The sequence below is a fragment of the Mesorhizobium sp. M0522 genome (assembly GCF_040321085.1).
GTDB lineage: Bacteria > Pseudomonadota > Alphaproteobacteria > Rhizobiales > Rhizobiaceae > Mesorhizobium.
On sequence record NZ_JAMYQW010000009.1, the window covers coordinates 1 to 57671 of the forward strand.

Genomic DNA, 57671 nt, shown 5'->3' on the forward strand with positions numbered 1-57671 from the left:
CCGCCCCCCCCCGCTAAAAAACATAAACGTTTGGGCCGGCCCGGCCTGTTTTTTAAACCTCCCATAGTTTCAAAAAAACGGCGGGGCGCCGCCGTACCCCGCCCCCGCCGCGCGCAAGGCAGCCGCGCGCCTGCTTGCCACGGTTATAGACGCGAGGACGCCGCTCGACGGGCTGACCGACCAAGAGAACGGCCATCCGCAGTACAAGGCGCTCGACCTGCGCGACCGCGCCTTGGTGCGCGCCATTCTGGTCACCGCCCTGCGCTACCGCATGACCATATCAGGCCTTTTGGCCCGTCGCCTGGAAAAGCCGCTGCCGCCCAACGCCACGGCGCTTTCGCACATTTTGCATGTGGCGGCAGCGCAGATCCTGTTCCTCGATGTTCCCGACAGCGCCGCCGTCGACCTCGCCGTGACACACGCCAAGTCCGATCCGCGCACGGCGCGCTTTTCCGGCCTCGTCAACGGCGTGCTGCGCACGCTGGCGCGGGCCAAGCAGGACGAGCTCGCCGCAGCACGTGCCGCTACCGACGAGGCGCCAAAATGGTTTTCCGACCGTTTGAAAACGGTCTACGGCCTCGACAAGGCCAGGCAGATACTGCTCGCCCATCGCCATGAGGCACCGGTCGATTTCTCGGTCAAGTCGGACCCGGCGCTGTGGGCCGAACGGCTCGGCGGCTTTGTCTTGCCGACCGGCACGGTGCGGGTGGAAAAGCTCAGCGCTTCCGTGACCGAACTGCCCGGCTTTGGGGAAGGCGCCTGGTGGGTTCAGGATGCAGCGGCCAGCCTGCCGGCCCGGCTGTTCGGCGACATCAATGGTTTGCGAATCGCCGACCTCTGTGCCGCGCCGGGCGGCAAGACCGCCCAGCTGATCCTCGCCGGCGCCCACGTCACCGCGCTCGACATGTCCAAAACGCGGCTGGCACGGCTGACGCAGAACCTCGAACGGCTCGGTCTGGCCGCCGAGATCGTCCAGGCCGATCTGCTCAAATACGAGCCGAAGGACCTCTTCGACGCCGTCCTCCTCGACCCACCATGCTCTTCGACCGGGACGGTGCGGCGGCATCCCGACGTTCCCTGGACGAAGACGGCGGCCGACGTCGAAAAACTGGCCGACCTGCAACGCCGGCTGCTTGCCCGCGCCGTCACCCTGGTCAAGCCTGGTGGACGCATCGTCTTTTCCAACTGTTCGCTCGATCCGCTGGAAGGCGAAGAGCTCTATCGCGACTTTCTCGCCGGCAATGCGGAGATTGTCGACGACCCGCTTCGGCCGGGTGAGATCGCCGGCATCGACCCGTTTCTGACGCCGCAAGGCACGTTGCGCACCACGCCTGCCGATCTGGAGCTAGGCTCGCCGGGCCGCTCCGGGCTGGACGGCTTCTTCGCCGCCCGCATGCGCAGAGCCGGCTAAGGGACGATCTTGAAGTGCCGTCCGGCTTCATGGGGCGAGGAGGCATGGAAAACAGGCTGAACGGCCCCACCGCCGCGGAATTCGCCTTCGCACAAGTTCTTGAATCATATAAACTTGTGCTTGGGTGAGGACGATCAGGAGGGGTTTTGGCAATCGCTGCCGGTAACACGACGCGTCTGTGGACGCTTGTCGCGAGGGAGTTCTGGCGCAAGACGCGCCGGCGCTTGCGCGCCGGGCCACTCTATCGCTGGCGCTACTCAGGCCGCACGCCGGAGCGCGTCCTGATCGCCCCACCGGACCTGCGGCTCGCCGATCCTCAGATCGCGCTCGAGATCTATTACGGCCGCTATCCGCTTTCGGGGCATCTGGTCGAGACCGGCGGCAAATCGCCCTTCCAGATCGACGTGCCCAATCCCGGCTGGCAAAAAACGCTGCATGGCTTTCGCTGGCTGCGCCATATGCGTGCCGCCGGTACCGAGCTCGCCGCCGCCAACGCGCGGGCGTTGGTTTCCGACTGGATTGCAATCCATGGCAGCCATATTTCCGGCGTCGCCTGGGAGCCCGGCACGACGGCCAAGCGTGTCATTGCCTGGCTGCAGCATTCCTCGATCGTGTTGCAGGGCGCCGAATTTCCGTTCTACCGCGCGTTCTTGAAATCGCTCGCCGTCCAGATCCGCTATCTGCGCGCCATGGTGCGCGAGATGCCGGACGGCAAGGACAGGCTGCGCGCCCGCATTGCGCTGGCCTTTGCCGCTTTGTCGCTGCCGGCGCCGGCCTCGGCGCTACGCGGTGCTACCCGCAATCTCGCCGAGGAGCTCGACCGCCAGATCCTGCCTGACGGCGGCCATATCTCGCGTAATCCGATGACCGTGCTTGAAATCCTCGCCGACCTTCTGCCGTTGCGCCAGACATACGCCAATCAGGCCGAGACGCCGCCGGCCGCCCTGATCGGCGCCATCGACCGGATGCTGCCGGCACTGCGCTTCTTTCGCCATCAGGACGGCAGCCTTGCCCGCTTCAACGGCATGGGCGCCACCATTCACGACCGTATCGCCAGCATCCTGCATCACGACGACACCGCCGGCGCACCGTTGCTGCACGCGCCGCATTCGGGTTATGAGCGCCTGTCGATGGGCGGTGTCACTGTGATCGCCGATACCGGCCCGCCGCCCCTCGTCGACGTATCCAATGCCGCTCACGCCGGATGCCTCGCCTTCGAATTGTCGTCGGGCCGCCAGCACTATATCGTCAACGCCGGAATAGACACTTATGGCGCCGCCGAGTTCCGGCCGCTTGCCCGCGCCACCGCCGCCCACTCGACCGCCACCATCAACGACACGTCGTCGGCGCGCTTCAATCACTCCTTGCGCGTCAACGACCTGCTCGGCACGCCTTTGATCGGCGGGCCGCAGCATGTGCCTTGCAAGCGCACCGACCAGAAGGGCAGCCAGGGCTTCATCGCCCGCCATGACGGCTATGTGGCGCGCTTCGGCTTCCTGCATGAGCGCGAGCTGAAATTATCGACCGACGGCAATGTGCTTGCCGGCAGGGACCGTTTCCTGCGCCCGGGCGGCGCTTCTATCCGCAACAATGGCCGTGACTTCGTCACGGTGCGTTTCCATGTCCATCCCGATATAAGCCTGCTCCAGGATGAGCATGACCGTCTGGTGCTGGCCGCCGACCATGCCGACACCTGGGTGTTTACCTCTACCGAAGTGGTGCCCGAGGTCGAGGAATCGATCTATTTCGCAGGGCTTGGCGGCCCGCGCCGCAGCCGCCAGATCGTGCTTGCGTTCAAGGCCTCGGAAATTTCCGAGGTCCACTGGCAATTGACGCGCACCATCATCGCCGGCCGTCCGGAAAAAGCTGAAGCCGGTGGCAACGGCAGACACTGATCAAGTCTTGCGGCTTGATTTCCGGGCCTCATATGCTACGGCCCGCGGACGCTCCCAACCAGAACTGGAAAGGCCGCCAGCCCATGGCCGTCGCCGCCAAGAACATTCCCGCGCCCGACCTTGTACCCATCCGTCGCGCGCTCCTTTCCGTCTTTGATAAGACCGGCCTGATCGATTTCGCCAGGGCGCTGGCTTCGGCCGGCGTCGAGCTAGTCTCGACCGGCGGCACCGCAAGGGCCCTTGCCGAGGCGGGCATGGCGGTGCGCGACGTGTCCGAGCTCACCGGCTTTCCCGAGATCATGGACGGCCGCGTCAAGACGCTGCACCCGTCGGTGCATGGCGCACTGCTTGGCGTGCGCGACGATCCCGAGCACGCCGCAGCGATGCGCGACCACGGCATCGAGCCGATCGATCTCGTCATCTCCAATCTCTATCCGTTCGAAGAGGTGCGTCGCTCCGGCGCCGACTACGCGGCGATCGTCGAGAACATCGACATCGGCGGCCCGGCGATGATCCGTGCCTCGGCCAAGAACCACGCCTATGTCGGCATCGTCACCGATCCCGATGACTATGCCTCGGTGCTCAACGCGCTGGAGATGAATTTCGGGTCGTTGTCGCTGGATTTCCGCAAGAAGCTGGCAGCCAAGGCCTTTGCCCGCACCGCCACCTACGATGCGGCGATCTCGGGATGGTTCGCCGAGGCGCTTGAGATCGAGCATCCGACATGGCGCGCCTTCGGCGGCAAGCTGCAGTCGGTGATGCGCTATGGCGAAAACCCGCATCAGGGCGCCGGCTTCTATGTCAACGGCGACAGGCGGCCGGGCGTCGCCACGGCGCGCCAGCTTCAGGGCAAGCAGCTTTCCTACAACAACATCAACGACACCGACGCTGCCTTCGAGCTGGTCGGCGAGTTCGACCCGTCGCGCTCCGCAGCAATTGCCATCATCAAGCACGCCAACCCGTGCGGCGTCGCTGAGGACGCTTCGCTGCAGGCGGCCTATGCCAAGGCGCTGGCCTGCGACCCGGTCTCGGCCTTCGGCGGCATCGTCGCCATGAACCGCATCCTCGATGCCGGAACCGCCGAAGAGATCGTCAAGACCTTTACCGAAGTGATCATCGCACCGGAGGCGTCCGAAGAAGCAGTCCGCATCATTGCCGCCAAGAAGAACCTACGCCTGCTGGTCACCGGCGGCCTGCCCGACCCGCGCGCGGCGGGTCTTGGCTTGAAATCGGTTGCCGGCGGTTTGCTGGTCCAGGGCCGCGACAACGCGGTGGTGGATGACCTCGAGCTGAAAGTGGTGACCAGGCGCGCTCCGACGCCGGCCGAATTGGCCGATCTGAAATTCGCTTTTCGCGTGGCAAAGCACGTCAAGTCGAACGCCATCGTCTATGCCAGGGATGGCGCTACAGTCGGCATCGGCGCCGGCCAGATGAGCCGGGTCGATTCCTCGCGCATCGCGGCGCGCAAGGCGCTCGACGCGGCCGAGGCTGCCGGCCTGACGGAGCCTTTGACCAGGGGCTCGGTCGTCGCCTCGGATGCCTTTTTCCCGTTCGCGGATGGGCTTTTGTCGGCAATCGAAGCCGGCGCCACAGCCGTCATCCAGCCCGGCGGCTCGATGCGCGACGACGATGTCATCGCCGCCGCCGACGCTCACGGCATTGCCATGGTCTTCACCGGAGTGAGGCATTTCCGGCATTGAACGCCTTACCCTCCCGCTGTGGGAGAAGGCAAGAGCAGCTCACTGCGCCGGCCGATCCGCCGGATAGGGCGTGCCGATCAGGATCGCCATGCCGGCGCCAAGGAACAGCACGATCGCCGCCATGCCGAGCCGCGCCGAGCCGCTGGCCAGGGTGATCGTGGCCACCATGAAGGGTGCGGCAAAACTGGTTGCCCGGCCGGCCAGCGCATAGATGCCGAAATAGCGGCCCGATTCGGCTGCGGTGACGCTGCGCGCCATGTAGGAGCGCGACGATGCCTGCACCGGCCCGAAGGCAAGCCCGATCAGCAGGCCGTAGAAAATGTAGGCTTTTTCCGCCGCCGTGCCGAACAATCCGCCACCATCCAGTCCGGGCATCACCCAGGCGCCGAACAGCGTATAGCCCGGTCCGGTCGAAACGATGCCGAGCGTAGCGATGCTCAGCATGACCAGCGAAATCATCACTATGGTCTTGGAACCCAGTGCTGTGTCGAGGCGTGCGGCAACCAGGCAGCCGACGATGGCAACGACGTTGAGGATGATGCCGAACAGGCCGATCTCGGTAATCGACCAATGGAACATTGCCGCCGCAAACGTTCCGCCCAGCGCCAGCAGTGCGTTGACGCCGTCCTGATAGATCATGCGGGCGACGAGAAAGCGAAAAATGCCGCTGCGCTTGCGCACTTCGGCCAGCGTCGACTTCAGTTCCGATAGTCCCTCGCGCACCGCCGGCCCGATTGGAATGCCTTTGATCGCATCAGGCGTGAAGAAGAACATCGGCAGGATGAACAGGAAATACCAGGCGGCCGATAACGGCCCAGTAGCGCGCGCGTCCTCGCCGAGCCTGGGGTCGAGGCCGAAGATCGGGTCGAGCCCAACGACGGTCTTGCCAGTTTCAGGCGAGCCGGCCATGACGGTAACGACGAAGATCAGTGCGATCATGCCGCCGAGATAGCCGAGTCCCCAGGCCATGTTCGAGATCCTGCCGATGTCGCTCTTCGGCACCAGGCGGGGCATCATCGAATCATTGAACACAGTCGAGAATTCCGCCGCGACCGACGCCAGCGAGAACAACGCCACGACCAGAAAAAGATTAGAGCCGGGCGCGGCGAACCACAGCAGGGTGAGGCAGGTGATTTTAACCGCGGCGAAGAAGGCTATCCACGGTTTGCGTGGTCCGGTCTGATCGGCGATCGAGCCGAGGACCGGCGACAAAACGGCAATGACGAGGCCGGCGGCGGCAATGCCGTAGCCCCAGGCCGCTTGCCCGGTCTCCGGATTGCTGGCCATGCGCGAGACGAAATAAGGACCGAAGATGAAGGTGGTAACGACCGTGAAAAACGGCTGTGCCGCCCAGTCGAACAGCATCCATCCCCAGATGCCGCGTCCCGATGCCCGCTGCACTGCCATCTCAGCCATGTCCCCTCCGCTGGAGCTTGCTCCATGCCGATCGAATCGGAATGACGCTCCGTCTTCTTGTTGAGCACGATCTTGTCCAAAAGCCGATCGTCACTTTTTGGGATCATGCTCCGGCGCCCCCCAACGCTGGGCGCCGTTCGCTCAAGAGCGCAGTTCTTCCCGGCAATCCCGCGCGATGTGGAAGACGTCTCACAGCTGCGTCAGATCACTCATCAGGCCGGACGCCACCGACAGCCGCGACACGGTGATGTCGCCGCCCTCGGTCAGAGCCTGCAGCCGCTCGCGGATGCGTCCGACCCGTTCGCCGCCGGCCTCCAACCATGCTGTCACCGGATCCGCCGCCTCGGCATGACTAGTGAGTGCCGCCACGGCGATGCCGCGCCTGGCCCCGCCGATCGTGTCGGTGGCGCGGGAAAGCGCCAGTTGATCGTAATAATCCGAGGGCGTGATCGAGCGCGCCGCATCTTCGACGCGCGGTATGCGGAAGACATCGCTGACTGCAAAAAACGCCTTGGCGGCAGCGACGATGCCGGCATTTGCCGTCCGCGCCGTCAGCGCAATGTCGGGGATGAGTTCCGCCACATCGGTCAACGCCAGTTGTTCGGCAAGGCTCTCAGGCGCGCCGCCCTTCGACAGGCTGTGCCGCCGCTCCTCGATCCGCTCGCGCGAGAAGGCCGGCAGCAGCGAAACGAGCTTCGGCTCCAGCGCCTTGCGCGCATCCTGCAACTCGGCGATTCGCTGCCCGAGCGGTGCGGTGCCGGCATCATTCTTCAGGGACCAGCCGCTGGTCACATAGATCAGCCGGCTGACCGCCTGATAGAGGTCGAGCTGGATCTGCCCGTCGATCTGGTTATCGAGTGCATCGATCTGGCGATAGAGCGCCGGCAGTGCAAAGCCATCCCGCACCACGGCGAAGGTGCGCACGACATCGGCGGCACTGCGCCCGGTCGCTTCCTGCAGCCTGTTGACGAAGGACGGGCCGCCGCGATTGACCAGATCATTGGCGACGACACGGGCGATGATCTCGCGGCGCAGGCGATGGCCGTGGATTTCCGCCGCATATTTCTTTGCCATGCGGTCGGGAAAGTAACCCATCAGGTCGCGGTCGAAATGCGGATCGTCCGGCACGTCGCTGGCGACGATATCGGAAAACAGCACGATCTTGGCATAGGCAAGCAGCACGCCGAGCTCGGCCCGGGTGAGCGGCTCGCCGCGCGCTTCGCGCTCGGCAAGAGCCGCAGGCGACGGCAGCGTCTCGACGGCACGGTCGAGCAGCCCGCGCGCCTCGAGCGCCGCCATGAAGCGGCTCTGATGGGCAATGTCGGCAAGGCCGCGCTTGCGAGCAAGGGACAGCGCCAGCGTCTGCTGGTAATTGTTGGACAGCACCAGGGCGCTGACCTCGTCGGTCATCTCGGCCAGCAATTTGTTGCGCGACGGTCGCGTCAGCGATCCCTTCCGCATGGCGGAAGCCAGCGCGATCTTGATGTTGACCTCGACGTCTGAGCAGTTCACGCCGCCCGAATTGTCGATCGCATCTGAGTTGCAGCGGCCGCCATTCAATCCGAATTCGATGCGCGCCCGCTGCGTGACGCCGAGATTGGCGCCTTCACCGATGACCTTGGCACGCAGGTCGAGCGCGGTGATGCGGATCGCGTCATTGGCACGGTCGCCGACGTCCTGGTTGGTCTCGCCCGATGCCCTGACATAGGTGCCGATGCCGCCGAACCACAAAAGATCTGCCGGCGCCTTGAGGATGGCACTCATGATCTCGACCGGCGTGGCCGTTGTCTTGCCGAGGCCGATAGCTGCGGCCGCGGCGGCCGGCAAGGTGATCGACTTCTGGCTGCGCGAGACGATGATGCCGCCTTCGGACAGCTTCGTCTTGTCGTAATCCTGCCAGCTTGAGCGGGCGAGAGCGAACATACGCCGGCGCTCGGCCATCGAAGCCGCCATGTCGGGATCGGGATCGATGAAGATGTCGCGATGATCGAAGGCGGCGATCAGCCGGGTCTGCTCCGACAGCAGCATGCCGTTGCCGAACACGTCGCCCGACATGTCGCCAACGCCGACGACGGTGAACGGCGCGGTTTGGATGTCGCGGTTCATCTCGCGGAAATGCCGCTTGACCGCTTCCCAGGCGCCCTTGGCGGTGATGCCCATCTTCTTGTGGTCGTAGCCGGCCGAACCGCCGCTGGCGAAAGCGTCGTCGAGCCAGAAGCCGTGCCTTTCGCTGATGGCGTTGGCGATGTCCGAGAAGGTCGCCGTGCCCTTGTCCGCGGCGACGACGAAATACGGATCATCCTGATCGCGCCGCACGACGCCGGCTGGCGGGATGACGCCGTCCAGCCCGATATTGTCGGTGATCGACAACAGGCTGGAAACGTAATTCTTGTAGGCGGCCGTGCCGGCCTCGAAAATTGCGTCGCGCCCGGCGCTCATCGGCAGCTTTTTCGGGTAGAAGCCGCCCTTGGCGCCAACCGGCACGATCACCGCATTCTTGACCTGCTGTGCCTTGACCAGGCCGAGCACCTCGGTGCGATAGTCCTGCGCACGGTCCGACCAGCGCAGGCCGCCGCGCGCGACCGGGCCGAAGCGCAGATGCACACCCTCGACCTCGGAGCCGTAGACGAAGATCTCCCGCCATGGCCGCGGCGCCGGCAGCCCGTCGACCGATTGCGAATCGAGCTTGATCGCCAGCGATTGGCCTTTCTGTTTCGTATCGGCAACGAAATGATTGGTGCGCAGCGAGGCTTCGACCAGATTCAGATAACGGCGGATGATGGTGTCGTCGTCAATGTTGGGAACGTCTTCCAGCGCATCCGTGATCTTGGCTTTCAGATGTTTGGCCTGAACGACGCCTTCCGTCTCGGCCGTCGGGCTGAGGCGGGCGACAAACAGCGCATGCAGGCCGCGGGCGATCTCGGGATAACGGTTGAGTGCGGCGGCGATGAAATCCTGGCTCTGCGGGATGCCGGCCTGCTGCAGATAGCGGCCATAGGCGCGCAGGACGGTGATCTCGCCCGACCACAGGCCGGCGGTCTGGGCAAGGCCGTTATAGCCGTCATTGTCGACATCGCCGCGCCAGACGGAAAGGAACGCATCCTCGAACAGCGCGCCGCCATTGCCGAGGTCGATCGGCCTGCCGTAGCTGTTCTCGAGTTCCATGTCGTGGATGAAGACCATGCCGGATTGAATGTCGCCGACCTCGAAAGTGCGCTCGCTGATGACGCGGAAACCGATGTTTTCCAGCACGGGCACGCGCCGCGACAGCGCCACCGGGCTGCCATGGTGATAGATCTTCAGCGCCGCCTGATGCGGCTTCTGGACGGTGTGACGGTAATAGTCGATGGCGATCGGATTTGACGCATCGAGCTTGGCGATGCGCCCGGCGTCGGCCAGCGCCACGGCCGGCGGAAAACTGTCGCGATAACTTTCCGAAAAACGCGAGGCGATGGCCGTGAGTCTCGCATCGGCGCCGGTCTCTGTCGCGGTCTCGCGCAGTGCATCGTCCCAGGTCCGTACGATGTCGCGGATCGCCGCCTCGATCGTCGCCTGCTCGACCTTCGGCGTCCTGCCGCCGGAGCGGCCGATGATGAAATGGACGCGCGCCAGCCCGCCTTCCGGGAAGGCCGGATAATAGGCCGACAGCCGGCCTTCGAAGACGGTCTTCAGATAGGTGCCGATCTTCTCGCGCACGACGCTGTCGTAGCGGTCGCGCGGCACGAAGACGAGCACGGAGACGAAGCGGTCGAACTGGTCGACACGCACCAATGCCCTGACGCGCGGTCGCTCGATCAAGCCCAGTATGGCTTCGGCATGCTTGCGCAGGATCGGCACCGAAACCTGGAACAGCTCGTCGCGCGGATAGCTCTCCAGCACGTTGATCAAAGCTTTGCCGGAATGGTCGCTTGGATTGAAGCCGGATTTGGCAATGACGGTTTCCGCCTTCGAGCGCAGGTAGGGGATTTTCATCACCGAGCGCGTATAGGCAGTCGAGGTGAACAGGCCGACGATACGGAGCTCGCCTGAAAGCACGCCTTTGCCGGTGTAGGTCTTGACGCCAATGTAGTCGAGGTAGATGCGGCGGTGCACCGATGACTTGGCGTTGGCCTTGGTGACGATCAGCGGTTCCGGCCCATGCAGGAAGGCACGGATTTCCGGGGTCGTGCTCACCGCTTCGGTGCCGCGCCTGAGCACCAGCACGTCGGGATCGGAAAGGATGCCGAGGCCGGGCTTTTCGGCGCGCTCGAGCATGCCGCTCGTCTCGCCGCCAGTGTAGTTGAATTCGCGCATGCCGAGAAAGGTGAAATTGTCGTCGCGCAGCCATTCGAGGAAGGCGATCGCCTCGGTGACATGGGCCTTGTCGAGCGGCACTGGCGAGTAGCGGAATTCCGAGATCGCCTGGTCGAGGCGGGCAAGCATCGGCTTCCAGTCGGTGACGGCGGCTCGCACCTGGCCGAGCAGCTTCGTCAGGCGTGCGGCCAGGCCTTCGGCCTGCTCGGCCGAAAGGCGGCCGATATGGACATGGATGACGCTCAGTCGGTCATGGCTGTGGTCGCCCTTGGCATAACCGCCATCGCCGAGGATTTCCTCGACGCCGTTCTTGCCGTGCCTGACGACTATGACCGGATGGGTAACCAGCAGCGGCTCGCCGGCGCTTTCTGTAATCTCGCCGAGGACGGAATCGAACAGGAACGGCATGTTGTCGTTGACGACGGTGATCACCGTCATCGGCCGGCCCTGGCGGACGACACCGGAATCAACGTCTATGGCAACGACGCAGTCGTCCTTCTTGTGCCTGGCCACTGCGCGGCCGGCGAGTTCGGCAGCGCGTTCGAGATCGATGACGTCGTAGGCGGCGACATCTTCGGCCGGAGCTCGGGCCAGCAAGTAGTCGGCAAGCCTGCCGGGCTTTTCGCCACCCGCGGCTTCACCCCTCGTCACGCCGGCCTTTTTCAACCGGCTCGCTGACTTTACGCTGGCCATGAGTCCCTCCCGTCACATGTTTTTGCGGCTATGCTAACAGATGACGGGTATTTGGCGACAAAGGTTTGACGGCTTGCGACGAAATGTCGGAATTCACCGGCAGCCTGGCGAAAACGAGGAGAAATCCGCCATGACGGAGAAAATTACCGCGCTTGACCTGGCACCGGCGGAGCTGAGCGACGCGACCAAGGCCTATTTCGCCAAGTGCCGGGAGAAGCTCGGCCTCGTTCCCAATGTGCTGCTCGCCTATGCCTTCGACGAGAAGAAGCTGCGCGCTTTCACCGACATGTACAATGATTTGATGCTGGGTGAATCCGGCCTGTCGAAACTCGAGCGCGAGATGATCGCGGTGGCCGTCTCGTCGGTCAACCATTGCTACTATTGCCTGGTCGCGCATGGCGCGGCGGTGCGCCAGCTTTCCGGCGACCCGGCCTTCGGCGAGATGATGGTGATGAATTTTCGCGCCGCCGAGCTGTCGGACAGGCAACGCGCCATGCTCGAATTCGCGGTGAAGCTGACCGAGCAGCCGGCAAAGATCGTCGAAGCGGACCGGGCGGCGCTGCGGCAAGTCGGCTTTTCCGACCGCGACATCTGGGACGTCGCCTCGACCGCGGCGTTCTTCAACATGTCGAACCGGCTGGCATCGGCAATCGACATGCGGCCGAACGATGAATACCATGCGATGGCGCGATAGGGCACCGCCGTTGCGAGCCAACCGCACATTATATTAGCTACTTCGCATTCTCGTTGCTTGTTTGCCGGTTTGGTCCGATGATCGGCATGCGGCATGACCGCATGCCGGTTCGATGCCGCCGATCAAAGGAGGAGAACATGGCGAAATTTCTCTACGTCTATCACGGCTCGGGCAAGATGCCGACCGAGGAGGCCGAACGGAAGGCAGCGATGGATGCCTGGAACGGCTGGTACGGCAAGCTTGGCTCAGCCGTGGTCGATGGTGGCAATCCAGTCGGCATGTCGAAGACCCTGCTGCCCGGCGGCAAGGTCGAGAACAATGGCGGTAGCAATCCGACCGCCGGTTACACCATCATCGAAGCGAAAGACATCGACGATGCCGTCGGCAAAGCCAAGGATTGTCCTATCCTGACGGACCCGGGTTTCAGCGTCGAGATTGCGCCGATAATCGAAATGGGTTGACGCGCCGGCTCAGGACCGCGCCGCGATAGCCGCCGCAGCGCCGGCCATGGTTCCGGCGCTGACGCGGTTGGCGATCTTCATCGCCCGCTTGCTTTTGAGCAGCTTGCGCGCCTGTGATGCGGCGAGCACCCAGGTCAAATCGATAGCGACCAGGACAACGGCCATGGTCGCGGTCAGCTCGACCCAGCCGATCATGCTGACCGAACCGAGGTCGATGATGGCCGGCAGCAGCGCCAGGTAGAACATCATGATCTTGGGATTGCCGAGCGTCACCGCCATGCCGGCAAAGAACAGTCTGACGGGCGAATCTTCGCGCGGCAGCGCGCCTTCCTTGGCCTCGACCGGTGCCGTCCACATCTTCCAGGCCAGCCAGCCGAGATAGGCGACGCCGACCCACTTCACGACGACAAAGGCAAAGTGGAACGTCTGCGCCACCACGGCGAGGCCAAACACCGCCAGGGACAGCCAGATCGCTTCGCCGATCCACATGGCAAGCAGGAACGGAAACACGTCGCGAAACCCTTTCGAGATGACCCGCGCCACAAGAGCGGCGATCGATGGGCCGGGCGAGCCGGCTGCAACAAGCAGGGCGCCGGCAAAAATCAGCAGCGACGTGAAATGCATGACGCGGTCTCGTTTGAAATGTTTGGGTCGTTCAACATAACCCAACTGTTCCGGCGACGGTAGCGTCTACCGAAAGAAGGCTTGTCGGCCAGGCACCTCACGGCTAGAGATGTCGTTCCGAAATCTTTTCCGAGCTTCACTTTGCCTACGTAACCGCCGGTCTCGTCAACTCCCCCAACACAGAGCAGGGCGTCGCAGTCGCGATGCCTGTTTTCACATCATGTGTTCCTCGGGTGGCGGTTCGAGACCGGTTTGGCACTGCTGAACCGCTGTCGCGCATAACCACCCGCGACACCTGATTTCCGACTGCCGCAGTCTCTCGCCACGCCGTGCCCGCAAGGGTTCTCGATATCGCCGATCTGACGAACTTCCCGACGGGAAGGGCTTTTCGGCATGCCTTCGATACTGCGTATCCGCTGGGCGATCACACCCAAGACCGCACCTCGACCTCACCTCAACTGCAATCGCTGCGGCAGCTTGAAAGCCTATCGCTGCAGCGGCAAATTCCGCGTCAATGCCAATGGCAAGCGCATTGACGCCTGGTTGATCTACCGCTGCATCGACTGCGACAATTCCTGGAATTTCGGCATTCTGGAGCGCTGCAGCCGCCGCGATATCGAACCGGCAATATTGCAGGCGCTCGAAAGCAACGATCCGGTCCTGGCGCGGCGCCATGCCTTCGATGTTGCCGCATTGCGAAGCAGGATCGGGCGCGTCGAGGAGTTTCCTGAAGCCATCGTTCATAAGCAGGTGCTCGGGGACAGGCCGGAAAATACCAGCGCTCTCGAACTTCAGCTCTGGCTCGAAATGCCGACAACGCTGCGGCTCGACCGGTTGCTGGCCAGCGAACTCGGTGTCCCGCGATCGCGGCTACAGGTTTGGGAAGAGAAACGATTGCTGGTCATTGGTCCGGACGGGGGCAAAGCCTTGCGCAAGCCGGCTCGAGCGGGAACGACGATCCGCGTCTATCTCGTCGGCGAGCCCGACCGGGAAGCCATCATCTCGGCTGCCGGCGGATGAAACAACGAGGGAAGGGAGCACACGAGTGCTCCCTTCCCTCGTTGTTGTAGACTACAAGAAAGAAACTTGCGCCGCGCCGACCACTTTCGCCGATTTCCCGAAACGCAATCCTAAGCTGTTTCCAAATCCTTGGCATTTTTCCTTCGGTGAAACGCGCCAAGGAATCGCAAGGGAAGAGTAAGCATCGATAGATTGGGATGTGCCTTGCGCATCATTTTCCATGCGTAACGGTCTGCCTGCCGTTCCTGATCAGGATCCTGTCCAGATTCGACATGCTGCAGCGCGTGGTGTCCTTACCTCATGATAGAGCGTTTTCTCGATCATGAATCTCCGAACTACGTTCCCAATCCTGTGCTCGGATGGGCGTCGCCAGACAATCTCGATGACCGATACCGCCTGGAGGTAGGTACCGGCGAATTCGGGCTCGGGAGGTTCCGGGATTATGTAGATTCGCGAAATGCCAACCAGATCGGCTTCAGGTACATTTGCCAGCCAGCGGCCAACGTGCCGAGAGGCTTCAAAGCGACTGTCGAGCTTGCCATGCTCCAGAACAATGATGCCGCCGACCGAAGACCGCCGCCAGTCGTCCATTGCAAAGCGGACGATGCTGCGGAGCGCAGCTCGCATGAGGGGAGTTATCGGTCTTGCGAGCGAAGCCGACATATATCGTCGGGATGCGTCTTCGTTGATATCGTGCAGAGCAGTAGCGAGGCCCGCCACAAGCGTTGCGATTTCGTGATGGGAAACCTTGCCTAGATCGATCCTTGCAAGTTCGTGCTCGATCGCTGGCAATACTGCATTGCCAAATCCAACAAGATTCTTGTGAGCAACGAGCCTTCGCCGCATGTCATCTTGCATAAGGCTCCGGACGAAAGCCAGAACGGCATTTCCCACACCCGTTTCCCCGCCTTTACCCACAGCTAAACTACCGTGACAAAGAAGGAGAGAGCGAAAATATCATGGTATTGCGACGACTCCGCTGTAGCCTCTGAAGAGACACTGAGCGGCCGGCGCCACATTCCTTCTGGCGACAAGCCGTGTCCGCTCAGCGGGAAGGAACGCGTGTTTCGCCCCTCCATTCCGCCCAGAATAAAAGCTCTTACGCCGCGCCGACCACTTTCGCTGACTTCTCAAAACGCTTGCGCTCGTTCGGATCGAGATAGAGCTTGCGCAGGCGGATGGTCTTCGGCGTCACTTCGACCAGCTCGTCGTCCTGGATCCAGGCCAGCGCGCGTTCCAGCGTCATGCGGATCGGCGGTGTCAGCTTCACCGCCTCGTCCTTGCCGGCGGCGCGGATGTTGGTCAGCTTCTTGCCCTTGAGCACGTTGACTTCGAGGTCGTTGTCCCTGGAATGGATGCCGATGATCATGCCCTGATAGACCTTGACGCCGGGGTCGATGACCATCGGGCCGCGGTCTTCCAGGTTCCACATGGCGTACGCCACCGATTCACCCTGTTCGTTGGAGATCAGCACGCCGTTGGTACGGCCCGGCAGCTCACCCTTGTAAGGTTCATAGGCATGGAACAGCCGGTTCATCACAGCGGTGCCGCGCGTGTCGGTCAACAGTTCCGACTGGTAGCCGATCAATCCGCGCGTCGGTGCGTGAAAGACGATGCGCTGGCGATTGCCGCCCGAAGGGCGAAGCTCGACCATCTCGGCCTTGCGCTCCGACATCTTCTGCACGACGACGCCGGCATGCTCCTCGTCGACGTCGATGACGACTTCCTCGACCGGCTCCAGTAATTCGCCGCTGTCGCCCTTCTGCATGACAACGCGCGGCCGCGACACGGCGATCTCAAAACCTTCGCGGCGCATCGTCTCGATCAGCACGGCCAGCTGCAATTCGCCGCGGCCGGAGACGAAGAACGAATCCTTATCCGGCGATTCCTCGATCTTCAGCGCGACATTGCCTTCGGCCTCGCGCAGCAGGCGGTCGCGGATGACGCGGCTGGTCACCTTGTCGCCTTCGGTGCCGGCCAGCGGCGAATCATTGACCAGGAACGACATCGTCACGGTCGGCGGATCGATCGGCTGCGCATGCAGCGGTTCCGTCACCGACGGGTCGCAGAAGGTGTCGGCGACGGTGCCCTTCGACAGGCCGGCAATAGCGACGATGTCGCCCGCCTGCGCCTCGTCGATGGGCTGGCGCTCGAGCCCGCGGAAAGCGAGGATCTTCGAAATGCGGCCGGTTTCGACCTGGGTGCCGTCATGGTGCAGCACCTTGACAGCCTGGTTGGATTTCAGCGTGCCGGATTCGATACGGCCGGTGATGATGCGGCCGAGGAACGGATTGGCTTCCAGGATGGTGCCGATCATGCGGAACGGGCCGGGATGAACGGTCGGCGCCGGCACGTGCTTGATGACGAGGTCGAACAGCGGCGCCAGAGCCTGGTCCTTCGGACCTTCGGGGTTTTCCGAGACCCAGCCGTCGCGGCCTGAACCATAAAGGATAGGGAAGTCGAGCTGCTCGTCGGTGGCGTCAAGTGCTGCAAAAAGATCGAACACCTCGTTGACCACTTCGACGTGACGGGCATCGGGCCGGTCGATCTTGTTGATGACGACGATCGGCTTCAGTCCAACCTTGAGCGCCTTGCCGACGACGAATTTGGTCTGCGGCATCGGCCCCTCGGCGGCGTCGACCAGCACGATGGCCGAATCCACCATCGACAGAATGCGCTCGACCTCGCCGCCGAAGTCGGCGTGGCCGGGCGTGTCGACGATGTTGATGCGGGTGTCCTTCCAGTCGACCGAGGTCGCCTTGGCCAGGATGGTGATGCCGCGTTCCTTTTCGAGGTCGTTCGAATCCATGGCGCGCTCGGCGACGCGCTGGTTGTCGCGGAACGAGCCGGACTGTTTCAGAAGCTGGTCGACAAGGGTGGTTTTTCCATGGTCGACGTGCGCGATGATCGCGATATTGCGGATTTTCATGTTTCGGTCTCGGGAGCGTTGCAGGCAGCAGGCCAAAAGGCGCTGCCTCTTTCGGTTGGGCGGCTCATACAGGGTTTTTCGCAATTGCGAAAGAGGAGGCGAGCCACCAAATAAAGTCACCAAATCTTAAATGTCTTGGTGTGAAGTGGAATTATTAACCAAGGCGGAACCTTTCATGGTCCGGACAGTTCGAATTTCATGATCGAGATAGGCATCAAACTCCGGCCGATTTTGGCATGTACCGCGCTCGCCGTCCTCCTCGCGGCCGGCGCGGCGCAGTCGGCGGCGTCGTTCAAGGAGACGCGGTCTGCTTTGCCGTCCGACAAGCCGTCGGCGGAGCAGCTTTTTGCCGATGCTCCCGATGGCGTCGATCCGGTGGTGACCGGGCCGGTCAGCGCCGCCTTCAAGCAGCGGCAGCAAAATGCCGGATGCGACAGCGCCGTCTGGCCCAACATTCCCGTCGTCTGCTATCCCGATTGATATACGCCCTACCCTCGGGCTGGCCCGAGGGTAGTGGCGCCGTCGCTCACGCCGACCGCACCGGATCGAGCGTGACCTTGTAGAGTTCGCTGTCGTCGCGATCCATCAGCCGCACCGTCAACTGCTCGGTGGCGCCATCGATTTCGACGAGCCCGAAGAACTGCAGGCCGGCCGAAGGCGCCAGGTTTTGACCCTGTTCGGCAGTTGGTGCCTTTATGAACTTCAGCTCCGGGCCGAATGTCATATCGAAACCATTAGGCCCGAACGTGCCGGAATGGATCGGACCCGAAACGAATTCCCAAAACGGATTGAAGTCCTGGAACTGCGCCTTGTCCGGATTGTAGTAGTGCGCGGCTGTGTAATGCACGTCTGCGGTGAGCCAGACAGTGTTGCTGATACCCGCATTCTTTATATAGCGAAGAAGGTCGGCAATTTCCAGCTCACGCCCTTTGGCCGGGCCATTGTCGCCATTGCTGACCGCCTCGGCCCCTACCTTCTTGGTGCCGTCGTTCCAGACGACGAGGCCGAGCGGCATGTCGGCGGCGATGATTTTCCAGGTTGCGTTGGAATTCGCCAGTTCACGCTTCAGCCATTTGATCTGCTGTTCACCGAGGATGCGCGATTGCGGCGTCATCGTCTCCTGCATATCCGGACCGTTGGGGCCGCGGTAGGAACGCATGTCGAGGAAGAACACGTCGAGCAGCGGACCATAGGCGATCTTGCGGTAGACGCGGCCGGGCTCCGACGGCTCGTAACGGATCGTCGTCATTTCGTGGAAGGCGCGCGCCGCACGTGCCGTCAGCACATGGATGGATTTTTCAGTGTAGCGATCGTCGGCGCTCAGGTCCTTCGAGTCCGACCAGTTGTTCAGCACCTCGTGGTCATCCCACTGATAGAAGGTCGGACAGATGGCGCTGAGCGCCAGCACATGCCTGTCCATCATGTTGTATTTCCACTGCGCCCGGTATTCGTCCAGCGTCTCGGCAACCTTGCGCTTCTCGTCGATCAGCACTTTGTTTTTCCACTTGCCGCCGTTGGGCAGGTCGACCTCGTCCTTCATCGCACCATCGGCATAGATCGTATCGCCCGAATGCAGGAAGAAGTCGGGCGTGTGCTTGGCAATGGTGGCGTAGGTCTTCATGCCGGTCTCGTCGATGCCCCAGCCTTGGCCGGCGGTGTCGCCCGACCAAGCAAAGCGAATGTCGCGCTTCGAGGCAGGTGCCGTGCGGAAGCGGCCGACGACCGGCTCGGAAACGGCGTTGATGTCGGCAAGATCGGCCGCGACCATGCGGTAGAAGATGTCCTGGTCGGAGGCGAGATCGGTAAGCAGCCGCTTCACCGTATAATCGCTGGCCGGCGAGGTATCGAGCGGCGCCAGGCGGACGGCATTGGTGAAGCTTTCGGTCGGCGACACCTCGAACATGACGCGCGACGGCCGGTCGGTGCGTGTCCAGACCATGCCGCTGGTGGCGTCGACGTCGCCGGACTGGATGCCATGGGTGAAAGCCGGGCGCTGATTGGCGCGCGAGTAATAGGGAAGCGCCAGGCCCGAGGCGCCGACCAGGCCAACGGCGCTGGCCGACGTGACGAAAGCGCGCCGCGTCATCGAAATCTTGTTCATGGCTGTCTCCTGGATGGCATTGAACGTCGCCGCCAAGCTCCAGCTTCAATGTTTCAGGCACATTTCGAAACGATGAAGGTTTCGTAACAACCAACAGGAGCGCTAGCTCTTTCCTTCTCCCCTTGTGGGAGAAGGTGGATTGGCGCGCAGCGCCAAGACGGTTGAGGGGTGCTGGACGGAGTGCCGGCGGTTCCAAGCTGGAACACCCCTCATCCGGCCGAGCTTCGCTCGGCCACCTTCTCCCACAAGGGGAGAAGGGAAAGCCGCACCGTTGGCGCACCCCTAAGCCGCTTGCGGTTCCGGGTCGAACGCCTGGCGGCTGGTGTTGATCAGCAGCGAAATGCAGGCGGCGGCAATCGCGGTCATGCCTGCTATCATGAAGGCAAGCTCGTAATTGCCTTGCAGCTCGCGCATGGTGCCGCCGAAGAAGGCCGCTGTCGCGGCGCCAACCTGATGGCCTGCGACGATCCAGCCGAAGACGATCGGCCCGCTGCGGTCGCCGAACGCCTCGTTGGAAAGCCTGAGCGTCGGCGGCACCGTGGCGATCCAGTCCAGTCCGTAAAACACGGCGAAGATGATCAGGCTGGTCGCCGAGAAGCCGGAATAGGGCAAATAGATCAGCGACAGGCCGCGAATACCGTAATAGACGCCGAGCAGCTTGCGCGGGTCGAAACGGTCGGTGAGCCAGCCCGACAGCGTCGTGCCGATAAGATCGAAGATGCCCATCATCGAGAGCAGGCCTGCAGCCTGCACTTCGCCAATGCCCATATCGCCGCAAAAGGCGATCAGGTGAGTGCCGACCAACCCGTTGGTGGTGAAGCCGCAGACGAAGAAAGTGGCGAACAGATACCAGAACACGCGCGTGCCGGCGGCGCGGCGCAGCGTGCTCAGCGTGTGCGAAAGGAAATTGCCTTGCGAGGCTGGCGGCACCGGCGGCACGTCGTCGGCATCGGCGCCATAGCGGACCATGCCGATCGACGCCGGGCGCTCCGGCACCAGCATATAGACCAGCGGCACCAGGCAGGCGGTGGCCACGGCAATGGCGATGGCGACCGGCTTCCAGCCGCCCGACTGGGCGAGCGAGGCGAGCAGCGGCAGGAAGACCAGCAGCCCGGTGGCACTGGACGCCGACATCAGTCCCATCACCAAGCCGCGATTGGTCTTGAACCAGCGGTTGACGATGGTCGCGCCGAGCACGGTGGCGACGGCGCCCGAGCTGACGCCGGAAAACACGCCCCAGGTGAGGAGCAGATGCCACGGTTTGGTCATCAACAGGCTGAGCGCGGTCGATCCCGACATCAACAGCAGCGCGGCAAGCAAGGTGCGGCGCAGCCCGATCCGCTCCATCAGCGCCGCGGCAAACGGCCCGGTCAGGCCATAGAGGAAGATGCCGGTGGCCGCCGCCAGCGACACCACGTCGCGCCGCCAGCCGAAACTGTTCTCCAGCGGCAGCATCATGACTGCCGGCGCCGAACGCAGGCCCGCTGCGATCAGCAGGCAAAGGAAGATGACGGCGACCACTACGAAAGCGTAGCGCTGGCCAAACGGGCGGGATTGAGCTATCATGTTACTGACCGGTACGTTGCGGGAGCGCGAAACATACGTACCGACCGGTAACATTGTCAACCAGCTAACCGGCAGACCAGGCATGAAAAGCATTGAACCAACGATCAAGGCGAATGACGCACCCCCGCCTCGCGCCGCCGAACGGATTCTCCAGGTGGCGCGAGACCTGTTCTACCGGCAAGGCATCAGGGCGATCGGCGTCGACGAGATCGTGCGGCGTGCCGGCGTCACCAAGCCCAGCCTCTACCGCAGCTTTCCGTCCAAGGATGAGCTGGCCGCATCCTATCTTCGGCACTATGACCTCGAATTCTGGGAGCGCTTCGACGAGGCGGTGAATGCCCATCCCGGCGATCCGCGCGCGCAGATCGTCGCCTTCCTGACGCGTGTCGGCAAGCGTACGCAAAAGCCCGACTATCGCGGCTGCGGCATGACCAATGCCGCGGTCGAATATCCCGAACATGGCCATCCGGCCCGTGTGGTGAGCGAGGCCAACAAGCAGGAATTGCGCCGGCGCTTGCGTGCCATGGCGGCAGAGATGGGCGCCGGCGACGCCGACACGCTGGGCGACGGGCTGCTGCTCCTGATCGAGGGCGCCTATATCAGCGGCCAGCTGTTCGGTGTCGGCGGGCCGGCGCAGTCGGTGGCCCGCAACGCCGATCTTCTGATAGAGGCAAGTTTGAAGAAATAGTGTTCCGTTTTACCAGACCACTGTGCGCAGCCTGACTTCCTCTAGGCTGCTGCTAAATTTGACGGTACGCTGCGCCCCCCGAACTGAGTTGTTCCGCCATGCGCGCTCTCTTGATCCCGCTTGCCCTCGCCGGTTTCTGCCAGGCGGCCCGGGCCGGCGACATATCCAGCGTCTATACCGATCTCGATTGGGAGAAGGACTGCGTCACCTATGCCCAAGCGGAAGAAGGCGACGGGGACTGGGCCGATCTCGCCTGTTCGGGCTACCGCGGTTACCCGGTGCTGGTTTCCTACGACGATGCGCGGGAATCGCTGTTCTACGGCTTTCCACCTGGCGATATGACCACGGTCTGGGAAAGCTTTTCCGGCCTCAATTCGGCTGGACCCAAAGTCGAGTGGCGGATCGAAACCAACGGCAAAACTGCCATTCCCTTCGCCGTCATTCATCGTCGCTCGATCAGCGATACCGAGGGCGAGAACAAGTCGACGGAAGTGCTGATCGTCGCCAAGGTTGCCCAGCCTGACGCCCACGAAGGCTGCACGATCGGCCTTGTGCTCGCCACCGGCAATCCCGCCGCCAACGATCAGGCGCGCAAGCTTGCCGACGAGAAGGCACGCACCTTCGCCTGCGGCAAGGACAAGCGTGAGGTGCTTGGCGACGCGCCCGCTTTCGGCCGCGTCGACAACTGATTATTTGTGATTATTTGCGCCCGACAATTACTTGCGCCTGGCCCGCTCGATTGCCTCGACGATCATCTTCTTGGCATAGGCCGCATCGTACCAGCCTTCGATCTTGACCCATTTGCCGGGTTCGAGATCCTTGTAGTGCTCGAAAAAGTGCTGCACTTGCTGACGGGTGATGTCGGGCAATTGCGTGTATTCGTGGACGTCCTCGTAACGCAAGGTCAGCTTGGGTGAAGGCACCGCGATCACCTTCTCGTCCTGGCCGGCATTGTCCTCCATCACCAGCACGCCGATCGGCCGCACATTGATGACGCAGCCTGGCACCAGCGCGCGCGTGTTGCAGACTAGCACGTCGATCGGGTCGCCGTCGCCCGACAGCGTATGCGGTACGAAACCGTAATTGCCGGGATAACGCATCGACGTGTGCAGAAAGCGGTCGACGAACAGGGTGCCGGCTTCCTTGTCCATCTCGTACTTGATCGGCTCGCCGCCGATCGGCACCTCGATTATGACGTTGACGTCCTCGGGCGGGTTCTTTCCGCTGGCAATCGCTTCGATACGCATCGCTTTATCCCTCTCTCGATTGGAGATCGATAGCGGGCGACGGCGAATGGTGCAATGCGGCGAATGGTACGGGGAGATCGTCCGAACCGAAAACCGGCCGGATCATGCGCTGGCCGTCATTCCCAGACGAAAGCGACCTTCTTCAGCGCCTTCTGCTCGAATATCTCGACGCCTTCGGCAACATCGCGGCCACCGGCGCCGGCATAGAAGGCAAGTGCGTTCTGATTGTCTTCCAGCGCCCAGACCACCATGCCTTTCAGGCCATGGTCGGCCAGCCGTGCCCGCGCGGCCGAGAACAGCCGGCTGCCGAGCCCGATGCCTTGATATTCCGGCCGCAGGTAAAGTTCGTAGATCTCGCCCTGCTGCCTGAGTTCGCGGGCACGGTTCTTGCCGATCGTCGCATAGCCGGCAATTTTGCCGCCGATTTCGACGACCAGGACGGTGGCAGCGCGGCGAATGGCATTCGCCCACCAGTCGGCGCCGCGGCGGTTGATCATCGATGTCAGCGTGCGGTGTGGGATGATGCCCGAATAGGCGCCGCGCCAGGCCTCGAGATGCACGTCGGCGATGGCGGCTGCATCGCGCGGTTCGGCTTTCCTGATGTCGATGCTCAGCGTATTCATGATTAGTTAACCATAAACCCGCCGCGCCCGATTGCAAGAGTCCGGTCAACCGCCACGATGCTTTCACACAGCCGGACGGTGCGTCCTTGAGACGCTGCGAAACCGCTTTTGGCGAGATCAAATCTCGACCAGATGGTCGTCCAGTTCGTTGCTGTCGCCAGTCGAGACCGGAAAATGTTCGGCCAGTACCGCACCGACTGCTTGGATCGCCTTGACGAACCCCTCGGCAAGCCGATCGTCGCCGGCATGCGCCGTAAGGTCGCGGACGACACCGTCCCAGACATGCTGGCCGACACGAGAATCGATCCCGCTGTCGGCGACCACCTCGGCGTAGCGCTCGGCAATCGAGACGAACACCAGCACGCCAGTGCGCGCCGTGGTGCGGTGGACGTTGCGGGCGAGGAACTGCTTCATCGCATTGGCGTGGGCGGCCTGGTAGCGCAGCCGCCTCGGCACCAAATGGATGCGCAATGCCGGCAATGCCCACAACAGGATGAGCACACTGGCAACCGCCAGAAGCTCGGCGATGACGAAATGCGGCAAGCGGATCGACAGCCACCAGGCTTCCAGCCCATAACCGACGGCGAGGCTGACGACGAGCATGCCGAGCATCGCCATGAAAGCGGCCGGAAAGAAATAGCCGTCGCTGGCATGCGCCACGACGCAGTAGATCTCGCCGTCGGTCTTTGATTCGGCAGCGCGGATCGCATCGGCGATGCGCTCATGATCCTCGGGGCTGATCGGTCGTGTTGCCATGATTGATGTCTCACCAGCTTCCTGAAGAACCGCCGCCGCCGGACGAACCGCCGCCGCCTGAAAACCCGCCGCCCGAACTTCCAGACGACCAACCGCTGCCGGAACTTCCAGACGACCAGCCACTGCCAGACGAGGTCCCAGACGTCCAGCCACCGCCACCGGAGGATGACGAAGCTGGCCCACGGCCGTAGCGGAACGTCATGCCCAGCCACTTGTAAACGCCCGGCGACAGCTTCGTGCCGAAGATCGGCGGCAGGAACGCCATTGCCAAGCCGCCGAAGAACATCGTCGCCCACAGGACAATGAACAGCATGAAGATGGGATCGACAGGATTGTCATTCGCCGGATTGCGCTTGCCGCGCGCCTCCAGTTCTTCGGGATTGCCTTCCAGCACCATGATCATGTCGTCGACGGCCTTGCTGATGCCGCCTGAGAAATCGCCGGCACGGAAGGCCGGCACCATGTCGTTTTCGATGATCAGCTTGGTGTGCAGGTCGGTCAGCGTGCCTTCCAGCCCATAGCCGACTTCGATGCGCATCTTGCGGTCGTTCGGCGCCACCAGAAGCAGGACGCCGTTGTTCTCCTTCGCCTGGCCGAGTCTCCAGGCGCGGAACAGCCGGTTGGCGTAAGGCTCGATCTCCTCGCCGTCGAGGCTGGGGATGGTCGCGACGACGATCTGGTCGGACCCTTTGGTCTCGAACTCGGCAAGCTTCTGCGTCAGCGCCGCCTCGGTCGCGGCATCGATGATGCCGGCATTGTCGACGACCCGTCCGGTCAGCACCGGCAGTGCGGCGGCGAAGCCCGCGAAGCCGACCAGCAGCACCGCCATGGCCAACAGCGCGGTGCCGATCATTTTGATGAAACGGCCGGATTCCACCGGGCTGATGGCGTGTCTTGTCATCTCGTCACCAACTTCCCGAGGAGCCGCCGCCGCCGGACGAACCGCCGCCGCCGGAAAACCCGCCACCGCTTGAGCCCGACGACCATCCCCCGCCGGAACCTCCCGACCAGCCGCCGGACGACCGCCGGTTTGGCTCGAAGGTCATGCCCAGCCAGCGATAGCGGCCGGGACCGATCTTCTGGCCGAAGATCGGCGGCAGGATGGAGGCCGCGAGGCCGCCGAAAAAGATGATTGCCCAGATGGCTATGAAGATCGTGAAGAACAGATCGTCGCTGTTGAACGGCGGCTGCTGGTTGCGTTCGCCGCGCGCCTCCAGTTCTTCGGGATTGCCTTCCAGCACCATGATCATGTCGTCGACGGCCTTGCTGATACCACCGGAGAAATCGCCGGCACGGAAGGCCGGCACCATGTCGTTTTCGATGATCAGCTTGGTGTGCAGGTCGGTCAGCGTGCCTTCCAGCCCATAGCCGACCTCGATGCGCATCTTGCGGTCGTTCGGCGCCACCAGAAGCAGGACGCCGTTGTTCTCCTTCGCCTGGCCCAGTTTCCAGGCGCGGAACAGCCGGTTGGCGTAAGGCTCGATCTCCTCGCCGTCGAGGCTGGGGATGGTCGCGACGACGATCTGGTCGGACCCTTTGGTCTCGAACTCGGCAAGCTTCTGCGTCAGCGCCGCCTCGGTCGCGGCATCGATGAGGCCGGCATTGTCGACGACCCGTCCGGTGAGGGTTGGCAGGTCGGCGGCGAAGGCGATGACAGGGAGGAGGAGGAGAAGGCTTTGGAAGACGAGCAGGAAGGCCAGGCAGGCGTTCTGTCGCGCCCCCCTCTGTCCTGCCGGACATCTCCCCCTCAAGGGGGGAGATCGGCTGTCACGGCTGTTTTCGCCAATCTCCAACGTTGCAGGATGGGCGGTGAGGCCAAAGCTGCCAATCTCCCCCCTTGAGGGGGAGATGCCCGGTAGGGCAGAGGGGGGCGCTACGGAGTGCAAGGCCAATAGGGACCACGCTCACCGGCTGTTCTTCACCCGCCTTGCGTGGTGTTGGTGCCGAAATCGACCTTCGGCGGCTGCATCTTATCCTCCTCGATGGTGAAATTCGCAAACGGCTGGTTGCCGCGGAACCAAAAGGTCGCCCAGATCACCGACGGGAAGGTCCTCAGCGTCAGATTGTACTCTCTCACTGCCTGGATATAGTCGCGGCGGGCGACCGTGATCCGGTTCTCGGTGCCTTCGAGTTGTGCTTGCAGCGCCAGAAAGTTCTGGTTGGCCTTGAGATCGGGATAGTTCTCCACCACCGCCAGCAGGCGCGACAGCGCGCTGGTCAGGCCGGCCTGGCTGTCCTGGAATTTCTTGAAGGCTTCCGGATTGTTCAGCGTTTCCGGCGTCACGGTCACCTGCGTCGCCTTGGCGCGCGCTTCGACCACGGCATCGAGCGTGTCCTTCTCGTGCGCGGCGTAGCCCTTGACCGTGTTGACCAGATTGGGGATGAGATCGGCGCGGCGCTGGTATTGATTCAACACCTCGCTCCATGCGGCCTTGGCGTTTTCCTCAGCCGTCGGAATGGTGTTGTAGCCGCAGCCGGCAAGCAGCGGCAGCATGACGGCCATGACCAGGAACGCAGCTAGATTACGAAAGATTGGCGGCGAAGAAAGGCGCTGGGCAAGCATGATAAGTCCCCTCGATAGCATTGGCAGGCGAAGCATTAGCACAATCCTTGCGTAAGAAAATGACTTCGGCCGAGAAGTGTTACTGGTTTCTGCCATTCGCCGTCGGGCCCTGTGACAGACGAGGCGAACGGGTTAAGCTCGGCATAGAACGGGACATCACCATGGCGAAACGCCACGACAGCGACGCGGAATCGCGCCGCATCATCGAACGGGTGGCGCGCGAGACCGACCCGGGGGGCACCTCGTTCCTTGCACGAACCACTAAAGGCGCGCGCGACCACGTCACCGCGGCCGATGCCGACCGGTCGGATCCGATCGAATATTGGGGCACCCGCATCGGTCGGGCAGCGGGCTTGCTTATTGCCATCGGCCTGTTGATCTGGCTCGTGCTTTTCGTCACCAGGGGCAGTTAGGAAAATCAATGAGTGCCGAAAAAACCGAGGCGCCGCGCGCGGTCATCGTCGTCTCCAGCCATGTCGCCCGTGGCTCGGTCGGCAACCGTGCCGCTGTCTTTGCGCTGGAGACGCTCGGCTTTCCGGTTTGGGCGGTACCGACCGTCATCCTGCCCTGGCATCCAGGCCATGGCCGGGCCACCCGCATCGTGCCGCCGCTGGACCAGTTCAAGGCGCTGATGGCCGACCTCGAGCGCGCGCCGTGGCTGGGCGAGGTCGGCGCCGTGCTGTCCGGCTATCTCGGCGAGGCTGGCCAGGCCGAAGCCGTCGCTTCGCTGGTCGGCGCAGTGAAGGCGAAGACGCCGGACGCCCTCTATATCTGCGATCCGGTGATGGGCGATTCGGGCGGGCTCTACGTACCTGAGCCGACCGCAATCGCCATGCGCGACCGGCTGATGCCGATCGCCGATATCGCCACGCCCAACCGCTACGAGCTGGAATGGATGGCCGGAGCGCCGCTGCCCGACCTGAAATCGGCAATGGCTGCGGCCCTGCAGGCCGGCCCACCGGCCATGCTGGTCACTTCGGCGCCGGCGATGATGGCCGGCGGCACCGGCAATTTGCTGCTCGCCGGCAGGGAGGCGCTGCTTGCCGAACATCGCCTGATCGAGAAGCCGCCGAATGGGCTCGGCGACCTGACGGCGGCCGTCTACCTGGCGCGCATCCTGTCCGGCCAGCCGGCCGCCAAGGCGCTGCAATCGACCACCGCGGCGGTCTACGAGATCCTGGCGCGCACCGCCAAGCGCGGCGGCGACGAGTTGCAGCTCGAGACCGATGCCCAGAGCCTGTCGCACCCGATGGCGATGGTGCAGCTTCGCCATCTCCTGCATCCGGAACGGGACCGCCGGGCGTGACGCAGGCCGAAGACGCCGTGCCCCAGGATGGTGCGCCCAAGGATGTTGCGCCCGATGTTATGCCCTGGGGTGTTGTGCTTGTCGGCGTCGACGGTTGCAAGGCCGGCTGGATAGCCGTCCGCCGCGATCCCGGTGCGGCACCGTCGACAGCCGTTTTCCCAAGCTTCGCGGCGTTGCTCGACCGACTGCCCGCCGACTCGTTGGTAGCGGTCGATATGCCGATCGGCCTGCCCGATTTCTCCCAAAGAGGCGGTCGCGGCCCGGAGGCGCTGGTGCGGCCGCTGCTTGGGGCCCGGCAGTCCAGTGTCTTTGCCATCCCCTCCCGCGCCGCGCTCTACGCGGAGATCGAAGCCTTCACCACGGTCGACGCCTGGTACGCCGCACATCGCAAGGCAAGTGAGGTAGCCAAGACGACCTCAGATCCGCCGCGCGGTATCTCGATCCAGGCCTTCGGCATCTTCGCCAAGATCCGTGAGGTCGATTCGCTGCTGATCGCGCGCCCCGAACTACGCAGCCGCGTGTTCGAATCGCATCCGGAAGTTGCCTTCTGCAAACTGAACGGCGACCGGGCGATGCGCCTGCCAAAGAAGATCAGGGGCAACATCAATCCGGCCGGCATGGCCGAACGCAAGGCGCTGCTTGCCCGGCATGGTTATAGCCAGGATTTTCTCGACCACGCGCCGCCGCGCGGCGCGGCCGCCGACGATTTCCTCGATGCCGCTGCGATGATGCTGGTTGCCGGACGCATCGTCAAAGGCGAGGCAATGCCGTTTCCGGATCCGCCGCTCGCCGATCGTTTCGGCATTCCCGTCGCCATTTGGGCCTGAGGACCAGGGCGTCAGGAGCGTGATCTGAGCGCCTCGTTGAGTGCCCACATATCCTTCTCCTCGGGCGCGGTCTCCAATCCGAGCACGGGAACTTGCTTGCGCAAATGGTCGTGGTGGGTGCGCACGCCATATTCGAGATCGGAGAGGTAAAAACCTCCGAAGGCTTCGGACAGCATGGATTCGTTGGACCATATCGAAAGCTGTACATCCTCGGCCAGCGTGTCGCGGTCGATGCGGTAGGATAGGTAGCGGGCTGCCGCCTGCTCCCTGGTCTCGTCGCGATAGCGGTAGATGGCGCCGCGCAGCAGCGTCTCACCCGTCGACAGCGGAAATTCCTGATAGAACTGCACCGATTCCGGCATGATCGACAGCGCGTTGTTCGGGAAGATGCCGTAGTAGATCCAGGCCTTGCGCAGGTGTTCCGGCAGGTGCTTCGCCTCGGGTGCGAGCTTGATGTATTGCGCGACGCTCCAGCGCCGTCCGGCATACGGATTGTAGGTGGCGAACGAGCGCGACACGCCGTTGACGAACGGCTCGTCGAAATAGGTCGCACCGTAAAGGTCCTGCAGCGCCGGATGCGCCATGGCGACGTGGTAGCCTTCATTGTCGACATCGCGCACCGATTTCCAGTTGACCGGCGTCTTTTGGGTCCAGATGCCCCAGGACGGCACCATCTCGGCGACGCCGTAATGGGCAATCTCGGCTTCGATCGGCTTCAACAGCTCGGCCACCGATGGCTGCGGCCCACCCTTGCGGAAACGGATGAAGATGAAGCCCATCCAGATTTCGAGCTCGAGCGGCATCAGGCCGAATTCGGTCTTGTCGAGGTCGGGGAAGGAACGGGGGCGGGCAGCACCGCGCAGCGTGCCGTCGAGATTGTAGACCCAGCCATGAAAGGGGCAGACCAGCGCATTCTTGCAAGTGCCCTGGCTGTCGGCAACGACGCGACTGCCGCGGTGGCGGCACATATTGTTGAAGGCGCGCACAACGCCATCCTTGCCGCGCACGATCAGCGCCCGCTCGCCGACCACATCCATCGTCAGATAGTCGCCGGCGTTCGGCACGTCGCAGACATGGCCGGCGATCTGCCAATGGTTGCGGAAGACGTGCTCTTTCTCGAGTTCGAGCAAGGCGTCGGAATGATAGCTCCAGCCCGGCAGCCCCCGCCGATCCCAATCGTTGGGGATTGCCACGTCACGCAGATGCGGGTTCATAAAAGGCTCTTTATTTATTGAATGCTCGTTCAATAAAAGCATATTTTCCGTTGAAACGCAATGGCTTGGGAAAATGGGGCGAATTCTTTACGGGAAATCGAGCGGGATTCGAGAGCCCAGTCCGAATGATCGAAGCCGGGAAAATCCCGGGAATTCCAGACGTTAATCCCCTTACACGTGTTGAGCGCCCGACGCTCTGTGGGCCTGGAAAAGCGACGTGGATCTGGTGCCGTGGGTAGCGGAAAACGAGAATGCCACCGGTGCTGCCAGCTACGCCTGATCGGTTTGCCCAGGAATGGCTGCGGGCTTGGTTTCATGCCGGTTACACAATCGTTAATTCATCATCGTTGGCCGGTTACAAGGTGCGATTAGGTTCGTTTCAACAGAGAAAAGAAGAAGACCGAAGGAAACGACGATGCGTACGAAAATCCAGATCACCGATACCGACCTTCGCCAGCAGGGTCCCCAGCGTAACGACCGGCGCCCGAAGCTGGCGCTGCGCCAGCGCGCCAGTGATCATCCAATGGCGATGTTCATGCTGCTGGCGGCTGCCGCATTTGCCGGCATGGCGTTGACGCCGACGGTCGGTCCGGCCTTCGCCTCACTGAACCCGCCGGCCAACCTCATCGATGGCGCGACGACCACCACCAAGACGGCGCGCCTGCCGATTCCGGAGATCGATTTTGCCTGCAAGGGGCAGGCCTGGGGCGCCGAGAGCCTGGAATGCCTGCGCGTCATCGCTGCCCAGTCGGGCAAGGCACGACCGGTCCGCATGATCGCCAATGCCGCCCCGCTGGCCGATACGCCGAACGTTTTTTGATTTTTTTGCGAGCGCCCTCCAGCACTCCAGTCAGGCTCCCGCCGCAATGTCGGCCGGGAGCCTTTTTCTTCCGGGGCGAGATCGCGGAGTCTAGCCGCCCAGAGCGGCCTGCTCGGCAATGGCCGAGAGCACGCCGCGCACATCCAGCGTGCTGAACGGTTTTTCGAGGATCGGCGGTCGCTGCTGCGCCGGCAGCGCTTCGATCTCGCCTTTCGCGCCGATCAGATCGCCGGTGACAAGCACGAAGCGCCGCGCCAGACCCGGCATTTCGGCGAGTAGCTCGCGATAGGCGGCTATGCCGCTGGTGCCGGGCATGCGCAAATCGGAAAACACGATGTCCGGCGGCACATGGCCGCTCAGCGTCGCGGCGGCCGAGACCCAGGCCGGCACGACCCGCGACTTGATGCCCATCAGCTCCAGAATATCGGACAGCGACGCGGCGACATCCGGCTCATCGTCTATGATCAGCGCGTGACGCAAACCGCTCGACCGCGACGGAGCTTCGCCGGCGGCGGCCGCGCCGGCAGCGATCGCCGGCAGCTGCACGACAAAACGCACACCTCTCGGCGAAACCTCCTCGAACCAGATATTGCCATTGTGCCGCTCGATGATCGATTTCGAGATCGACAGACCGATGCCGGTACCGACACCGACCGGCTTGGTGGTGAAATAGGATTCGAATATGCGTGAACGTATCGCTTCCGGCACGCCTGGTCCGTTGTCCTCGACCGAGAATCCGGGATTGCCGCGGTCGCTGCGAAACGTCCGGACCTTGATCCGGCGGTCGCCGGCAACGCCGGCCAAGGCGTGCTGGCTGTTGATGAGGAAGTTGGCGGCCACCTGCGTCACGTGGTCGGCATCGGCCATGGCCAGCAGCGGGCCGCTGGCGAAATCGGTGTCGATGATGATGCCGCTCGACCGTGCGCCATAGGCGGTCACTTCGAGTGCGGCGCGGATCACCTGGTTGAGGTCGGTTTCGGCCTGTGCGGCCGGGTGCAGGCGGACCATCGACAGGAAGCTCTTGACGATACGGCCGCAGCGCTCGGCAGCGGCACGCACCTTTTCGGCGCGCACCTTGGTCTGCGGATCGGCGGCGAATTCGTGCAGCAGCGTCGACTGGGCGACAACCACGGCCAGCGGATTGTTGAGCTCGTGCGAAACGCCGGCAAGCAGCGAGCCCATTGCCGCCATCTTCTCGTTCTGGTGCAGTTTTTCGCGCTGGCGGTTGATTTCCTCCTCGGCGCGCAATCTGTCGCGCAGGTCGCGGATAGAGCCGAAGATCAGCTGGCGATCGGCGACCCGCATCTCGGTTGCCGTCAGCTCGATCGGAAAAACCTCGCCGGCGGCGTTCTGGGTGACCGTTTCGAGCCGCTGGCCGACCATCGGCGCGCCGCGGCCCGACATGTATTCGGCGCCGGACGCATAGCCCTTGCGGTAATATTCCGGCACGACCGTGTCGAGCAGGTCCTTGCCGAGGATATCGCTGCGCCGATAGCCGAACATCTTTTCGGCGGCCGGATTGAATTCGATGATCGAGCCGGTCTCGTCGATGACGATGATGGCGTCGAGCGAGGCCTGCAGCATGGTGCGGCGAATGACGTCGCTGGCATGCGCGTCGGAGGGCGATCGTTCGATGGCATCGCCGATGGCGAGTGCCACCATGTGCAGCGCCGCCTCTTCCTGGTCGGTCCATTCGCGTTCGTTGACGCAATCGTTGACCGCCAGCGTGCCCCACAAATTGCCGTGCGAAAAGACCGACACCGACAGGAACGACTTGATGTTCTGCTTTTCGAAATCGGTCCGCAGAAAGCCTTCGAGATCGCGTGTGTGCCCGGCGAATATCTTGCCTTGGCGCTCGTCCTCCGCCAGCTGTTCCAGCAATGGGTCCGAATCGACGACCGACTGCACGATGACGGTAGGCGACGCCAGTTCGCCGCCAAACCGGGGGGCGATCCAATAAGCGGCGACCGACTGGGCGAAGCCCTGGCCGGGCAGTTCGCGCAGGCGAAACAGGATGCCGCGGTGACAATCCATGGCTTCGCAAAGCGTCTGGAGAATACCCTCCATTTCGCGTTGCCAGTCGCCGGCTTCGCGCAGCCGGCGAACCACATGCACGGCCGCCATCGCCGCGCCCTGCCCGGCGCCCTGCATGTCCGCGCGTGTTGTTTCAGCCGTCATGGTCAGCCGTCATTTCCTGGCCGTGGCTTGCTCAAGCCGCCGGGCCTTAGTTGTTTTCCCCGACTGGCAGCGAGAAGATATAGCCTTCGCCGCGCACCGTGCGCAGGAATTTCGGATTGGCCGGATCTGCCTCGATCTTCTTTCTCAGCCGCATGATGCGGATGTCGACGGCGCGGGACGACTCCGGGTCCTCGACGAAACCGATCGCCTCGGAGATCGCCGCCCGCGTCAACAGCCGGTTGGCGCGCGTCAGGAACACCTCCAGCACGTCGAACTCGCTCTTGGCCATGTCGATGACCGCGCCGTTGGCGCCGGTGACGAGCCTGCCGTCGAGATCGGCGTGAAAGGGTCCGAAGCTCACGGACCGGCGGCCGCGGGATGTTTCAGCCTTGGCCTTTTGTGGCTCGGTCGGCTCCGGAACGCGGCGCAGCACGCTGCGCACCCTGGCCAGCACTTCGCGCAATTCGTAAGGCTTGACGATGTAGTCGTCAGCGCCGAGCTCCAGTCCGACGATGCGGTCCAGGGCGGTACCGGCCGCCGTCGCATAGATGATGCCGATCGGCATTTTCGACCGCATCCAGCGGCCGAGCGACAGGCCGTCCTCGCCCGGCATGGCGATGTCGAGAATGGCCAGATGGAAGGACTGGGTTTCCAAAAGGTCGCGCGCCGCCGCCGCACTTTCGGCCGTGGCCACATCATAGCCGCTGGCGCCGAGATACTCGGCGACCGCATCCCTCAGGTCGGGCTCGTCCTCGACAATGACAATTCGTGCCCGCACGATGCTTTCGCTCCCGCTTTCAGCGGAAAGTAGATTGGGTATAAACATGATGTCCAGCACTCTTCTTGGGTTGCCGTATGCGGGGTGAAAAACATGGCTGCACGATCCGTTATCGCGCTTGTTTCCGTCGCTGAAGTAATTGCGACCGATCTCGCCGATCATCTCGAGCGGCGCGGTCATGACGTCCGCGCGGCGCGACAGCCGTGGGAGGCCGAATCGCTGCTTTCGGAAAAGGGTATCGATGTCGTGGTTGTCGGCGACAGCGTCAGCCAGGCAGAGGGGCGCGACCTGCTGAGGCGACATGGCGGCGAAGGTGGACCGGATTTCATCCTGATCTGCCGCCCGGCCGATCTGGTCGACAAGGTTCTGGCGCTCGAACTCGGCGCCGCCGACGTCGTCGAAAGCCCGCTCAATGTCAGGGAGCTTGCCGCTCGCGTAGGCGGCCTTCTGGCTCGGCGCGGCAGGAGCGCCGGGGAACTGATCGTGCTGGAGAACGCGACCGTCGATCTCCGATCGGCCATCGTCATGCACCGCTCGGGCACGGAAGAACAGCTGTCCCCCGGGCAGGTGGCGCTGCTCAGGCTGTTCCTGGCCAGCCCGCGCAAGGTGCTGACGCGGGACGACATCATCGCCGCCGCGCCCGCCGAAAATGCCGAAGCCTTCGATCGGTCGATCGATTCGCGCATCGTGCGGCTGCGCCGCAAGCTCGATACCGAAACCATCACCACCATACGGGGTGCTGGCTACCGGTTCGATCCGCCGACGCAATTCGCCGATTGAAGGCAGGACGGCCACCCTTTTGTCTTGAGCATCGGGTTTTCCAAAACCGGTTTCCACTTTGGGGTCCGATGCTCTTCAGCGCACCACGAGAAGCGACGGGCCGGACAGCATGTCACTGTTCGTACTGACTTCGCCGGCATGGGCACGTTCCTTCAGCAGCACGGTGGCGAGGCCGGCAATGCCGAGCAGGCCCTGGACGTAAAGCAGGGCGGAAAGCACGGAAGCGGCGAATTTCGTTTTCATCCTGTTCGTTCCTCAAAATTGGGATTTACGGGCACTTCAGGGGAACCCCCGAAGCGCCCGCGCCGCCAGCGGAGCCCCCCGTTGCGGCGCGGGCCTTCGGTCCTCTCGGCTGCAAGTTGCCGGAGGCGCCGCGCATCCTCAACGGCCCTAAGCCGCCCCCGCCAGAGGGGCTTGAGCCGGTCGACGGGCAGGCTGGAAACTGTCCAGACCAATCCAGACCGTAGCGAAAACAGTGTTGGCTTCCGATCGTTCGTTGACCGCTGTTTTCGTTAGGTCAACTTACCCTGTTCGCTGTATCCGGATCATGCCGCCGAGGCTGCGCTTTGTTGCAGCTCGGTTTCGGAGTCAGGTGAATTCCTATCAAACGAAAGGCAATCGCGTATTCGCGCCGCGGTTTGGCCGATCCGCCTAGGCAAACACGCCACCGCCAAGACGACGTTGCACAACTGCAAGCCGTTTTGCTCGGGCCTTTCCGTTAACCAGGGGAAACAGAATCGAAACACAAACGAGCATCTAGCGAAATCGGCCTGAAACATGACGCCCCGATAAGCCGATCATCGAATTGAGCCGGCCCCGACCGGCAGAATAGGGGAGACATCATGTACACTGCCATTTCCGCCAAGCTCATCAACATCGCCGCCGCCGTGATCACCGGTGCTGCCTTGCTTGTCAGTGCCGGCAACGGCGCAGCCCACGCCGCCGCCAACAAGATCGTCGCGCGTGTGTCGCTATCGCAGCAGACCATGGAAATCCTGGTCGACGGCCGGCCGACATTCGCCTGGAAGGTCTCGACCGGCGACAGGACGCACGTCACGCCGATCGGTTCGTTCAAGCCGACCCGCATGCATGAAATTTGGTATTCGAAGAAATACGACAACGCCCCGATGCCGCATTCGGTGTTCTTCAGCGGCGGCTACGCCGTACATGCGACAAGCGCCATCAAGCGCCTCGGCCAGCCAGCCTCGCATGGCTGCGTGCGTCTGCATCCGGACAACGCCGCCGATTTCTACCAGCTCGTCGAGGTCTTCGGCCCGGCCAACACCAGCATCGTCATCGTTGAATGAGCGATGTTTCTCGTCGCTCCCAGGAAAGGGCCGGAAATTAGCGCAGTCTAATCCGGCATTACCGGCATCAGCTTCGGATCCGGCTTTTCGGCGTGATGCGGCAGGTCCTTGCTGGCGATAAAGGTGTAGAACATCGGCACCACGAACAGCGTGAACATGGTTCCGACCAAGATGCCGGTGAAGATCACCAGGCCCATCGAATAGCGTGCCGCGGCACCAGCGCCGCTGGAGATGATCAGCGGCACCACGCCGAGCGCCATCGCCGCCGTCGTCATCAGGATCGGCCGCAGCCGCACCTTGGCCGAGGCGATGATCGCATCACGCCGCCGCATGCCGTGCATTTCACGCTGCTGGTTGGCGAACTCGACCAGAAGGATGCCGTGCTTGGTGATCAGGCCGATCAGCGTGATCAAGCCGACCTGGGTGTAGATGTTGAGCGTGCCGAGCCCAATATTAAGCGGCACGATCGCGCCGAAGATCGACAGCGGCACCGCCATCATGATGATCAGCGGGTCGCGGAAGCTCTCGAATTGCGCCGCCAGCACCAGGTAGATGACGAGCACCGCCGCCGCAAACGCGATGATGATCGTGTAGCCCTGTTCCTTCTCCTGCCGCGATTGACCGGTATAGTCGATGAAGAAGGTGTCGGGCAGGCTTTGCTTGGCAATGTCCTCGATCGCCTGTAGCCCATCCCCGGTGGTGATGCCGGGCCGCGGCAAGGCAGAGATCGTCGCCGAGTTGAGCTGGTTGAACTGCTCGATGGCGGCCGGCGACGCGTTGGTCGAGATCTTCACCACCGCCGAGAGCGGCACCATCTCGCCCGATACGCTGCGCACGAAATACTCGCCCAGTTTTTCGGGATTGTCGCGGAATTCCTGCGGCACCTGCGGAATGATGTCGTAGCTATTGGATTCGCGGTCGAATTGCGCCACTTCGGCGCCACCGACCAGGAGCGTCAGCGTCCGGCCGATGTCGGCTATCGGCAGGTTGAGCGCGGCGGCGCGATCGCGGTCAATCGTTACTGTCACTTGCGGCGCGTCGAAGGTCATCGAATTCTGCACGACGATGAAGCGGCCGGAGGCCTGCGCCTTGTTCTTGATGTCTTCGGCCGCCTCGTACACCTGCGAGGCGTCGCCGGTCGAGCGCACGACCATCGTTATCGGCAGGCCGCCGCCGGAGCCGGGCAGCGTCGGCGGCGCGAAGACGAAAGCTTCGACGCCCGCCACCTTGCTCAGGCGGCCCGTAATGTCTTGCTGGATTTCCTTCGAGTTGCGCGTGCGGTCAGCCCAGTCCTTGAACGCAAAGCCGACGAAAGCGCTGTTCGTCTGGCCACCACCGAAGGCGACCGCCGAGAACTGTGCCCGCGTCTCAGGCAGATCCTTGACCAGGCCGAGTATCTGATTGACGTAGGTTTCGGTATAGTCCGACGTCGCGTACCGCGGCGCGGTCACCAGCGAAAGCAGGAAACCCTGGTCCTCTTCCGGCGCCAGTTCGCTCGAGGTCTTGGTGAACATGAAACCGGTCGTGGCGACCAGCGCGAGGACGATCATCAGCGTCACCGGGCGATAGTTCAACGAACCGGTGACGAGCCGCTCATAGATGTGTTCGACCCGCCCGAACGTATTGTCGACAATGCGCTGGAAGCGGCTGTGCGAGCCGGACCTCAGGATACGTGCCGACATCATCGGTGTGATGGTGAGGGCGACGACACCCGAAAGCACCACCGAGCCGGCAAGCGTCACCGCGAATTCGCGAAACAGCGCGCCGGTCAGGCCACCGGTGAAGGCCAGCGGCGCGAACACGGCGGCCAGCGTTATCGTCATGGCGACGACGGCGGAAGAGATCTCGCGCATGCCGTTGAAGGCTGCCTGCATCGGCGACAAGCCGTCTTCCTCCATGTGGCGGTGGATGTTTTCCACCACCACGATGGCATCGTCGACGACGAGGCCGATCGCCAGCACCATGGCCAGCAACGACAAAAGATTGATCGAATAGCCCACCGAAAACAGCAGGAAACAGACGCCGATCAGCGACAGCGGAATGGTCACGATCGGCATCAGCACCGAGCGGAACGAGCCGAGGAAGAGCAGGATGACGACGATGACGATGGCGACCGCCTCGCCGATGGTCTTGAACACCTCCTCGATCGACGCGCTGATCTGCTCGGTTGAGTCGTAGACGATCTGCATCGCCATGCCGAGCGGCAGCGTCTCCTGGATGGTCGGCACAATCTTGTGGATTGCCGCCGCGGTGGTCAGCGGATTGGCGGCCGGCGTCGGAAAGATAGCGAGAAAGATGCCGGGCTTGCCGTTGAAGCTGACCCTGGTGTCGGTGTTCGCCGCGGCGAGTTCGACGCGGGCCACGTCGCGCAATCTCACCACATTGCCGTCCTTCGACCGGAGTGGAAGGGCGGCGAAAGCCTCCGGCGTCTGCAGCGTCGAGCGAACGGTGATCGAAGAAACCACATATTCGTTTTCGGTGTCGCCGGGCGCGGAAAGGAAATTCGATTCGTTGATGGCGGCCAGCACTTCCGCCGCCGTCACGCCGCGCGCCGCCAGTTTGATCGGGTCGATCCAGACACGCATCGAATATTCGGCGGCGCCGAAAATCTGCACGTCGGCGACGCCTTCGACCGTCGAGATACGCGGTCGCACGACGCGCTCGATATATTCGGTGAGCTGTTCCGGCGTCATGTTCGGATTCTGCATCGAGATGTACATCATCGCGAACTGCTGGCCGGTGCCCTTGACGATCACCGGGTCTTTGGTTTCGTCCGGCAGATCGCCGCGCACGCTCTGGACCTTCGACAAGACTTCGTTCAGCGCGACGTCGGGGTCGGAGCCGAGCTTCATCTGCACTGTCACGGTGCTGGATGACGGCCGGCTCGCCGACGTCACATAGTCGATGTTTTCGGTCGACGCGACGGCACGCGCGATCGGCGCGGAAATAAACCCCTGGATCAGGTCGGCGCTGGCGCCGGGATAGGCCGTGGTGATGGTGATGGCCGTTTCTTCAACCTCTGGATACTGCCGGATCGAAAGGTTGAAGATGCCCTGAAAACCCAGAAGCAGGATCATGCAGGCAAGCACGGTCGAAAGGACCGGGCGGCGGATGAAGAGGTCGGAAAAGCTCATTGCTGGGCTGCCTGCTGGTTCCCCGGCTTGCTCGGATCGATCGTGTTGTCGACGGCAACGGACATGCCGTTGGAGAGCCGGTTCTGGCCGGCGGTAACGACTTCGTCGCCGGGCGCGATGCCCTCCAGGATCTCGACCAGGCCGGCGTTGCGGCGGCCTGGCTTGACGAACACCTGGGCTAGCACGAGCTGCGGCTTCTGTTCTTCCGCTGCCGGCTTGGCTTCCGCTGCCGGTTTGGCTGGGGTAGCGGCCGCCTTTTCGTCGGGTTTTGCCGCGGGTGCCTCGGCTGCGGGCTTGGCAGCATCTGCAGCCGGCTTTTGTTCCGGCTTTGCCTCGGGCGCCGCGCCGTTGGCTTCGGCGGATTTGGCCGGGCGCACCACGAAGACGAAGTCGCCGTACAGGCTGGAAGTCAGCGCCGTCTGCGGCAGCGCCAGCACGTCGTTCTCCTCGGGCAGTTCGACGCGCACCTGAACGAACTGGCCGGGCGTCAGCTTGCCTTCGGGATTGCCGACCTCCGCCCTTACCGTCACCAGCCGGCTGGTCGGGTCGATCTTCGGATCGATGCCGCGGATGCTGCCGGTGAACGGCATGTCGCCGCCGCCGACGCCCAACCGCACCGTCTGTCCGATCTTCAGCTGCGGAAGCTGCTGCTCCGGCACGGTGAAATCGACACGCATCGTATCCATGTCCTGCAAGGTCACCACAGCGGTGCCGGGTGTGAGATACTGGCCAATGTCGATTTTCGGAATGCCGACGGTACCATTGAAAGGGGCCGTCAACTGCTTTTGGTCGAGCACCGCTTGCAGCTTGTTCACCTGCGCGGCGGAGACCGATGCTGCTGCCTGCGCTGTGTCGAGCGTAGCGTCGGTGCCGACCCCGCGCTTCTGCAGCTCAAGCGCGCGCATCAGCGTCGTCTGGTCGGAGGTCGCTTGCGCCTTCGATGCCACGAGGTCGGCTCGCTCGACTTCATCGTCGAGCTGCAGCAGCACGGCGTTGGCGGCGACCTTCTGATTGGCATGGAACAGGATGTCCTTGACGATGCCCGCGGTTTCGACCGTCAGGTCGACGCCGCGTACGGCACTGACAGTGCCGATCGCCTCGATGCCGGGCGTCCAGGACATCGGTTTGACGATGACCGTCGACACGGTCGCGGCCGGCGGCTTCATGGTGGCGAAGAACTGTTTGATCGCATTGTCGCGAAACAGGTTGAAGCCGACGATGCCGCCGCACACCAGCACGAGCAGAATGAAGGCGATGATGAAGCGCTTGATCACGAACAGTCCCCTCGGCCACGGCCCAGCATAACGGTCGGACGACCGGAACACATACCTGTGACTGGTCCCAATTTCAAATGACGGCGATCTTACTGTACCGTCTGGACGGTCTTGTCAATTCCGCCTAAGCTAATGAATGGGGAACCCTTGATGAAAGTCCGCAGAGCAAATTCGCGCGAGAAGATTCTCGCCGCCGCCGCCGCCGTGGCGCGCGAGACGGGTCCTGGCAGCCTGTCGCTGGATGCGGTCGCCAGCCGTGCCGGCGTGTCTAAGGGTGGTCTTCTCTACAATTTCCCGACCAAGGCGAAATTGATGCAGGCGCTGGTAGAGGATTACCTGCGCGCCTTCGAGCAGGCCCTGGAGTCCGCCCGCACGGCCGGCGTCAACAGCGAAAGCCCGCTTGCAACTTATATCAAGCTGTCGGCCGAGCATGCCGAGGAATCGAAACCGTCGGCATCCTGGATATTTTCGGCGATTGCCGAGGATCCCGATTTCCTGACCCCGATAAAATCGTTCAGGCGGCAGCTGTTCGAGCGGCTGAAGCAGGAAACGCCGAACCTCAAGGCGCTGCTGGTCTGCTATCTCGCCATCGAAGGGCTTCGCAGCATGAACCTGTTCGGTTCGGACATTCTCTCCGCCGAAGAGCGCCGGCTGCTGATATCGACCCTGCTGGAGATCGCGGAATAGTGTAGGAATGCGCTGGCCGGGTTCAACTGCCTCGGTCGCGTCGATCGCCCGTTGCGTCAACCCAAAGTGCCCGCCGTCACACAGGCTTCATCGTGCCGACATAGCGTCCTCCCATTCTTTGCTGCAACGCAGGAGGAGTGGGGTGTGGTCGATATTGTTTCAAGCGAGGCAGGAATTCCAAGGCCGGAGCATCCGCTTGACCGGCCAAACGACACCGGTAAATGGTTTCTGCCGGCCTTTGCCGTCATCATTCTGGGCGGCCTTGCCTATGTCGGCTACGCGCTCAGCCAGGACCTGACCAGCACCATCGCGGTGCCGTGGATCCTGCTTGGGCTGGCGCTGCTGATCGCGCTCGGCTTCGAATTCGTCAACGGTTTTCACGACACTGCCAATGCGGTGGCAACGGTGATCTACACGCATTCCATGCCGGCCGAGCTTGCAGTGATGTGGTCCGGCTTCTTCAACTTTCTGGGCGTGCTCACCGCCAGCGGAGCGGTCGCCTTCGGCATCATATCGCTGCTGCCGGTCGAGCTGATCCTTCAGGTCGGATCGAGCTCCGGACTGGCCATGGTCTTCGCGCTGCTGGTTGCGGCGATCATGTGGAATCTCGGAACTTGGTATCTCGGCCTGCCTGCCTCGAGCTCGCACACACTGATCGGCTCGATCATCGGCGTCGGTCTCGCCAACCAGTTCATGGCCCCGGCCGGCTCCGTCACCAGCGGCGTCGACTGGTCGCAGGCGTCCAATGTCGGCCTGTCGCTCCTGATCTCGCCGCTGGTCGGTTTTGGCCTGGCTGCACTGCTGCTTCTGGTGATGAAGCTGCTGGTCAGGAACCGCGAGCTCTACGAGGCGCCCAAGTCGAGCGCGCCGCCGCCGCTGTGGATCCGGGCGTTGCTTATCTTCACCTGCACCGGCGTCAGCTTTGCCCACGGCTCCAATGACGGGCAAAAGGGCATGGGCCTCATCATGCTCATCCTGATCGGCGTCGTGCCGACCGCCTTCGCGCTCAACCGCACACCGGACGTGAACTATCTCGAAGCTTACAAATCGGCGGCGACGCAGGTCGAAACGGTACTCGGCAAATACGTCAAGCCCGGCATCGCCGTGACCGATGCGGCAATCGTGGTCGGCGACGCCGTTCGCACCAAGACCTGGAAGGACGAGACCACGCCTGCCCTGCGGAGCTTCATCCACGACACCAGCGCCATGTTGTCGCCCTATCCGTCCGTGGAAAAGCTGCCGACAACTCTGGTCAGCAACGCCCGCAACAACATCTATCTTATCGGTGAAGCGCTGAAGCTGATCGACAGGAAGAAGCTGCTGCCGATGGAGGCAGACGACCTGAAGGCGGTGACAACCTACCATAAGGCGGTCGACAACGCGACGAAGTTCATCCCGCTCTGGGTCAAGGTCGCCATCGCGCTGGCGCTCGGCCTCGGCACCATGGTCGGCTGGAAGCGCATCGTCGTCACCGTCGGCGAGAAGATCGGCAAAAGCCATTTGACCTACGGTCAGGGTGCGTCCGCCGAGCTTGTCGCGATGGCGACGATCGCATCGGCCGACTATCTCGGCCTGCCGGTCTCGACCACCCATGTGCTGTCCTCGGGCGTTGCCGGCACCATGGCGGCGAACGGCTCTGGCCTGCAATGGTCGACGGTGCGCAACATGCTGATGGCCTGGATACTGACCCTTCCGGTCTCGATCTGTCTTGCCTTCGTGTTGTTCGTCATCTTCCGCCAGGTGTTCTGAGCGGGGGCAGGGTTTGACCAGAATGTCGCGGCACCGGCCCCGGCGCGGCCCTGATCGCCTGAACGTGCATTATTTCGGCGGCGGCCATGAATGACGCATCGCATCTGACATTGCTTGCCGCGGACGACCAGCATCATGCTCCCGGGCTGGTCTGGGCCTATCATGCTGCTCCCGGCAAAGCTCCCGAACCACTGGCGCCCCGAGACATAGAGGCCGCGCTCGCCTCAGCGGACGGCTGGGTCTGGCTGCATGTCGACCTTGTCGACCGGCGCGCCCATTCCTGGGTCAGCCATGCCTGCGCGCTGCCGGCGTCGGCTCATGCAATCCTCGAAGGACATGAGGACAGCCTAGTGCTGGCGCATGAGAATGGCGTCGTCCACGGCATTTCGGCCGACTTGCACGGCGAGATCGCCCATCAGTCGACGACCATCGGCAGATTGCATTTTGCGGTCTCCGAGCGGCTGCTGGTCACCGGCCGCCGGCATCCGCTGGCGGCGGTGGAGGAAGTGCACACTGCCCTTGCCGCGGGACTGCGGCCGGCCACGGCATTCGAGCTGTTCGAAATGCTGGTCATGGCTTTTTGCAAGACCACCAGCCTGCGGCTCGCTACAGCGACGAAGCGGCTCGATGCAGTCGAGGATCATCTCGTGACCGAGCGGCTTGCCAACGAAAGACGGCAGCTGAAGGATGTGCGCCGCCTTGCCGTATCCCTGCATCGGCCGATCGCGGCCCTGGCAGCGCTTTTCCAGGGTGAAGACCGTTCCGCCTGGAACCTTTCCGCCGACGCACATGAAGTTCTGCGCCGGCTTGCTGCGCGCCTTGAACGGCTCGACCGCGAGGTCGTCATGATCAACGACCGGGCAAGACTGCTGCAGGAGGAGCTTGCCGCCGAGCTTGCCGACGAATCGAACCGTAGCCTCAAGGCGCTGGCGGTGATGAGCGCGCTGCTTTTGCCGGGCACGCTGATCGTCGGCATTTTCGGCATGAACACAGGCGGACTGCCATTTGCCGAGAGTCCCAGCGGCTTCTTCCTGGCGATGCTGCTGGCGGCCTGTTCTACTGGCTTCTGCTGCGTGCCGGCGCCAATCTGCGGTTCTGAACCCGATTAATGGCGGCGTTCGTTCACCTGTGTCAAAGTACGGGCTGGCACGTTGAAACCACGCCTCGCCTTCCGAAAATCGGTTCCGATTTTCGGGCCGATGCGCTAGAGCCTTTCGGGATTGAACCGAGCTGCCTTCAACCCGGAAAGGCTCCCACCGCTGCCCATGCCCCATCTTCCCGAGCATCTTCTCACCGGCTACCGCAGTTTCATGAGCGGCCGCTATCTCACCGAAAGCGGCCGTTATCGCTCGCTGGCGCGGGAGGGCCAGGCACCGGAAACGATGATCGTCGCCTGCTGCGATTCGCGGGCCGCGCCCGAAGCGATCTTCGATGCCGGGCCCGGCGAGCTGTTCGTGCTGCGCAATGTCGGCAATCTGGTGCCGCCCTATGCGCCCGACGATCAGTTCCACTCGACATCGGCGGCGCTCGAATTTGCCGTGCAGAGCCTCAAGGTCAAGAACATCGTGGTGATGGGCCACGGCCGCTGCGGCGGCATCCGCGCGGCACTCGACACCACGGCCGCACCCTTGTCGCCGGGCGATTTCATCGGCAAGTGGATGAGCCTGATCGCGCCCGCGGCCGAGACCGTATCGTCGAGCACCTTCATGACCGCGACCGAGCGCCAGACGGCGCTGGAGCGCATCTCGATCCGCTATTCCATAGCCAATCTGCGCACCTTCCCTTGTGTTTCGATCCTCGAAGGCAAGGGGCGACTGTCACTGCAAGGTGCCTGGTTCGATATTTCGACCGGCGAGCTTTGGGTGATGAACAAGGACACAGGCGATTTCGAGCGGCCGGAGACGGAGTAGGAGACGAGGCATGATGCGAGCTCGGTTCGCGTTCGCGGCGGCAGCGCTGCTGTGCTCGGCAAATATCGCCCGCGCCGACGATAGCGCGATCATAGACCGCTGGTATTCGGCACTGCTGGTCGCCGACCGCACCGAATTGTCGGACCTGCTTGCCGACAACGTCCGCATCAAGCTCGACGACCTCGGCGTCGTGCAAAGCAAGCAGGAATTCATCGCCTCGATCGCCGAGTGGCAGGACGCCGTCGCCGGGGCCGAAATCCGCCATCGGATCGAGAAGACGGAGGGCGGCGTCACCACTGTGATCGCCTGCTATGATTTTCCCAGTAACGACATGCTGATGCAGGAGACTTTCGCGATCGCCAACGACCAGATCAGCGCCAGTTCGCAAGCCGCGATCGCCGAAAACTGCGACGGCTACTGACGAAATTTGGTCTTGCGCTTCTCGGGGGATAGGCGCTGGAATTGCCGGCGTCAATTCGGACCTGTCCACGTCACGTGGTTACGCAGGTGGGAACGCCAATGCGACAAGCCATGCGGTCAATCCACTCACAACGACGGTCGCGCCCTGCAAAAGTGCACTGTTACCGGAATTCGAAATCTTATGTGTTGGAGGGCAATGATGGGCAATCAATTCAATCTTTTCCTGTCGCACAGAGATGAAATCGTTTTCAACCATGCCTTGTCCAAGGGTGTTGAGAATATAGTATTCGTCAAGCCGTCCATCGAAGATGGCGATACCCCCATTTTTTGGGAGCCCATCCGAGAAGAAGAACGGTCTTTTAAAAACAGAAGAGTTCTGATATCGTCAAAGGATTTTTTAAACAACATAGTCCTTGAGCGTGACGCTGAAAATAAATGTTTGCAAGTTAGTTCAAGATTATCTCCGGTAATTGAATATGATATAAATCTGTGGCGCGGCGATGTAATGTTGCCTGGCAGAATGTACTATAATTTAGACTGGTCGGAAGGCGATATGAGGAAAGAATACGACGCATACTTTAGTCGTGTTTTCAAGTTGTCTAAATCTAACCTAAATAAAATTAGAAATAGTCACGGAAGCGTTATCTATCTCGGAAACGAAATGATGCCTGAATTTTACAACGAGACCATGGATTTTAGATTATTATAGATGGGAATTACCGTTACAGTGCACTTTTTGCTGCGCTGCGCGCGAGTGGGCATCCTGGTTCGCATACGAGTCGTGGGCACGCATCAGTGTTAACCAGCCGCGCTGTTGCGCGCAATCGGCCGGCGCCCTACATCGGTGACGCCCGCCTCCCGCCACTCAGCGAAAGTTTGCCCATGCCGTCCACCGTCGACCTCGCCGCCCATCCGCTGACCGCATGGCAAGGGCCGCTCGGCCTGCCTGATTTCACGCGCATCGGCGACGGCGATTTTTCTCCGGTCTTCGACGCGGCCATGAAGGCGCACGAGGCCGAGATCGAGGCGATTGCCGGCAACACCGGGACACCGACGATCGAAAACACGCTTGCCTCGCTCGAGCTTGCCGGCGAGGCGCTCGACCATGTCTCCTCGATCTTCTGGTGCCGCGCCGGCGCCCACACCAATGAGGCGATCCAGGCGCTGGAGCGCGACATCTCGCCAAAGATGTCGCGGCACTTCTCGGCAATCTCGATGAACGAACGCCTGTTCGCCCGCATCGACCACCTCTATCAGCACCGCGATGCTTTGAAGCTCGATGCCGAAACGCTGCGGGTGCTGGAAAAGACCTGGAAAAACTTCGTCCGCTCCGGCGCCAGGCTCGACGCCGAAGGCAAGAAGCGGCTGGCCTCGATCAACGAGGAATTGTCGTCGCTCGGCACCAATTTCAGCCAGAACGTGCTTGCCGATGAGCGCGACTGGGCGTTGTTCCTCGACGAGGCCGACCTTGCCGGCCTGCCGGAGTTCCTGAAAAGCTCGATGGCGGGAGCCGCCGAGATGCGCGGCCAGAAGGGCCGCTACGCCGTCACTTTGTCGCGTTCAATCTACGAGCCGTTCTCGACCTTCTCAGAGCGCCGCGATCTACGCGAGACAGCGTTCCGCGCCTTCATCATGCGTGGTCAGAATGGCGGCGCCACCGACAACACGGACGTGGTGCGCGACATGCTGCGCCTGCGCGCCGAGAAGGCGAAGCTGCTCGGCTATCCTTCCTACGCCGCATTGAAGCTCGACGATACTATGGCCAAGACGCCGGAGGCGGTGCACGCGCTGCTCGATCCGGTCTGGGAAAAGGCGGTGGAAAAGGCCGCAAGCGACCAGGCCGAATTGCAGCGGCTGGCGGCCGAGGCCGGCAGCAACGAGAAATTCGCTGCCTGGGACTGGCGCTTCTATCAGGAGAAGCTGCGCGCAGAGAAATTCGCCTTCGACGAGGCCGAGCTGAAGCCGTACCTGCAGCTAGACCGCATCATCGACGCCTGTTTCGACGTGGCAACACGATTGTTCGGCATTTCTTTCGAAGAAAAGAAGGGCATTGCCACCTGGCATCCGGACGCACGTGTTTTCGTGGTGAAGAATGCCGACGGCAGCGAGCGCGGCCTGTTCCTCGCCGACTATTTCGCGCGGCCCTCGAAGCGCTCCGGCGCCTGGATGAGCGCGCTGAAATCCGGTTATAGGCTTGGCCCTGGCTCGAAGCCGGTCATCTACAACATCATGAATTTCGCCAAGCCGCCGGCCGGCGAGGCCGCCTTGCTGTCGGTCGATGAGGCCAAGACCCTGTTCCACGAATTCGGTCATGCCCTGCACGGCATGCTGACCGACGTCACTTGGCCGTCGGTCGCGGGCACGTCGGTCAGCCGCGATTTCGTCGAACTGCCCTCGCAGCTTTACGAGCACTGGCTGACGGTGCCGGCGGTGCTGGAAAAACATGCGCTGCATGTCAAGACCGGCATGCCGATGCCAAAGGCGCTGGTCGACAAAATGCTGGCGGCGCGCACCTTCGGTGCCGGTTTCGCCACGGTCGAGTTCACGGCCTCGGCGTTGGTCGACATGGCCTATCACGCGCGGCCGGACGCGGCGGATCAGCCGCTTCGTTTCGAAGCCGAAACGCTCGAAAAGCTCAACATGCCCGACACCATCGCCATGCGTCACCGCACCCCGCATTTCGGCCACATCTTTGCCGGCGATGGCTATTCTGCCGGCTATTACTCCTACATGTGGTCGGAAGTGCTTGACGCCGATGCGTTCGCCGCCTTCGAGGAAACAGGCGATCCCTTCAACCCGGCGCTGGCCGAGCGGCTGCGCAAGAACATCTACGCCGCCGGCGGCTCGAAGGACCCGGAAGAACTCTACACCGCCTTCCGCGGCAAGATGCCGTCACCGGAAGCGATGATGGCCAAGCGCGGGCTGGTGTGATGCATGCCCGCTCTTGTCACCGGTTCTCTTTCCATCCTGATTGATCTCGGCCGCCGTCATGGCGTCGGGTTACGCACCGCCTGATCCGGTTTCCGCCGGTCCCGTTCGGCCTCGTTGGTTGCGGCCGCGTCGTTGAGGTGACTGCACTTAATGCGGTCTCCATCGTTCCGGCCGAAGGAGCCGCGTTCATGGCGGCGCTACGGGCTGTGCGGGGTAGGCAACGACAGCTTGCCCGCTATGCTGATCGGCCGCTGCCGCATCCGGACCGCGCCTTGCGACGACCGCTACGGAAACTCTCAGTCGCGAACGTCAGCCCCGCCAACGGAAGGCGGGGCTGGTAAGTTGATTGTCCCGGCAAGCTTTTTTGCCGGGGCGATTGGCCTAGGCAGGCACAAAGCCAAAATAGGCTTTGTAGGAAGCCCCCTCGCCGGAAATCAGGGGCGTTTCCACTTTGAACCCAATCCCGCTGAAGGTGGTATTGTTCGTACGTGCCGCGAGCAACACCATCTGCTTTGCGGAGATGGTCACTGTCGCGCTCCCGATCCTGTCATCGCCCCAATCGAAGAGATCGCTGATGGCGCCGCCGATCGATGGCATCAAGGATCCCAGGGCCGGGCCGGCTATCGCGGCAATGATAGGTCCTGCCACCGGAATGAGGCCCAAAGCCAGCGTACCCGCCGTATGGACGCCCATCACGACCTTCTGCACTTCGTCCTTGTACTTGTTCGGATCGCCGAAATCATTTTCCATCAGCACCGTACCGATATTGATGCCGTAGGGCTTACCTCGATAGACCTCCATCAGGTCGGGTCTCGTATCTCCCGCATCGACGTCGCCATAGACCTGGCTGCGCTTGGTGTCGGCGATCCGCGGCGTTGCCACGCTGACGATGACATAGGGCTCGTCCGCACCACCCGGCCCCTGATCCCAGTCGGTCTCGCCGAAGCAATGGAGGCCGGTATAGTGGACGACGACGTCTCGAAGGTCGATCGCGCCGGTGTCGGGCCACCAGTATATGCCGCCGTTTTCAAACAGATTGGCGCGGCCTCCTTCGGCAAATTCGGTCTCGTCGGTCGTGGGATAGCCCAGATATGACTGTTCCCAGCCCAGGCTCTCCCACTTCTTGCGGATGTCACCGTACACCACGTTGGCTCCTGTGTTCGGTGTCCAGTAGATCGAGCCGGCATTGGCAAAATGGTTGTAGCGCCCGACGCCGTCGGGAGTTCCGGTTTCGTCGGTGACCGGATAGCCGAGAACCGAGCGCTCCCAGCCCATTGCTGCCCATTTGCCGCGAATTGCCCCCCAAATCGCTTGAGCACCGGTGTTCGGTGTCCAGTAGATCGAAGCGGTATTGTTGTTGAAGTGATTGTATCGGCCGACGCCGTCGGGAGTTCCGGTTTCGTCGGTGCAGGGAATGCCCCACGCGAGACCGCCAAGCGCAATCCACTTCCTGTAGATTTCGCCATGGATCTCAAAGGCGTTGTGCATGGCATCGTTGTAGCAAATGCATGAGCCGTTCTTGAGATACCAGGCTTTTCCAGTGTCCTTCCTGTCGATCTCGGCGAAGCCGGCGCCTCCAAGGGAGTTGTACTTTTGCTGTATGACGGCTTCCGGCGAGAGGAGCGACCAAGGCCCGATCCTGAGCTGATCGGAAAGTCTTGTGGCTCCAGCGCGGATGGTGCCGGCACGCACTCTCGAAGTTGCTCTGGCAGTATACGGCATGACCTTTTCCTTCCTGTGAGTGTTGGTATCGGGGGCTTCAGGCCTCCGGCGATCGGTTTTGATCGACGGGCCGAGGTTCCCAGACCGCGACTTACGGACGGCTTACGGAGTTCCGAGCTGCGCCAGAGCAATTCCAGGAAAAGTGTGGAACGGTTTTCCGTCCGGAATTGCGCAAAAATAAAGAGATAGAGCGGTTCGGCGTTTCCGTGAAACGATGAACCGGTCTAGAGAAACGGGCGCACGAGCGAACGCAGCAAAGGCGAGGGCTCGTCATCGCCGGTCGAAGCGAGCGCGCGTTCATAGCGCCGGTAATCCTCGATGGCGCCGGCATGGTCGTTCCTGGAGAGGCTCTCCTGGATGAGCGTGCCATGGAGTTTGGCCGATTCCGGGTAGAAATCGAGCGCACGCCGGCACGCCTGGCGTGCCCGATCCGCGTTGCCTTGGCTCTGCCAGTGTTTGGCGATCCGCACGGCGAGCTCCACAAACCCGTCCCGCACCCGGTCGGCCGCGGCGTTCGACCAGACGGGCATCGGGCCATTCGAGAAAAGCGGGCCGACAAAGCCTTCCAGCAGCATCTCCTGCTCCTCGATTGCGCTGTCTCTTGGGCCCGACAGAACGGGTTTCAGCCGGTCTTCCCAATCCTGCAGATCGATCCAGACCTTGTCGGCAGCGAGCCGCAAACGGCCTTCTCTCAGCGTTACGAGTTCGCCTTGCCCGAGCAATTTGCGCAGACGATGCAGCGCCTGCTCCAAGGCCGCTTTGGCCTGGTCGCCGTCGAGGTCGGGCCAGAGCCAATCCTGCAGGGTTTCCACCGAACAGACCTGGTCCCTCGACAGGCAGATAATGCGCAATATGTCGAGCGCGCGGGTAGGTTTGGCACCGGGCGCGACCTCGGCGCCATCGATTTCGAGGCGGAAGCCTCCCATCAAGTGGATCCTGAGCGGCCAAGGCCACTGGGCGGGTCGGCCAGCGGGCGGGACCAGATATCGCGCCCGAACGACGCGGCGGCAGAGATCGATGTCGATCTTTCGCTCCAGCGCATCGGCGACCAGATCGGCCAATAGGTCCGGCAGGTTGAGCAGGATTGCGGAGGGGTTGACCTGGCGCAACGCCTCCATGAATTCAGCCAGACGACTGCCATAGGACGCGCCGCCGTTCCACTTCTGCTCCAGGGCCTGAGCGGCCAGAATGTTGAGTTCGACGCGCTGGCGAGGGCCGCCGCTCAGCCTTTCGACGATCTCCTGGAGTAGCGCAATGGCCTCCGCTGGACGCCGATCGGCCAGCAGGACCTGGTATTTGGTGACGTAATGCGGCCAGCGTTCGATCATCGGCTCATTCGCCCGCTCGATCGCATCCATGAAGGCATCGCAGTCGAGATAAGCCTTGACGAAGTTGCCGTTGCGCGTGTGCATCGCCGCGTGGCAGTCGGCGACTACAGCGACCTGGGTTGTGAACCTGCTGTCCGCGATCTCGCCCAGCCGGGAGACGAGCGCATTGAATTCCGAGAACCTGTTGTGAAGCTTCATCAGCAATTGAAGCTGATAGAGCGCGCTGAACTCGACGCCCCGTAAGGCGTGCTGCTCGCCTATCGCCGTTGCGCGTCGCAACGCATCCTCGGCCGAGGCATAGACAAAACCGCGCCGCGAATAGGGGAAGTAACGGCCGCTGGCCGAGCCAAAGGACACCAGCCACATGCCGAGCACCAGCGGCGGGATATCCGAATGTTCGAGATCGGCGGCAACGCTGTCCACGGCATTGGCAAAAATGTCGCGCTGCCCCGACGAGGTCGCGTAGTCGATGAGCGCTTCGCTTGCCAGCAGGCGCAACTCGACCGAATCCTCGATCGGCAGATGTGTCAGGCGCTGCTGGATATCATTCACGAGGCGTTTCGCGTCATGGGCGTCGAATTCGCCAGGTTCGGCGAAATCGACGGCCCGCAGGATGCCGAGCCTGACCATCATGAGTTCCTCCGGATCCAACTCCGGCAATCCCTTGGCAAGAACCTGTGAGGCTCGGCGCGTCCAATCCGCCAGCCCCTCATGCGTACGCCAGCTGGCGGTCTTGACTACGACCGCCCGCGCGACCGTCAGGCATTGGCCGCGCATGTCGGTGTTCTCGAATGCTTGCCATGCCTTGGAGAAGTGCGGTTCGGCCTTCGCATCGTCCGATGCGAAGGCGACGCCCAGCCAATAATGGACCCACCCGTCCATCTGGTCGGGGGGCAGCCTGTTGCACCATTCGACCAAGCTGGCCCGGCGCCCTTGCGAGAGAACGCCGTTAGCGCACTCCAGAATGAGCTGGCGTGCCAGCGGCCAGGCGCCCGCCTGCAACGCCAGCACGATTGCCGCGTCGGTTTTGCCTGCCTCGTGCAGGACCTTTGCTGCCTGCTCGCGCAGCCTGGAACGGTCCGATTCCGTCACGCGCCGGTCCAGTAGGCCGGCAAGGTATTCGCGCAACAAGTCATGCAGTTGGAAGGCGGCGCCGCCCGGACCGTCGCGCGTGATCAGCAGCTGGCGATGCTGCAGCCGCACCAGCAGGCGAGCAGCCTGCGGCGAGCCCAGGAACGCATCGGCAAGCTCCGTGCTGATCTCCGGCAGAACGTTGAGCCTGATAAGCAGATCCTGGTCCTCCGGCGCGATGTCGCGCAGGAAATAACGTCCGACAATCTCCCGAAGGCCGGCGCCTCCGGCAAGGCCGGTCTGCGAAAGCGGGTAGTACATTCCGGCGTTGGCCAGCAGGAGAAGGCCCACCGCCCAGCCGCGCGCCTCCGAAATGTCGCCGACCTCGGACGGCGATTGCGAGCGGGCGGTGACGAGGTTGCGAGCCTCCGCAGGCGAAAACTCCAGCAGCGTTTGGTTGAGGACCGGCAACTGTCCCGACAGCACGAGGTCGGCGACATCGCCCTCGGGCAGCATCCGCGATGTGCAGATGCAGCGGACGGTGTTGGGGCGTTCGCGCAACAGGATCGCCAGTGTCCGGCGAAAGCCTGGCGCATCGGCACGATGCAGATCGTCGAGGACCAGGATCGTGCCCGGATCAAGCCGCGAGAAATAGGTGCGGAAGAACAGCCGCGCGAAATCGTCGGAATTGTCGGCATATTCCGGACCAAAGACCGGCATGCCGGCATGCCTGCCGTCGAGCGACAGCGTCAGATAGTGGAAAAGGCGCGCAACGTCCTGGTCCTCGGTGTCGACCCGATACCAGTTGTACGCCGATTCGCCTTGCTTCATCCCGCCTTGTTCCAGCCCTCCGTGTTCCAGCCCTCCGTGTTCCAGAAAGTCGATCACCGCGGTGGTCTTGCCGTATCCACCAGGCGCAGCCAGCCAGCATGCACCGCTGTCGAGGGCCTGCGAAAGCAGCGCCACTACGCGCCGACGGCTGACAATTCCCACTGGCCGGGGTGCCGAGAGCTTCGCTATGTCGCGCGGCGCGTCGCGGAAGGATTTATCCATTGTGAGGACTCTCGCAGCGCAGTCGCCTCGCGAAAACAGGTAATCGGTTCGCCCGCAACAACAAATCGCCGGCCGGCGTTGTGCTCGCCTGACGTGCCGTGCTCGCCGGCAAGGTCGCGGTTATCCCTTGTGCGACATGATATGCGAAACCCCGACACTCACGTCGGCGGTGTGTCTTGCCATCACTGCGTTCATTCGCATTGCAATCGTCGCATAGGCGTTTCGTTCGTGGTCGGTAACTTCCGAGGGCTTGAAGAGCCAAGGAAGGGGTGCAACCTGCGCGTCCTCGAAATTGGCCGGCAGATTCGATGGCAAGGCCTTTTTTCCTAAAGGCAGCTCTAGCCCAAGGTCACTAAATTCGTCCTCGAGGCTGGCGTGCAGATGAGAAAGCACCACATAGATCGCCAGCTTTGATCTAGTCCTTTCTGTGTTGTTTTGATTGTACTCGTGAAGAACCTCATCGAACGATGGCGATACGTCGCTTTCCGCAGCGGTAGCTCGTGTTGCAACAGCACCGGCCAGGGCAGTCGCTGCCATTCCTGTAAGACCTACAAAATCACGCCTTGTCGCGCTGGTCATGGTGAATTCCCCTCGGTTTTGAAGACGGACCAAGTCTGGCAAGGACGAGGCGCAGTGGCAATAGGCCGCATACGCTACTGGTGTAGAGGGTCTTTACGTCGCCGATGTGAATCCACCCGGCAACGATAGTGCCAAGCCGCCAGCAGGCTGCAATGCGTTCGCGAGCTTCGTCTGAGAGACGCCGTGAAGCCAAGGAGGATTTCCTTGGAATTCATCCAGGCAAAGGGTGCGAAAAAATCCGCTGGTGGAGCTGAGGAGGATCGAACTCCTGACCTCGTCATTGCGAACGACGCGCTCTCCCAGCTGAGCTACAGCCCCGTCCAGCGGATGGGGCTTTTATCGGCCGCTGCGGTTTCCTGTCAAGGCTGCGCGTGCTGCCGAAATGCCGTTCGGCCGTTCGTCCGGCTTCGCCATGCGGCGGAAGGCGGCTCTTGCCGCTTTCACCTACAGTGGCTACATGTCGGCAACAATCGGAGACCGGCATGATCGCCCTCATTCAGACCATTGTCATGGCGCTTGACCTTTACTGGTGGATCATCATCGCCTCGGCGATATTTTCCTGGCTCTACGCCTTCAACGTCGTCAACTCGCGCAACCAGTTCGTCGACACCATCAGCAACATGCTCTATCGGCTGACCGAGCCGGCGCTTCGGCCGATCCGCCGCTTCATGCCCGACCTCGGCGGCATCGACATCTCGCCGATCATCCTGCTGCTGATCCTGTTCTTCATCCGGCAGTTCCTGCTCACCACCGTGCTTTCGCTGGTCGTCTGAGCCCAGGGCGTCCATGAGTGCGCCGTTCCGCACGCGCGCCGACGGCATCGACCTGTTCGTCCGGCTGACGCCGAAAGCGGCGATGGACAGGCTGGAGGGCATCGAAACATCGGTGGATGGGCGAAGCTATCTAAAAGCCCGCGTCCGCGCCGTGCCGGAAAACGGAGCCGCCAATCGAGCGCTGGAAAGGCTGGTAGCTAAGGCGCTTGGCGTGCCGGCATCGGCCGTCTCGATCGCTGCCGGCGGCACAGCTCGGCTGAAGACGCTGCGCGTGCTTGGCGATCCCGCGGCGCTGGCGAAACGCATCGATACGCTGGGCACGTCTGCGCCATGATCTCGGCTCGCTCACTTACCCCGCAAAAAAGGCCGGGCTGCAAAGCCCGGCCAGATGTGAAGGTCGAAAACCTTCAGAGGGGAACGCGCCGGACGAATGGGAGGAAACATCCGACGCACATTGCATATGGGTTGGCGTCGACGACGTTTCAATGAGCCCGGGGGAACCACCTTCGCGAACAGGCTTTTAAACATTTCGACTATCTGATCAGCAGCTCGACGCGGTCGATCCGTCCTATCGCGACCGATGCGGCAGGACACCAACCGCAACCCCGCCCGAAAGCTCAATATGACCGCCACTCGAGTCCTATTCTTCGATGTTCTGGGAACCGTCGTTGATTGGCGCAGCGGTATCGCAAGGGAGGCCGGCTCCTTCCTGGCGCGAAACGGTGCACAGCAGGTCGATCCCGGTGAATTCGCCGATACGTGGGCGTCGCGCTATGACGCCTCGACCGAGGCGGTGCGGACGGGGCACCGGCCTTTCGTTTCACTCGACGTGATCAACAGGGAGAATCTGGACGCCACCCTCGTCCAGTTCGGGCTGGCCCCATCCGAGCTGCCGACCGCCGAACTTGAGGAACTCAACCTCGCCTGGCGCCGGCTGGAGCCGTGGCCCGATTCGCTGAAAGGCCTTGCGAGGCTGAAGGAACGCTTCATCATCGTGCCCTTGTCAGGGGCCAATACCCGGCTGTTGCTGGATATGGCCAAGCGCGCCGGCCTGCCTTGGGACACCGTCCTTGGCTCGGATGTGTTCGGCACCTACAAGCCTGCGCCGCAGGCTTATCTCCGTGCAGTGGAGATCCTGGGGGTGCGACCTGCGGAGGCCGTGTTAGTCGCCGCGCATAATGACGACCTGGCTGCGGCGCGAAGGTGCGGTATCGGAACCGCCTTTGTTGCTCGGCCAAAAGAGCATGGCCCGGCGCAGACGACCGATCTCTCGCCTCTTGAGAGCTGGGACTTTGTGGCCGACGACCTTGTCCATCTCGCCCACGTTCTCCCGTAGGCCGAGGGCAGAAAACCTAAGCGATGTCGTCGCGGATGCAGGCCTTCAGATGGCCCTCGGCTGTCGCCCTCAGCGGCGGTACAGCCCCGGCGCAAGCTTCCACCGCAAACGGGCAACGGGTTCGGAAAACACAGCCCGACGGCGGGTTTGCCGGGCTTGGAATATCGCCCTTGAGCACTTGTCGGTCTTGCCTGGCCAGCGGATCGAGCGATGGAATGGCTGACAGCAGCGCGCGCGTGTAGGGATGCTGCGGCCGGGCATAAAGCTCGGCCGCCGGCGCAACTTCCATGATGCGCCCGAGATAGAGCACGATGACCGTGTCGCAGATGTACTCGACGACGGCCAGATCGTGCGAAATGAACAGCATGGTCAGGCCGAGCCGGAGCTGCAGGTCGCGCAACAGATTGATGATTTGCGCCTGGATCGAGACGTCGAGTGCCGAGACCGGCTCGTCGGCAACGATGAATTCCGGCTCGAGCGTCAGCGCCCGGGCGATGCCGATGCGCTGGCGCTGGCCGCCCGAAAATTCATGGGCGTAGCGGTCATAGGCGTCGACCGGCAACTCGACCGCGGCAAGTGCCTTCTCGGCCTTCGCCCGCCGCTCGGACTTCTTGCCGATGCCTTGAATGTCCAGGCCTTCGGTGAGGATCTGCCCTATCGTCATGCGCGGCGACAGGCTGGCGAAGGGATCCTGGAAAATATACTGCATCTTGCGGCGCTGGCGGCGCAACTGGGCGGCACCCAGCCTGGTGATGTCGGTGCCGTCATAGTTGATTTGGCCGGATGTCGGCTCGATCAGACGCAGCACCGAGCGGCCGATCGTCGTCTTGCCGGACCCGGATTCGCCGACCAGGCCGACCACCTGGCCACGCCTGATATCGAAGGAAATATCCTCCAACGCCCTTACGACGGGTCCGCGCGAGAACGCTGTCGGCGCAAAATGCTTGGTCAGGTTTTTGACAGCGAGGAAAGGGGCGTCGGCCATCAGAGCTCCTCCCAACGCAGGCAGCGGCTTTGCTGGGTCGGCGTCGCCCCAAACAAGGGCGGGACCGCGGCGCGGCAGGCAGCGATAGCCATCGGGCAACGCGGCGCGAAGGAACAGCCCTTGGGCAGCAAGGCGAGCGACGGAACATTTCCGGCAATGGTCGGCAGCGGCGTCCCCGCCGCCTTCAGCGCCGTGGCCTGGCCGAGCCGCGGCACCGAGCGCATCAACCCTGCGGTATAGGGATGACGCGGACGGGTGAACACTTCGCTCACCGGACCTGTTTCGACGATACGCCCGGCATACATCACCGCCACCCGGTCGGCGATTTCGGCGACGACTCCGAGATTGTGGGTGACGAACAGGATGCCCATGCCGCGCTGCGCCTGCAGCTCGGCCAAAAGATCGAGGATCTGGGCCTGTATGGTGACGTCCAGCGCGGTCGTCGGCTCGTCGGCGATCAGCAAGCCCGGATCGCAGGACAGCGCCATGGCGATGGTGGCGCGCTGGCGCATCCCGCCCGAAAGTTCGTGCGGATATTGCCGCGCCCGCCGCTTCGGATCGGGAATGCCGACCTGTTCCAGCAGCCGCACCGCGTCTGCTGCTGCTTCGCGGTGCGACTTGCCGAGATGGATGCGGATCGGTTCGGCGATCTGCTCGCCGATCGTGTAGACCGGGTTGAGGCTGGTCATCGGCTCCTGGAACACCATGCCGATCTCGTTGCCGCGTATCTTGCGCAGCGACTCGGCATCGAGGCTGGTCAGCTCGGTGACCGTGCCGTTCTTGCGCCGCAGCGCGATCGACCCCTCTGCGATATGTCCGACCCTTTTCG

At 62.7% G+C, this 57671-nt stretch carries 49 protein-coding genes, 1 tRNA gene and 1 pseudogene (1 of these 51 running past the window's edge); 25 read left to right on the forward strand and 26 right to left on the reverse strand.

Going from position 1 to position 57671, the window contains the following annotated elements; genetic code table 11:
* Positions 1 to 103: 103 nt before the first annotated feature.
* The 3 genes and pseudogenes from NKI58_RS12910 to purH all read left to right on the forward strand — a co-directional run.
* Positions 104 to 1411: pseudogene (locus tag NKI58_RS12910) on the forward strand (RsmB/NOP family class I SAM-dependent RNA methyltransferase); the annotation flags it as partial.
* A gap of 146 nt (positions 1412 to 1557) precedes the next feature.
* Complete coding sequence (locus tag NKI58_RS12915; protein WP_352569506.1) at positions 1558 to 3306, forward strand: heparinase II/III family protein; 1749 nt, start codon at positions 1558 to 1560, stop codon at positions 3304 to 3306.
* 83 nt (positions 3307 to 3389) lie between these two features.
* A complete protein-coding gene (purH, locus tag NKI58_RS12920) occupies positions 3390 to 5006 on the forward strand; it encodes a bifunctional phosphoribosylaminoimidazolecarboxamide formyltransferase/IMP cyclohydrolase (RefSeq protein ID WP_352569505.1) in 1617 nt (538 codons plus the stop codon).
* 39 nt (positions 5007 to 5045) lie between these two features.
* Here the strand turns inward: purH and NKI58_RS12925 are convergent, their stop codons facing one another.
* Positions 5046 to 6422 (reverse strand): MFS transporter, encoded by a 1377-nt coding sequence (locus NKI58_RS12925; protein ID WP_352782989.1) that lies wholly within the window; start codon positions 6420 to 6422, stop codon positions 5046 to 5048.
* Positions 6423 to 6611: 189 nt separating this feature from the next.
* Complete coding sequence (locus NKI58_RS12930; RefSeq protein WP_352782987.1) at positions 6612 to 11408, reverse strand: NAD-glutamate dehydrogenase; 4797 nt, start codon at positions 11406 to 11408, stop codon at positions 6612 to 6614.
* A gap of 130 nt (positions 11409 to 11538) precedes the next feature.
* On the opposite strand from NKI58_RS12930, the gene NKI58_RS12935 reads away from it, so the two are divergent.
* The gene (locus NKI58_RS12935) at positions 11539 to 12102 is read left to right on the forward strand and encodes a peroxidase-related enzyme (protein WP_352574595.1); all 564 of its coding nucleotides are present in this window, start codon (positions 11539 to 11541) and stop codon (positions 12100 to 12102) included.
* A 137-nt stretch (positions 12103 to 12239) separates the two neighbouring features.
* Positions 12240 to 12563, forward strand: a complete 324-nt coding sequence (locus NKI58_RS12940) for a YciI family protein (protein ID WP_023678126.1) — start codon at positions 12240 to 12242, stop codon at positions 12561 to 12563.
* A 9-nt stretch (positions 12564 to 12572) separates the two neighbouring features.
* Here NKI58_RS12940 and NKI58_RS12945 read toward each other — a convergent pair whose 3' ends face one another.
* On the reverse strand, positions 12573 to 13187 hold the full coding sequence (locus NKI58_RS12945) for a LysE family translocator (protein WP_352853319.1): 615 nt from the start codon (positions 13185 to 13187) through the stop codon (positions 12573 to 12575).
* A gap of 393 nt (positions 13188 to 13580) precedes the next feature.
* Here NKI58_RS12945 and NKI58_RS12950 point away from each other — a divergent pair, with 393 nt between their 5' ends.
* Positions 13581 to 14207, forward strand: a complete 627-nt coding sequence (locus NKI58_RS12950) for a DUF1062 domain-containing protein (protein ID WP_352574594.1) — start codon at positions 13581 to 13583, stop codon at positions 14205 to 14207.
* 51 nt (positions 14208 to 14258) lie between these two features.
* Here the strand turns inward: NKI58_RS12950 and NKI58_RS12955 are convergent, their stop codons facing one another.
* From NKI58_RS12955 to typA, 3 genes are all read right to left on the reverse strand, one after another.
* Entirely contained in the window at positions 14259 to 14429 is a 171-nt protein-coding gene (locus tag NKI58_RS12955) for a hypothetical protein (RefSeq protein WP_352853321.1), read from the reverse strand.
* A 27-nt stretch (positions 14430 to 14456) separates the two neighbouring features.
* Positions 14457 to 15101 (reverse strand): hypothetical protein, encoded by a 645-nt coding sequence (locus NKI58_RS12960; protein ID WP_352853323.1) that lies wholly within the window; start codon positions 15099 to 15101, stop codon positions 14457 to 14459.
* Between the two features lie 205 nt (positions 15102 to 15306).
* Complete coding sequence (gene typA, locus NKI58_RS12965) at positions 15307 to 17136, reverse strand: translational GTPase TypA (protein WP_023678130.1); 1830 nt, start codon at positions 17134 to 17136, stop codon at positions 15307 to 15309.
* Between the two features lie 198 nt (positions 17137 to 17334).
* On the opposite strand from typA, the gene NKI58_RS12970 reads away from it, so the two are divergent.
* Entirely contained in the window at positions 17335 to 17616 is a 282-nt protein-coding gene (locus NKI58_RS12970; protein WP_352451242.1) for a hypothetical protein, read from the forward strand.
* A 46-nt stretch (positions 17617 to 17662) separates the two neighbouring features.
* Here NKI58_RS12970 and NKI58_RS12975 read toward each other — a convergent pair whose 3' ends face one another.
* Together NKI58_RS12975 and NKI58_RS12980 are read right to left on the reverse strand one after the other, a co-directional pair.
* Positions 17663 to 19237 carry an alkaline phosphatase D family protein gene (locus tag NKI58_RS12975; RefSeq protein WP_023678132.1) on the reverse strand — a complete coding sequence of 525 codons (1575 nt, stop codon included), beginning with the start codon at positions 19235 to 19237 and terminating at the stop codon, positions 17663 to 17665.
* 282 nt (positions 19238 to 19519) lie between these two features.
* Complete coding sequence (locus NKI58_RS12980) at positions 19520 to 20803, reverse strand: MFS transporter (RefSeq protein ID WP_352574591.1); 1284 nt, start codon at positions 20801 to 20803, stop codon at positions 19520 to 19522.
* A gap of 82 nt (positions 20804 to 20885) precedes the next feature.
* On the opposite strand from NKI58_RS12980, the gene NKI58_RS12985 reads away from it, so the two are divergent.
* Complete coding sequence (locus NKI58_RS12985; RefSeq protein ID WP_352574589.1) at positions 20886 to 21491, forward strand: TetR/AcrR family transcriptional regulator; 606 nt, start codon at positions 20886 to 20888, stop codon at positions 21489 to 21491.
* 98 nt (positions 21492 to 21589) lie between these two features.
* The gene (locus NKI58_RS12990; RefSeq protein WP_352569497.1) at positions 21590 to 22180 is read left to right on the forward strand and encodes a hypothetical protein; all 591 of its coding nucleotides are present in this window, start codon (positions 21590 to 21592) and stop codon (positions 22178 to 22180) included.
* Between the two features lie 27 nt (positions 22181 to 22207).
* Here NKI58_RS12990 and ppa read toward each other — a convergent pair whose 3' ends face one another.
* The 6 genes from ppa to NKI58_RS13020 all read right to left on the reverse strand — a co-directional run bounded on the left by ppa (position 22208) and on the right by NKI58_RS13020 (position 26680).
* On the reverse strand, positions 22208 to 22738 hold the full coding sequence (gene ppa, locus NKI58_RS12995; RefSeq protein WP_352451245.1) for an inorganic diphosphatase: 531 nt from the start codon (positions 22736 to 22738) through the stop codon (positions 22208 to 22210).
* A 116-nt stretch (positions 22739 to 22854) separates the two neighbouring features.
* Positions 22855 to 23361 (reverse strand): GNAT family N-acetyltransferase, encoded by a 507-nt coding sequence (locus NKI58_RS13000; protein ID WP_023678138.1) that lies wholly within the window; start codon positions 23359 to 23361, stop codon positions 22855 to 22857.
* Positions 23362 to 23478: 117 nt separating this feature from the next.
* Entirely contained in the window at positions 23479 to 24117 is a 639-nt protein-coding gene (locus NKI58_RS13005; RefSeq protein WP_352574587.1) for a TPM domain-containing protein, read from the reverse strand.
* A 10-nt stretch (positions 24118 to 24127) separates the two neighbouring features.
* The gene (locus NKI58_RS13010) at positions 24128 to 24970 is read right to left on the reverse strand and encodes a TPM domain-containing protein (RefSeq protein ID WP_502896898.1); all 843 of its coding nucleotides are present in this window, start codon (positions 24968 to 24970) and stop codon (positions 24128 to 24130) included.
* Between the two features lie 52 nt (positions 24971 to 25022).
* Entirely contained in the window at positions 25023 to 25868 is an 846-nt protein-coding gene (locus NKI58_RS13015; protein ID WP_502896895.1) for a TPM domain-containing protein, read from the reverse strand.
* A 167-nt stretch (positions 25869 to 26035) separates the two neighbouring features.
* A complete protein-coding gene (locus NKI58_RS13020) occupies positions 26036 to 26680 on the reverse strand; it encodes a LemA family protein (protein WP_023678141.1) in 645 nt (214 codons plus the stop codon).
* A gap of 161 nt (positions 26681 to 26841) precedes the next feature.
* Here NKI58_RS13020 and NKI58_RS13025 point away from each other — a divergent pair, with 161 nt between their 5' ends.
* The 3 genes from NKI58_RS13025 to NKI58_RS13035 are packed head-to-tail and all read left to right on the forward strand — an operon-like array spanning position 26842 to position 28813.
* Positions 26842 to 27093, forward strand: coding sequence for a hypothetical protein (locus NKI58_RS13025; RefSeq protein WP_023678142.1), 252 nt, complete (start codon positions 26842 to 26844; stop codon positions 27091 to 27093).
* A gap of 8 nt (positions 27094 to 27101) precedes the next feature.
* Positions 27102 to 27986 (forward strand): pyridoxal kinase PdxY, encoded by an 885-nt coding sequence (gene pdxY, locus NKI58_RS13030; protein WP_352782973.1) that lies wholly within the window; start codon positions 27102 to 27104, stop codon positions 27984 to 27986.
* Between the two features lie 59 nt (positions 27987 to 28045).
* Positions 28046 to 28813, forward strand: coding sequence for a DUF429 domain-containing protein (locus NKI58_RS13035; protein WP_352783640.1), 768 nt, complete (start codon positions 28046 to 28048; stop codon positions 28811 to 28813).
* 11 nt (positions 28814 to 28824) lie between these two features.
* Here NKI58_RS13035 and NKI58_RS13040 read toward each other — a convergent pair whose 3' ends face one another.
* Positions 28825 to 30027, reverse strand: a complete 1203-nt coding sequence (locus NKI58_RS13040) for an aromatic ring-hydroxylating oxygenase subunit alpha (RefSeq protein WP_352574584.1) — start codon at positions 30025 to 30027, stop codon at positions 28825 to 28827.
* Positions 30028 to 30442: 415 nt separating this feature from the next.
* Between NKI58_RS13040 and NKI58_RS13045 the strand changes: the two genes are divergently transcribed.
* The gene (locus NKI58_RS13045) at positions 30443 to 30847 is read left to right on the forward strand and encodes a hypothetical protein (RefSeq protein WP_352754690.1); all 405 of its coding nucleotides are present in this window, start codon (positions 30443 to 30445) and stop codon (positions 30845 to 30847) included.
* Positions 30848 to 30937: 90 nt separating this feature from the next.
* Here NKI58_RS13045 and NKI58_RS13050 read toward each other — a convergent pair whose 3' ends face one another.
* On the reverse strand, positions 30938 to 33025 hold the full coding sequence (locus NKI58_RS13050; RefSeq protein ID WP_352782969.1) for a PAS domain S-box protein: 2088 nt from the start codon (positions 33023 to 33025) through the stop codon (positions 30938 to 30940).
* Positions 33026 to 33071: 46 nt separating this feature from the next.
* Positions 33072 to 33851 carry a response regulator gene (locus NKI58_RS13055; RefSeq protein ID WP_352782966.1) on the reverse strand — a complete coding sequence of 260 codons (780 nt, stop codon included), beginning with the start codon at positions 33849 to 33851 and terminating at the stop codon, positions 33072 to 33074.
* A 45-nt stretch (positions 33852 to 33896) separates the two neighbouring features.
* On the opposite strand from NKI58_RS13055, the gene NKI58_RS13060 reads away from it, so the two are divergent.
* Positions 33897 to 34583, forward strand: a complete 687-nt coding sequence (locus NKI58_RS13060; protein WP_292663715.1) for a response regulator transcription factor — start codon at positions 33897 to 33899, stop codon at positions 34581 to 34583.
* Between the two features lie 75 nt (positions 34584 to 34658).
* Here the strand turns inward: NKI58_RS13060 and NKI58_RS13065 are convergent, their stop codons facing one another.
* Positions 34659 to 34826, reverse strand: coding sequence for a hypothetical protein (locus NKI58_RS13065; RefSeq protein ID WP_352451255.1), 168 nt, complete (start codon positions 34824 to 34826; stop codon positions 34659 to 34661).
* Positions 34827 to 35425: 599 nt separating this feature from the next.
* Between NKI58_RS13065 and NKI58_RS13070 the strand changes: the two genes are divergently transcribed.
* Complete coding sequence (locus NKI58_RS13070; RefSeq protein ID WP_352782962.1) at positions 35426 to 35890, forward strand: L,D-transpeptidase; 465 nt, start codon at positions 35426 to 35428, stop codon at positions 35888 to 35890.
* A 47-nt stretch (positions 35891 to 35937) separates the two neighbouring features.
* On the opposite strand, the gene NKI58_RS13075 is transcribed toward NKI58_RS13070, so the two are convergent.
* Complete coding sequence (locus NKI58_RS13075) at positions 35938 to 39024, reverse strand: efflux RND transporter permease subunit (protein ID WP_352782959.1); 3087 nt, start codon at positions 39022 to 39024, stop codon at positions 35938 to 35940.
* Positions 39021 to 40298: an efflux RND transporter periplasmic adaptor subunit gene (locus NKI58_RS13080; protein ID WP_502896894.1), complete on the reverse strand. Its 1278-nt coding sequence runs from the start codon at positions 40296 to 40298 to the stop codon at positions 39021 to 39023. Before NKI58_RS13080 ends, NKI58_RS13075 begins: the two co-directional genes overlap by 4 nt.
* A 150-nt stretch (positions 40299 to 40448) precedes the next feature.
* Here NKI58_RS13080 and NKI58_RS13085 point away from each other — a divergent pair, with 150 nt between their 5' ends.
* From NKI58_RS13085 to NKI58_RS13115, 7 genes are all read left to right on the forward strand, one after another.
* Positions 40449 to 40985 (forward strand): TetR/AcrR family transcriptional regulator, encoded by a 537-nt coding sequence (locus NKI58_RS13085; RefSeq protein WP_352574576.1) that lies wholly within the window; start codon positions 40449 to 40451, stop codon positions 40983 to 40985.
* A 144-nt stretch (positions 40986 to 41129) separates the two neighbouring features.
* Positions 41130 to 42734: an inorganic phosphate transporter gene (locus tag NKI58_RS13090; protein ID WP_352574574.1), complete on the forward strand. Its 1605-nt coding sequence runs from the start codon at positions 41130 to 41132 to the stop codon at positions 42732 to 42734.
* 86 nt (positions 42735 to 42820) lie between these two features.
* The gene (locus tag NKI58_RS13095; protein ID WP_352782957.1) at positions 42821 to 43843 is read left to right on the forward strand and encodes a transporter; all 1023 of its coding nucleotides are present in this window, start codon (positions 42821 to 42823) and stop codon (positions 43841 to 43843) included.
* Between the two features lie 156 nt (positions 43844 to 43999).
* The gene (locus NKI58_RS13100) at positions 44000 to 44644 is read left to right on the forward strand and encodes a carbonic anhydrase (RefSeq protein WP_352853325.1); all 645 of its coding nucleotides are present in this window, start codon (positions 44000 to 44002) and stop codon (positions 44642 to 44644) included.
* Between the two features lie 13 nt (positions 44645 to 44657).
* Positions 44658 to 45065, forward strand: a complete 408-nt coding sequence (locus tag NKI58_RS13105; protein ID WP_352574921.1) for a nuclear transport factor 2 family protein — start codon at positions 44658 to 44660, stop codon at positions 45063 to 45065.
* Positions 45066 to 45263: 198 nt separating this feature from the next.
* Positions 45264 to 45773 carry a hypothetical protein gene (locus tag NKI58_RS13110; protein WP_352782955.1) on the forward strand — a complete coding sequence of 170 codons (510 nt, stop codon included), beginning with the start codon at positions 45264 to 45266 and terminating at the stop codon, positions 45771 to 45773.
* A 167-nt stretch (positions 45774 to 45940) separates the two neighbouring features.
* Positions 45941 to 47995, forward strand: coding sequence for a M3 family metallopeptidase (locus NKI58_RS13115; RefSeq protein ID WP_352574919.1), 2055 nt, complete (start codon positions 45941 to 45943; stop codon positions 47993 to 47995).
* 381 nt (positions 47996 to 48376) lie between these two features.
* On the opposite strand, the gene NKI58_RS13120 is transcribed toward NKI58_RS13115, so the two are convergent.
* The 4 genes from NKI58_RS13120 to NKI58_RS13135 all read right to left on the reverse strand — a co-directional run bounded on the left by NKI58_RS13120 (position 48377) and on the right by NKI58_RS13135 (position 54066).
* The gene (locus NKI58_RS13120) at positions 48377 to 49717 is read right to left on the reverse strand and encodes an LGFP repeat-containing protein (RefSeq protein WP_352574568.1); all 1341 of its coding nucleotides are present in this window, start codon (positions 49715 to 49717) and stop codon (positions 48377 to 48379) included.
* Between the two features lie 224 nt (positions 49718 to 49941).
* Positions 49942 to 53169 (reverse strand): AfsR/SARP family transcriptional regulator, encoded by a 3228-nt coding sequence (locus NKI58_RS13125; RefSeq protein WP_352824152.1) that lies wholly within the window; start codon positions 53167 to 53169, stop codon positions 49942 to 49944.
* Between the two features lie 120 nt (positions 53170 to 53289).
* Positions 53290 to 53748: a hypothetical protein gene (locus tag NKI58_RS13130; protein ID WP_352782949.1), complete on the reverse strand. Its 459-nt coding sequence runs from the start codon at positions 53746 to 53748 to the stop codon at positions 53290 to 53292.
* 242 nt (positions 53749 to 53990) lie between these two features.
* Positions 53991 to 54066: transfer RNA gene (locus tag NKI58_RS13135), tRNA-Ala, on the reverse strand.
* 164 nt (positions 54067 to 54230) lie between these two features.
* Here NKI58_RS13135 and NKI58_RS13140 point away from each other — a divergent pair.
* The 3 genes from NKI58_RS13140 (at position 54231) to NKI58_RS13150 (ending at position 55857) form a co-directional block, all read left to right on the forward strand.
* Positions 54231 to 54521: a YggT family protein gene (locus NKI58_RS13140; protein WP_023678162.1), complete on the forward strand. Its 291-nt coding sequence runs from the start codon at positions 54231 to 54233 to the stop codon at positions 54519 to 54521.
* A 13-nt stretch (positions 54522 to 54534) separates the two neighbouring features.
* The gene (locus tag NKI58_RS13145) at positions 54535 to 54855 is read left to right on the forward strand and encodes a DUF167 family protein (protein WP_352782947.1); all 321 of its coding nucleotides are present in this window, start codon (positions 54535 to 54537) and stop codon (positions 54853 to 54855) included.
* Between the two features lie 246 nt (positions 54856 to 55101).
* A complete protein-coding gene (locus NKI58_RS13150) occupies positions 55102 to 55857 on the forward strand; it encodes a haloacid dehalogenase type II (protein ID WP_352853326.1) in 756 nt (251 codons plus the stop codon).
* Between the two features lie 16 nt (positions 55858 to 55873).
* Here NKI58_RS13150 and NKI58_RS13155 read toward each other — a convergent pair whose 3' ends face one another.
* Both NKI58_RS13155 and NKI58_RS13160 read right to left on the reverse strand, forming a co-directional pair.
* Positions 55874 to 56842, reverse strand: a complete 969-nt coding sequence (locus NKI58_RS13155; protein ID WP_352724381.1) for an ABC transporter ATP-binding protein — start codon at positions 56840 to 56842, stop codon at positions 55874 to 55876.
* Positions 56842 to 57671, reverse strand: partial view of an ABC transporter ATP-binding protein gene (locus NKI58_RS13160; protein WP_352783633.1) — the 3' portion only. 181 nt of this gene lie beyond the right edge of the window; only the last 830 of its 1011 coding nucleotides appear in the window; its start codon lies off the right edge, out of view — the gene reads right to left on this strand; it ends in the stop codon at positions 56842 to 56844. Before NKI58_RS13160 ends, NKI58_RS13155 begins: the two co-directional genes overlap by 1 nt.

Coding starts and splice junctions, on each gene's coding strand:
- purH (WP_352569505.1), top strand. CDS start 3,390: ATGGCCGTCGCCGCCAAGAACATTCCCGCGCCCGACCTTGTACCCATC.
- NKI58_RS12925 (WP_352782989.1), bottom strand. CDS start 6,422: ATGGCTGAGATGGCAGTGCAGCGGGCATCGGGACGCGGCATCTGGGGA.
- NKI58_RS12930 (WP_352782987.1), bottom strand. CDS start 11,408: ATGGCCAGCGTAAAGTCAGCGAGCCGGTTGAAAAAGGCCGGCGTGACG.
- NKI58_RS12935 (WP_352574595.1), top strand. CDS start 11,539: ATGACGGAGAAAATTACCGCGCTTGACCTGGCACCGGCGGAGCTGAGC.
- NKI58_RS12940 (WP_023678126.1), top strand. CDS start 12,240: ATGGCGAAATTTCTCTACGTCTATCACGGCTCGGGCAAGATGCCGACC.
- NKI58_RS12945 (WP_352853319.1), bottom strand. CDS start 13,187: ATGCATTTCACGTCGCTGCTGATTTTTGCCGGCGCCCTGCTTGTTGCA.
- NKI58_RS12950 (WP_352574594.1), top strand. CDS start 13,581: ATGCCTTCGATACTGCGTATCCGCTGGGCGATCACACCCAAGACCGCA.
- NKI58_RS12955 (WP_352853321.1), bottom strand. CDS start 14,429: ATGGAAAATGATGCGCAAGGCACATCCCAATCTATCGATGCTTACTCT.
- typA (WP_023678130.1), bottom strand. CDS start 17,136: ATGAAAATCCGCAATATCGCGATCATCGCGCACGTCGACCATGGAAAA.
- NKI58_RS12970 (WP_352451242.1), top strand. CDS start 17,335: ATGATCGAGATAGGCATCAAACTCCGGCCGATTTTGGCATGTACCGCG.
- NKI58_RS12975 (WP_023678132.1), bottom strand. CDS start 19,237: ATGAACAAGATTTCGATGACGCGGCGCGCTTTCGTCACGTCGGCCAGC.
- NKI58_RS12980 (WP_352574591.1), bottom strand. CDS start 20,803: ATGATAGCTCAATCCCGCCCGTTTGGCCAGCGCTACGCTTTCGTAGTG.
- NKI58_RS12985 (WP_352574589.1), top strand. CDS start 20,886: ATGAAAAGCATTGAACCAACGATCAAGGCGAATGACGCACCCCCGCCT.
- NKI58_RS12990 (WP_352569497.1), top strand. CDS start 21,590: ATGCGCGCTCTCTTGATCCCGCTTGCCCTCGCCGGTTTCTGCCAGGCG.
- ppa (WP_352451245.1), bottom strand. CDS start 22,738: ATGCGTATCGAAGCGATTGCCAGCGGAAAGAACCCGCCCGAGGACGTC.
- NKI58_RS13000 (WP_023678138.1), bottom strand. CDS start 23,361: ATGAATACGCTGAGCATCGACATCAGGAAAGCCGAACCGCGCGATGCA.
- NKI58_RS13005 (WP_352574587.1), bottom strand. CDS start 24,117: ATGGCAACACGACCGATCAGCCCCGAGGATCATGAGCGCATCGCCGAT.
- NKI58_RS13010 (WP_502896898.1), bottom strand. CDS start 24,970: ATGATCGGCACCGCGCTGTTGGCCATGGCGGTGCTGCTGGTCGGCTTC.
- NKI58_RS13020 (WP_023678141.1), bottom strand. CDS start 26,680: ATGCTTGCCCAGCGCCTTTCTTCGCCGCCAATCTTTCGTAATCTAGCT.
- NKI58_RS13025 (WP_023678142.1), top strand. CDS start 26,842: ATGGCGAAACGCCACGACAGCGACGCGGAATCGCGCCGCATCATCGAA.
- pdxY (WP_352782973.1), top strand. CDS start 27,102: ATGAGTGCCGAAAAAACCGAGGCGCCGCGCGCGGTCATCGTCGTCTCC.
- NKI58_RS13035 (WP_352783640.1), top strand. CDS start 28,046: ATGCCCTGGGGTGTTGTGCTTGTCGGCGTCGACGGTTGCAAGGCCGGC.
- NKI58_RS13040 (WP_352574584.1), bottom strand. CDS start 30,027: ATGAACCCGCATCTGCGTGACGTGGCAATCCCCAACGATTGGGATCGG.
- NKI58_RS13045 (WP_352754690.1), top strand. CDS start 30,443: ATGCGTACGAAAATCCAGATCACCGATACCGACCTTCGCCAGCAGGGT.
- NKI58_RS13050 (WP_352782969.1), bottom strand. CDS start 33,025: ATGACGGCTGAAACAACACGCGCGGACATGCAGGGCGCCGGGCAGGGC.
- NKI58_RS13055 (WP_352782966.1), bottom strand. CDS start 33,851: ATGTTTATACCCAATCTACTTTCCGCTGAAAGCGGGAGCGAAAGCATC.
- NKI58_RS13060 (WP_292663715.1), top strand. CDS start 33,897: ATGGCTGCACGATCCGTTATCGCGCTTGTTTCCGTCGCTGAAGTAATT.
- NKI58_RS13065 (WP_352451255.1), bottom strand. CDS start 34,826: ATGAAAACGAAATTCGCCGCTTCCGTGCTTTCCGCCCTGCTTTACGTC.
- NKI58_RS13070 (WP_352782962.1), top strand. CDS start 35,426: ATGTACACTGCCATTTCCGCCAAGCTCATCAACATCGCCGCCGCCGTG.
- NKI58_RS13075 (WP_352782959.1), bottom strand. CDS start 39,024: ATGAGCTTTTCCGACCTCTTCATCCGCCGCCCGGTCCTTTCGACCGTG.
- NKI58_RS13085 (WP_352574576.1), top strand. CDS start 40,449: ATGAAAGTCCGCAGAGCAAATTCGCGCGAGAAGATTCTCGCCGCCGCC.
- NKI58_RS13095 (WP_352782957.1), top strand. CDS start 42,821: ATGAATGACGCATCGCATCTGACATTGCTTGCCGCGGACGACCAGCAT.
- NKI58_RS13100 (WP_352853325.1), top strand. CDS start 44,000: ATGCCCCATCTTCCCGAGCATCTTCTCACCGGCTACCGCAGTTTCATG.
- NKI58_RS13105 (WP_352574921.1), top strand. CDS start 44,658: ATGCGAGCTCGGTTCGCGTTCGCGGCGGCAGCGCTGCTGTGCTCGGCA.
- NKI58_RS13110 (WP_352782955.1), top strand. CDS start 45,264: ATGGGCAATCAATTCAATCTTTTCCTGTCGCACAGAGATGAAATCGTT.
- NKI58_RS13120 (WP_352574568.1), bottom strand. CDS start 49,717: ATGCCGTATACTGCCAGAGCAACTTCGAGAGTGCGTGCCGGCACCATC.
- NKI58_RS13125 (WP_352824152.1), bottom strand. CDS start 53,169: ATGGATAAATCCTTCCGCGACGCGCCGCGCGACATAGCGAAGCTCTCG.
- NKI58_RS13130 (WP_352782949.1), bottom strand. CDS start 53,748: ATGACCAGCGCGACAAGGCGTGATTTTGTAGGTCTTACAGGAATGGCA.
- NKI58_RS13140 (WP_023678162.1), top strand. CDS start 54,231: ATGATCGCCCTCATTCAGACCATTGTCATGGCGCTTGACCTTTACTGG.
- NKI58_RS13145 (WP_352782947.1), top strand. CDS start 54,535: ATGAGTGCGCCGTTCCGCACGCGCGCCGACGGCATCGACCTGTTCGTC.
- NKI58_RS13150 (WP_352853326.1), top strand. CDS start 55,102: ATGCGGCAGGACACCAACCGCAACCCCGCCCGAAAGCTCAATATGACC.
- NKI58_RS13155 (WP_352724381.1), bottom strand. CDS start 56,842: ATGGCCGACGCCCCTTTCCTCGCTGTCAAAAACCTGACCAAGCATTTT.